General features: G+C 64.1%; 67 protein-coding genes, 1 pseudogene and 1 riboswitch (1 of these 69 only partly in view). Of the genes and pseudogenes, 33 read left to right on the top strand and 35 right to left on the bottom strand.

What is annotated here, in order from left to right; translation table 11 throughout:
* Nucleotides 1-503 precede the first annotated feature (503 nt).
* Complete coding sequence (locus FJW07_RS05350) at nt 504-1,928, top strand: hypothetical protein (RefSeq protein WP_246680664.1); 1,425 nt, start codon at nt 504-506, stop codon at nt 1,926-1,928.
* 33 nt (nt 1,929-1,961) lie between these two features.
* On the opposite strand, the gene FJW07_RS31970 is transcribed toward FJW07_RS05350, so the two are convergent.
* Nucleotides 1,962-2,117, bottom strand: coding sequence for a hypothetical protein (locus FJW07_RS31970; protein ID WP_246680663.1), 156 nt, complete (start codon nt 2,115-2,117; stop codon nt 1,962-1,964).
* Here FJW07_RS31970 and FJW07_RS05340 point away from each other — a divergent pair.
* On the top strand, nt 2,082-2,945 hold the full coding sequence (locus tag FJW07_RS05340) for a hypothetical protein (RefSeq protein WP_246680686.1): 864 nt from the start codon (nt 2,082-2,084) through the stop codon (nt 2,943-2,945). The two genes, FJW07_RS31970 and FJW07_RS05340, sit on opposite strands and share 36 nt — an antisense overlap.
* Nucleotides 2,946-3,016: 71 nt before the next feature.
* Here FJW07_RS05340 and FJW07_RS05335 read toward each other — a convergent pair whose 3' ends face one another.
* The 5 genes from FJW07_RS05335 to FJW07_RS05315 all read right to left on the bottom strand — a co-directional run bounded on the left by FJW07_RS05335 (nt 3,017) and on the right by FJW07_RS05315 (nt 10,750).
* A complete protein-coding gene (locus FJW07_RS05335) occupies nt 3,017-3,439 on the bottom strand; it encodes a DOPA 4,5-dioxygenase family protein (protein ID WP_140785660.1) in 423 nt (140 codons plus the stop codon).
* A 525-nt stretch (nt 3,440-3,964) separates the two neighbouring features.
* Entirely contained in the window at nt 3,965-4,963 is a 999-nt protein-coding gene (locus FJW07_RS05330) for a nucleoside hydrolase (protein WP_140785659.1), read from the bottom strand.
* A 298-nt stretch (nt 4,964-5,261) separates the two neighbouring features.
* Nucleotides 5,262-7,409 carry an ABC transporter ATP-binding protein/permease gene (locus FJW07_RS05325; RefSeq protein WP_246680662.1) on the bottom strand — a complete coding sequence of 716 codons (2,148 nt, stop codon included), beginning with the start codon at nt 7,407-7,409 and terminating at the stop codon, nt 5,262-5,264.
* Nucleotides 7,410-7,863: 454 nt separating this feature from the next.
* The gene (locus FJW07_RS05320; RefSeq protein ID WP_246680661.1) at nt 7,864-9,777 is read right to left on the bottom strand and encodes an EAL domain-containing protein; all 1,914 of its coding nucleotides are present in this window, start codon (nt 9,775-9,777) and stop codon (nt 7,864-7,866) included.
* 205 nt (nt 9,778-9,982) lie between these two features.
* A complete protein-coding gene (locus FJW07_RS05315; RefSeq protein ID WP_140658502.1) occupies nt 9,983-10,750 on the bottom strand; it encodes an alpha/beta hydrolase in 768 nt (255 codons plus the stop codon).
* A gap of 182 nt (nt 10,751-10,932) precedes the next feature.
* On the opposite strand from FJW07_RS05315, the gene FJW07_RS05310 reads away from it, so the two are divergent.
* The 4 genes from FJW07_RS05310 (at nt 10,933) to FJW07_RS05295 (ending at nt 15,056) form a co-directional block, all read left to right on the top strand.
* The gene (locus FJW07_RS05310; RefSeq protein ID WP_140854919.1) at nt 10,933-12,480 is read left to right on the top strand and encodes a winged helix-turn-helix domain-containing tetratricopeptide repeat protein; all 1,548 of its coding nucleotides are present in this window, start codon (nt 10,933-10,935) and stop codon (nt 12,478-12,480) included.
* Nucleotides 12,481-12,490: 10 nt separating this feature from the next.
* Nucleotides 12,491-13,189 (top strand): GNAT family N-acetyltransferase, encoded by a 699-nt coding sequence (locus tag FJW07_RS05305; RefSeq protein ID WP_210239857.1) that lies wholly within the window; start codon nt 12,491-12,493, stop codon nt 13,187-13,189.
* Between the two features lie 112 nt (nt 13,190-13,301).
* Nucleotides 13,302-14,450 carry an amidohydrolase gene (locus FJW07_RS05300; protein ID WP_140854917.1) on the top strand — a complete coding sequence of 383 codons (1,149 nt, stop codon included), beginning with the start codon at nt 13,302-13,304 and terminating at the stop codon, nt 14,448-14,450.
* Nucleotides 14,451-14,492: 42 nt separating this feature from the next.
* On the top strand, nt 14,493-15,056 hold the full coding sequence (locus tag FJW07_RS05295; protein ID WP_140658495.1) for a DNA-3-methyladenine glycosylase: 564 nt from the start codon (nt 14,493-14,495) through the stop codon (nt 15,054-15,056).
* Here FJW07_RS05295 and FJW07_RS05290 read toward each other — a convergent pair.
* Nucleotides 15,053-15,358 (bottom strand): EthD family reductase, encoded by a 306-nt coding sequence (locus FJW07_RS05290; RefSeq protein ID WP_246680660.1) that lies wholly within the window; start codon nt 15,356-15,358, stop codon nt 15,053-15,055. The two genes, FJW07_RS05295 and FJW07_RS05290, sit on opposite strands and share 4 nt — an antisense overlap.
* 209 nt (nt 15,359-15,567) lie before the next feature.
* On the opposite strand from FJW07_RS05290, the gene FJW07_RS05285 reads away from it, so the two are divergent.
* A complete protein-coding gene (locus FJW07_RS05285; protein ID WP_140854913.1) occupies nt 15,568-15,927 on the top strand; it encodes a hypothetical protein in 360 nt (119 codons plus the stop codon).
* Nucleotides 15,928-15,949: 22 nt separating this feature from the next.
* Here the strand turns inward: FJW07_RS05285 and FJW07_RS05280 are convergent, their stop codons facing one another.
* The gene (locus FJW07_RS05280; RefSeq protein WP_140854911.1) at nt 15,950-16,561 is read right to left on the bottom strand and encodes a dihydrofolate reductase family protein; all 612 of its coding nucleotides are present in this window, start codon (nt 16,559-16,561) and stop codon (nt 15,950-15,952) included.
* A gap of 1 nt (nt 16,562) precedes the next feature.
* Nucleotides 16,563-17,093, bottom strand: coding sequence for a cupin (locus tag FJW07_RS05275; RefSeq protein ID WP_140854909.1), 531 nt, complete (start codon nt 17,091-17,093; stop codon nt 16,563-16,565).
* A gap of 80 nt (nt 17,094-17,173) precedes the next feature.
* On the opposite strand from FJW07_RS05275, the gene FJW07_RS05270 reads away from it, so the two are divergent.
* Entirely contained in the window at nt 17,174-17,692 is a 519-nt protein-coding gene (locus tag FJW07_RS05270) for a hypothetical protein (RefSeq protein WP_140854907.1), read from the top strand.
* A 56-nt stretch (nt 17,693-17,748) separates the two neighbouring features.
* Here FJW07_RS05270 and FJW07_RS05265 read toward each other — a convergent pair whose 3' ends face one another.
* The 4 genes and pseudogenes from FJW07_RS05265 to FJW07_RS05250 all read right to left on the bottom strand — a co-directional run bounded on the left by FJW07_RS05265 (nt 17,749) and on the right by FJW07_RS05250 (nt 20,887).
* Nucleotides 17,749-18,765: a zinc-dependent alcohol dehydrogenase family protein gene (locus FJW07_RS05265; RefSeq protein WP_140854905.1), complete on the bottom strand. Its 1,017-nt coding sequence runs from the start codon at nt 18,763-18,765 to the stop codon at nt 17,749-17,751.
* A 42-nt stretch (nt 18,766-18,807) separates the two neighbouring features.
* Nucleotides 18,808-19,203 carry a cupin domain-containing protein gene (locus FJW07_RS05260; RefSeq protein ID WP_140854903.1) on the bottom strand — a complete coding sequence of 132 codons (396 nt, stop codon included), beginning with the start codon at nt 19,201-19,203 and terminating at the stop codon, nt 18,808-18,810.
* A 19-nt stretch (nt 19,204-19,222) separates the two neighbouring features.
* Nucleotides 19,223-19,688 (bottom strand): annotated as a pseudogene (locus FJW07_RS05255) (cyclophilin-like fold protein).
* Complete coding sequence (locus FJW07_RS05250; protein WP_140855172.1) at nt 19,685-20,887, bottom strand: MFS transporter; 1,203 nt, start codon at nt 20,885-20,887, stop codon at nt 19,685-19,687. Before FJW07_RS05250 ends, FJW07_RS05255 begins: the two are co-directional and overlap by 4 nt.
* A 178-nt stretch (nt 20,888-21,065) precedes the next feature.
* Here FJW07_RS05250 and FJW07_RS05245 point away from each other — a divergent pair, with 178 nt between their 5' ends.
* Nucleotides 21,066-21,959 (top strand): LysR family transcriptional regulator, encoded by an 894-nt coding sequence (locus tag FJW07_RS05245; RefSeq protein ID WP_140854901.1) that lies wholly within the window; start codon nt 21,066-21,068, stop codon nt 21,957-21,959.
* Nucleotides 21,956-22,900, top strand: coding sequence for a sulfotransferase (locus FJW07_RS05240; RefSeq protein WP_181182567.1), 945 nt, complete (start codon nt 21,956-21,958; stop codon nt 22,898-22,900). Before FJW07_RS05245 ends, FJW07_RS05240 begins: the two co-directional genes overlap by 4 nt.
* A gap of 25 nt (nt 22,901-22,925) precedes the next feature.
* On the opposite strand, the gene FJW07_RS05235 is transcribed toward FJW07_RS05240, so the two are convergent.
* The 3 genes from FJW07_RS05235 to FJW07_RS05225 all read right to left on the bottom strand — a co-directional run bounded on the left by FJW07_RS05235 (nt 22,926) and on the right by FJW07_RS05225 (nt 24,666).
* Entirely contained in the window at nt 22,926-23,261 is a 336-nt protein-coding gene (locus FJW07_RS05235; protein WP_140854897.1) for a hypothetical protein, read from the bottom strand.
* A gap of 163 nt (nt 23,262-23,424) precedes the next feature.
* The gene (locus FJW07_RS05230; protein WP_210239856.1) at nt 23,425-24,171 is read right to left on the bottom strand and encodes an SDR family oxidoreductase; all 747 of its coding nucleotides are present in this window, start codon (nt 24,169-24,171) and stop codon (nt 23,425-23,427) included.
* Nucleotides 24,172-24,204: 33 nt separating this feature from the next.
* The gene (locus tag FJW07_RS05225) at nt 24,205-24,666 is read right to left on the bottom strand and encodes a VOC family protein (RefSeq protein ID WP_140854895.1); all 462 of its coding nucleotides are present in this window, start codon (nt 24,664-24,666) and stop codon (nt 24,205-24,207) included.
* Nucleotides 24,667-24,799: 133 nt separating this feature from the next.
* Between FJW07_RS05225 and FJW07_RS05220 the strand changes: the two genes are divergently transcribed.
* From FJW07_RS05220 to FJW07_RS05175, 9 genes are all read left to right on the top strand, one after another.
* Nucleotides 24,800-25,687 carry a transcriptional regulator GcvA gene (locus tag FJW07_RS05220; protein WP_140854893.1) on the top strand — a complete coding sequence of 296 codons (888 nt, stop codon included), beginning with the start codon at nt 24,800-24,802 and terminating at the stop codon, nt 25,685-25,687.
* Nucleotides 25,688-25,750: 63 nt separating this feature from the next.
* A complete protein-coding gene (locus FJW07_RS05215) occupies nt 25,751-25,978 on the top strand; it encodes a hypothetical protein (RefSeq protein WP_140541733.1) in 228 nt (75 codons plus the stop codon).
* A gap of 316 nt (nt 25,979-26,294) precedes the next feature.
* Nucleotides 26,295-27,293, top strand: a complete 999-nt coding sequence (locus FJW07_RS05210; protein WP_140854891.1) for a L,D-transpeptidase — start codon at nt 26,295-26,297, stop codon at nt 27,291-27,293.
* 150 nt (nt 27,294-27,443) lie between these two features.
* Nucleotides 27,444-29,882 (top strand): FAD-dependent oxidoreductase, encoded by a 2,439-nt coding sequence (locus tag FJW07_RS05205; protein WP_140854889.1) that lies wholly within the window; start codon nt 27,444-27,446, stop codon nt 29,880-29,882.
* Nucleotides 29,883-29,937: 55 nt separating this feature from the next.
* On the top strand, nt 29,938-31,047 hold the full coding sequence (locus tag FJW07_RS05200; protein ID WP_140854887.1) for a mandelate racemase/muconate lactonizing enzyme family protein: 1,110 nt from the start codon (nt 29,938-29,940) through the stop codon (nt 31,045-31,047).
* 220 nt (nt 31,048-31,267) lie between these two features.
* Complete coding sequence (locus tag FJW07_RS05195) at nt 31,268-31,591, top strand: DUF2934 domain-containing protein (RefSeq protein WP_140658453.1); 324 nt, start codon at nt 31,268-31,270, stop codon at nt 31,589-31,591.
* Nucleotides 31,592-32,106: 515 nt separating this feature from the next.
* Complete coding sequence (locus FJW07_RS05185) at nt 32,107-32,424, top strand: metalloregulator ArsR/SmtB family transcription factor (protein WP_140644935.1); 318 nt, start codon at nt 32,107-32,109, stop codon at nt 32,422-32,424.
* Nucleotides 32,421-32,906 (top strand): SRPBCC family protein, encoded by a 486-nt coding sequence (locus FJW07_RS05180; RefSeq protein ID WP_140644936.1) that lies wholly within the window; start codon nt 32,421-32,423, stop codon nt 32,904-32,906. The genes FJW07_RS05185 and FJW07_RS05180 overlap by 4 nt, the downstream gene beginning before the upstream one ends.
* A gap of 61 nt (nt 32,907-32,967) precedes the next feature.
* Nucleotides 32,968-33,381: an MAPEG family protein gene (locus tag FJW07_RS05175; protein ID WP_140854883.1), complete on the top strand. Its 414-nt coding sequence runs from the start codon at nt 32,968-32,970 to the stop codon at nt 33,379-33,381.
* A gap of 174 nt (nt 33,382-33,555) precedes the next feature.
* On the opposite strand, the gene FJW07_RS05170 is transcribed toward FJW07_RS05175, so the two are convergent.
* Both FJW07_RS05170 and FJW07_RS05165 read right to left on the bottom strand, forming a co-directional pair.
* Nucleotides 33,556-33,828: a PilZ domain-containing protein gene (locus tag FJW07_RS05170; protein WP_140658448.1), complete on the bottom strand. Its 273-nt coding sequence runs from the start codon at nt 33,826-33,828 to the stop codon at nt 33,556-33,558.
* A 149-nt stretch (nt 33,829-33,977) separates the two neighbouring features.
* On the bottom strand, nt 33,978-34,550 hold the full coding sequence (locus FJW07_RS05165) for a histidine phosphatase family protein (protein WP_140644939.1): 573 nt from the start codon (nt 34,548-34,550) through the stop codon (nt 33,978-33,980).
* Between the two features lie 85 nt (nt 34,551-34,635).
* Nucleotides 34,636-34,779, top strand: a riboswitch (adenosylcobalamin (AdoCbl) riboswitch).
* Here FJW07_RS05165 and FJW07_RS05160 point away from each other — a divergent pair.
* The 6 genes from FJW07_RS05160 (at nt 34,780) to FJW07_RS05135 (ending at nt 38,499) form a co-directional block, all read left to right on the top strand.
* Nucleotides 34,780-34,989 (top strand): CbtB domain-containing protein, encoded by a 210-nt coding sequence (locus tag FJW07_RS05160; protein ID WP_140644940.1) that lies wholly within the window; start codon nt 34,780-34,782, stop codon nt 34,987-34,989.
* A 160-nt stretch (nt 34,990-35,149) separates the two neighbouring features.
* Nucleotides 35,150-35,890 carry a CbtA family protein gene (locus FJW07_RS05155; protein ID WP_140854881.1) on the top strand — a complete coding sequence of 247 codons (741 nt, stop codon included), beginning with the start codon at nt 35,150-35,152 and terminating at the stop codon, nt 35,888-35,890.
* Nucleotides 35,891-35,941: 51 nt separating this feature from the next.
* Nucleotides 35,942-36,526, top strand: a complete 585-nt coding sequence (locus tag FJW07_RS05150) for a hypothetical protein (RefSeq protein ID WP_140854879.1) — start codon at nt 35,942-35,944, stop codon at nt 36,524-36,526.
* A 64-nt stretch (nt 36,527-36,590) separates the two neighbouring features.
* Complete coding sequence (locus FJW07_RS05145) at nt 36,591-37,079, top strand: DMT family transporter (protein WP_140854877.1); 489 nt, start codon at nt 36,591-36,593, stop codon at nt 37,077-37,079.
* An 83-nt stretch (nt 37,080-37,162) separates the two neighbouring features.
* On the top strand, nt 37,163-38,026 hold the full coding sequence (locus tag FJW07_RS05140) for a GNAT family N-acetyltransferase (protein WP_246680659.1): 864 nt from the start codon (nt 37,163-37,165) through the stop codon (nt 38,024-38,026).
* Between the two features lie 137 nt (nt 38,027-38,163).
* Nucleotides 38,164-38,499, top strand: coding sequence for a hypothetical protein (locus tag FJW07_RS05135; protein ID WP_140786044.1), 336 nt, complete (start codon nt 38,164-38,166; stop codon nt 38,497-38,499).
* Between the two features lie 42 nt (nt 38,500-38,541).
* On the opposite strand, the gene FJW07_RS05130 is transcribed toward FJW07_RS05135, so the two are convergent.
* Nucleotides 38,542-38,691 carry a hypothetical protein gene (locus tag FJW07_RS05130; protein ID WP_140854873.1) on the bottom strand — a complete coding sequence of 50 codons (150 nt, stop codon included), beginning with the start codon at nt 38,689-38,691 and terminating at the stop codon, nt 38,542-38,544.
* 246 nt (nt 38,692-38,937) lie between these two features.
* On the opposite strand from FJW07_RS05130, the gene FJW07_RS05125 reads away from it, so the two are divergent.
* From FJW07_RS05125 to FJW07_RS31615, 3 genes are all read left to right on the top strand, one after another.
* Nucleotides 38,938-39,120 (top strand): hypothetical protein, encoded by a 183-nt coding sequence (locus tag FJW07_RS05125; protein WP_140658431.1) that lies wholly within the window; start codon nt 38,938-38,940, stop codon nt 39,118-39,120.
* Nucleotides 39,121-39,179: 59 nt separating this feature from the next.
* Nucleotides 39,180-39,560: a YkvA family protein gene (locus FJW07_RS05120; protein WP_140854871.1), complete on the top strand. Its 381-nt coding sequence runs from the start codon at nt 39,180-39,182 to the stop codon at nt 39,558-39,560.
* A 147-nt stretch (nt 39,561-39,707) separates the two neighbouring features.
* A complete protein-coding gene (locus tag FJW07_RS31615; RefSeq protein ID WP_181175249.1) occupies nt 39,708-39,869 on the top strand; it encodes a hypothetical protein in 162 nt (53 codons plus the stop codon).
* A 186-nt stretch (nt 39,870-40,055) separates the two neighbouring features.
* Here the strand turns inward: FJW07_RS31615 and FJW07_RS05115 are convergent, their stop codons facing one another.
* Entirely contained in the window at nt 40,056-40,280 is a 225-nt protein-coding gene (locus FJW07_RS05115; RefSeq protein ID WP_140854869.1) for a hypothetical protein, read from the bottom strand.
* A 467-nt stretch (nt 40,281-40,747) separates the two neighbouring features.
* On the bottom strand, nt 40,748-40,933 hold the full coding sequence (locus tag FJW07_RS05110) for a hypothetical protein (RefSeq protein ID WP_140854867.1): 186 nt from the start codon (nt 40,931-40,933) through the stop codon (nt 40,748-40,750).
* A 554-nt stretch (nt 40,934-41,487) separates the two neighbouring features.
* On the opposite strand from FJW07_RS05110, the gene FJW07_RS05105 reads away from it, so the two are divergent.
* Together FJW07_RS05105 and FJW07_RS05100 are read left to right on the top strand one after the other, a co-directional pair.
* Nucleotides 41,488-42,888: a sensor histidine kinase gene (locus tag FJW07_RS05105; RefSeq protein WP_140786048.1), complete on the top strand. Its 1,401-nt coding sequence runs from the start codon at nt 41,488-41,490 to the stop codon at nt 42,886-42,888.
* Nucleotides 42,885-43,529 (top strand): response regulator transcription factor, encoded by a 645-nt coding sequence (locus tag FJW07_RS05100; protein WP_140644951.1) that lies wholly within the window; start codon nt 42,885-42,887, stop codon nt 43,527-43,529. The genes FJW07_RS05105 and FJW07_RS05100 overlap by 4 nt, the downstream gene beginning before the upstream one ends.
* Nucleotides 43,530-43,565: 36 nt before the next feature.
* Here FJW07_RS05100 and FJW07_RS05095 read toward each other — a convergent pair whose 3' ends face one another.
* The 6 genes from FJW07_RS05095 to minC form a co-directional block, all read right to left on the bottom strand.
* Nucleotides 43,566-44,123 (bottom strand): hypothetical protein, encoded by a 558-nt coding sequence (locus FJW07_RS05095; RefSeq protein WP_140658423.1) that lies wholly within the window; start codon nt 44,121-44,123, stop codon nt 43,566-43,568.
* Nucleotides 44,124-44,489: 366 nt separating this feature from the next.
* Nucleotides 44,490-44,981 (bottom strand): hypothetical protein, encoded by a 492-nt coding sequence (locus FJW07_RS05090; RefSeq protein WP_140854865.1) that lies wholly within the window; start codon nt 44,979-44,981, stop codon nt 44,490-44,492.
* Nucleotides 44,982-45,365: 384 nt separating this feature from the next.
* Complete coding sequence (locus FJW07_RS05085) at nt 45,366-46,253, bottom strand: DMT family transporter (RefSeq protein ID WP_246680658.1); 888 nt, start codon at nt 46,251-46,253, stop codon at nt 45,366-45,368.
* 424 nt (nt 46,254-46,677) lie between these two features.
* Entirely contained in the window at nt 46,678-46,950 is a 273-nt protein-coding gene (minE, locus tag FJW07_RS05080) for a cell division topological specificity factor MinE (protein WP_140644955.1), read from the bottom strand.
* Nucleotides 46,947-47,762: a septum site-determining protein MinD gene (gene minD, locus FJW07_RS05075; protein ID WP_140644956.1), complete on the bottom strand. Its 816-nt coding sequence runs from the start codon at nt 47,760-47,762 to the stop codon at nt 46,947-46,949. Before minD ends, minE begins: the two co-directional genes overlap by 4 nt.
* A gap of 105 nt (nt 47,763-47,867) precedes the next feature.
* Nucleotides 47,868-48,770 (bottom strand): septum site-determining protein MinC, encoded by a 903-nt coding sequence (gene minC / locus FJW07_RS05070; protein ID WP_140854861.1) that lies wholly within the window; start codon nt 48,768-48,770, stop codon nt 47,868-47,870.
* 183 nt (nt 48,771-48,953) lie between these two features.
* On the opposite strand from minC, the gene FJW07_RS05065 reads away from it, so the two are divergent.
* Both FJW07_RS05065 and FJW07_RS05060 read left to right on the top strand, forming a co-directional pair.
* Nucleotides 48,954-49,385, top strand: a complete 432-nt coding sequence (locus FJW07_RS05065) for an SgcJ/EcaC family oxidoreductase (RefSeq protein ID WP_140854859.1) — start codon at nt 48,954-48,956, stop codon at nt 49,383-49,385.
* A 103-nt stretch (nt 49,386-49,488) separates the two neighbouring features.
* Complete coding sequence (locus tag FJW07_RS05060) at nt 49,489-49,923, top strand: hypothetical protein (protein WP_140854857.1); 435 nt, start codon at nt 49,489-49,491, stop codon at nt 49,921-49,923.
* A gap of 190 nt (nt 49,924-50,113) precedes the next feature.
* Here FJW07_RS05060 and FJW07_RS31610 read toward each other — a convergent pair whose 3' ends face one another.
* Nucleotides 50,114-50,278, bottom strand: coding sequence for a hypothetical protein (locus tag FJW07_RS31610; protein ID WP_181166978.1), 165 nt, complete (start codon nt 50,276-50,278; stop codon nt 50,114-50,116).
* Between the two features lie 209 nt (nt 50,279-50,487).
* On the opposite strand from FJW07_RS31610, the gene FJW07_RS05055 reads away from it, so the two are divergent.
* Nucleotides 50,488-50,874, top strand: coding sequence for a DUF982 domain-containing protein (locus tag FJW07_RS05055; protein WP_140703411.1), 387 nt, complete (start codon nt 50,488-50,490; stop codon nt 50,872-50,874).
* 200 nt (nt 50,875-51,074) lie between these two features.
* Here the strand turns inward: FJW07_RS05055 and FJW07_RS31605 are convergent, their stop codons facing one another.
* From FJW07_RS31605 to FJW07_RS05025, 7 genes are all read right to left on the bottom strand, one after another.
* A complete protein-coding gene (locus FJW07_RS31605) occupies nt 51,075-51,224 on the bottom strand; it encodes a hypothetical protein (RefSeq protein ID WP_181166977.1) in 150 nt (49 codons plus the stop codon).
* Between the two features lie 100 nt (nt 51,225-51,324).
* Nucleotides 51,325-51,507 carry a hypothetical protein gene (locus FJW07_RS05050; RefSeq protein ID WP_140658411.1) on the bottom strand — a complete coding sequence of 61 codons (183 nt, stop codon included), beginning with the start codon at nt 51,505-51,507 and terminating at the stop codon, nt 51,325-51,327.
* Between the two features lie 95 nt (nt 51,508-51,602).
* Nucleotides 51,603-51,878 carry a DUF1488 domain-containing protein gene (locus tag FJW07_RS05045; protein ID WP_140658409.1) on the bottom strand — a complete coding sequence of 92 codons (276 nt, stop codon included), beginning with the start codon at nt 51,876-51,878 and terminating at the stop codon, nt 51,603-51,605.
* Entirely contained in the window at nt 51,875-52,201 is a 327-nt protein-coding gene (locus FJW07_RS05040; protein WP_140854855.1) for a hypothetical protein, read from the bottom strand. Before FJW07_RS05040 ends, FJW07_RS05045 begins: the two co-directional genes overlap by 4 nt.
* Entirely contained in the window at nt 52,198-52,434 is a 237-nt protein-coding gene (locus FJW07_RS05035; RefSeq protein ID WP_140854853.1) for a hypothetical protein, read from the bottom strand. The genes FJW07_RS05040 and FJW07_RS05035 overlap by 4 nt, the downstream gene beginning before the upstream one ends.
* Before the next feature lie 111 nt (nt 52,435-52,545).
* Nucleotides 52,546-52,851, bottom strand: a complete 306-nt coding sequence (locus FJW07_RS05030; protein ID WP_140854851.1) for a hypothetical protein — start codon at nt 52,849-52,851, stop codon at nt 52,546-52,548.
* A protein-coding gene (locus FJW07_RS05025) for a hypothetical protein (protein ID WP_140854849.1) crosses the window boundary here: on the bottom strand, nt 52,848-53,075 show its 3' portion. It continues 36 nt past the right edge of the window; the window shows 228 of its 264 coding nt (coding positions 37-264); its start codon lies beyond the right edge, outside the window; the stop codon is at nt 52,848-52,850. Before FJW07_RS05025 ends, FJW07_RS05030 begins: the two co-directional genes overlap by 4 nt.

Genomic DNA, 53,075 nt, shown 5'->3' with positions numbered 1-53,075 from the left:
TTTCGGCGTTTGGGTCACGCAAGGTCACATATCTCAGCGGCCCGATCACAACCGGCCCGCGGTTCATCGACTGGTGGGACAGGACCGGGCATAGTCTTGATTCGACTTCTGAATTGTATCGAAGTGCGCTTCTTAGAGAAGTAGTCGGCCCGAATGAAGACGAACTCAGACTTACAGCCGAGTTGCTTCGAGCAAGGGACTCAAATCCGATAGTCGAGCCTGCCAGTCTTTTCGTCCGTAAGTGGTCGCAACAGGATTATCTTGAGCTTTGGCAGCAATTCATCGCTGATCACGCTGGCCGTATTTTGCTAATGGATGGATGGGAATTTAGCGGTGGCTCTGCATCCGAATTCTGCCATGCCCACCTCACGGGCATCCCAACCACTCGCATAGACGGATCTCCAATCATCGCACGCGATGGCCTTGCTGCAATCGGCCGCGCGCTCGCGAATATACAAGCTCGCCCACAGCCGCCAACGGACCTACAGAATACATTGCGCGCCGTGTACGACAAACTCGAAGCAACGCTGCCGACTATTGTATACGTGCCCACAGGTGCAATAACTCGGAAAGATGCGTCGCTTGATCGGCTGGCGGAAATCATCAATGTGGCTCAGTTCGTTAGCTACGAACCAAGCGACGGCAAGCCGAGACAGGCGTACTCGCGCGTACTTGGGGAACGGCCCAATCAAACCTTTGCAGGGGTTGTAGAAGCAGCCAAAACACTGCTTGAGCGCAGTGTGGATGGTTCCGTCAATGTACGGAGCTTCACACCCGAAAGCCCGCTAAGCCGCGAATTTATCTATGGTCTCGGCCGAGTCGATGACGTTGTCGATGCAGTGCTTCGCCTTACGCGTGAGGGTATGCATACGATTCTCAACGAGACGGTCGACATCCACGACGGTGGAGTTTCCGGAGTTGTACTCGGCAACGTGATCGAATTTGCCCCCGACGATACACCCCGAGCCGTAGAGAAGGCAGGTACGGCGTCGCTCCCTCTCGGTTGGGGACTGCGTCTGCTCGCGACAGTTTACGGATTCGAGCCTGACCTGGCAGTTCCCGAGGACACGCGCTTGGAGTTCAGCCTTCATCCCCGGCCACGCGGTTGGCGTCATACGCATACGCTCGGATGGGAGATCGCCGAGCACAAAGGCCTCGACCTTCCCCCGGTTGTACAATGGCCTAACCGTTTCAGCAGAGTGATAGGTGATAAAGTATTCGGTCTCTTAGTCGCGCATCATACGGGTCTGGCAGTACCGCGGACGACGGTGATCAGTCGACGTGTTGCTCCGTTCGTATTCGGCCAGGCAACTGGCACCTCAGAGGTTTGGCTTAGGACGGCACCCGTCGAACAGACGCCGGGCAAATTTACGACAACGCGCGGCTGGAGCGACCCCTTTAAGATTATGCAAGAGGAGGACCCATCGCACGAATCGATCGCATCTATTGTCGGACAGGTGGGCGTCGACGCGCAGTACTCGGGAGCGTCGATAGTTCTGCAAAACGGGGAGATTTTGACCGAGGGCGTCCGAGGAACAGGTGACCTCTTTATGCAGGGCGCGGTCAAACCAGAGAGACTGCCCGACTCTATATTGGCAGATGTCCAACATTTGCATGCAGATGCTGCTGATCTAGGCGCAGTGCGGTTCGAATGGGTGCACGACGGCGAACGGGTATGGGTAGTGCAGATGCATCGGGGAGCTACCAGAAGTTCGGCTGATGTGCTTGTTCCCGGAGAAGCAAAGCGTTGGGCCATCTTTAATGCCTCTCAAAGCCTTGAGGAGTTGCGTAAGCTGTTGACGAGTCTCAAACCGGGTCATGGTGTGGAATTGCAGGGCGAAGTCGGCCTTACGAGCCATATCGCTGATGTGCTTCGCAAAGCCAATGTACCTGCGCGTATGAAGCCTCGTGGGAATAAGGCCGCGTAACGCGGTCTCACGCCTCCAGCGTCGGCTCCGTATTCACCTCCAGCGCCTCTTCCACCTCGTTCTCCTTGCCCAGCACCTCGCTATGCACCCCAGCGCCCGGTCGATACAGACCGGGTCGATCAGGTGGTCGCGCTTGGGGTTGGTGGCATTGGGGTGGATGAGGATACCCAAGCCGCTGCGGTTCGGCATGAGCCAGGGACCGAGCGTTTCGAAATATTGGAGGAGAAGGAATTCGGCTCGCTTCGCCGAGGCGGAATCCAAAATCGACTGATTAGTGCGGAACCAACAATTCATGTTGACATGAAAATGGTGGAAGAGCCATTTTCAAGTTTCTATTGTGGTGAGGTATGTATGTCAGTGCTAGACATCCCGCTTCGTAAAATCCTGCAATTGTTCTATGCGCCCCAGCCCCTGCGCCGCTCAATTTTGAAGAAGGACATTCAACTTGACCGCAAAAAAGAAAAAGGCGGCAGCAGAAGCCAGGGGGGCGATTTTTACGTGCCTTTTTGGTCCGACGTGAAACGGCATATTGCTGGCGACGCTGACCTTTCGGAGATGACCGATAGTCGAGTAAAGTCAAACAGGAATTTCACACGATTATATCCTCTCCTGAAAGAGGGAGTAATTGAGCTACTAAGTGCGAAGTTGCGCTGGTCAAATGAACCCGTCCGAATAGTACCGAAAAGCGTGCACGGAAATCTAAAATTCAAAGATTTAGGAGGTATCGTTCGTATACATGATGCCGTGCATGCCTTGGTGAGAGACGAATACACACGGGTCGTCTATCCTTACTTCAGCGAGGAACCTGCGCTCCCTGAAGAAGGCGGTAGGTTGGGCTTGTGGGCTATGCAGCAAGCATTGACCAAATACGACCGAAATGACATGCGCGTTATCGACATCCTCCGTCGAAGCTTCTTCTCACCGCAAATAAATCCACTGAAAGGCGATGAAGGGAAGGTGTTCCAAGAGAATTACATTTCAATAATCCGCGAATGGGAGCTTCTGAAGCTCGATTAACAGGCCATGTGATTTCCCGCTGAAGGAGGGCGTGTTTCTTGGGCTAAGCCAATATAGCCAAGCGCCGCCCCTCACACCCCCAGCGTAGGCTCGGTATTCACCTCCAGCGCTTCTTCCGCCTCGTCCTCCTCGCCGAGCACCTCGCCATGCACGCCGAGCGCGCGGCCGATCCAGATCGGGTCGATCAGGTGGTCGCGCTTGGGGTTGGTGGTGTTGGGGTGGATGAGGATGCTCAGGCCGCCGTGGTTCAGCATCAGCCAGGGAACCAGCGAGGCGAAGATTTCGGTGGCAAAGGAGACCTGGTACATGGCCTGCTCGTGCGGGCCAACCGGTTCGTCGCGCCAGTTGCCGAGCCGCACGCGAAAACGCTCGCCGATGCGCTGGCGCAGCCATTCGGCCTGCCGGCGCTGCGCCGCATCGCCGTAATAGATGTGGGCGTGATAGCTGGCGATCTCCGCAAGCGGTCTCGGATCGTGCGGCGTGGCTTCGGTCATCGCTGCTCCCTCCCCGGTGGTTCCGGTCTGTCGTGCGCAGCGGAACTCTATGCGGTTCTTCGTTGCCTGGAAACGGCGAGCCGCTCTACAGACTGTTTAGCATCGGCGCGTTTGGCGCGTGATCGCAGACGCCGGCGCTGCCCCCACTCCGTCTCGGCGCTGCGCGCCGAGCCACCTCTACCCCCACTTTGTCTACGCTATGGACACATCTTCTGTGACTGGCGCGACTGATCAGGCCGAGGCTTGATTGCCACGTGGTTCCCCCAATCCGTCGCTGCTTCGCAGCGCCACCTTTCCCCCCTCCGGAGGGAAAGGAAGGGAACGTTGCTGGACGAGCGTTGACGGCAAAAAGCTTGGCGCCCTTCCTCTACCCCGTCGATCGGGGGAGAGGTGGCTCGGCGAAGCCGAGACGGAGTGGGGGTCGACCAGCGCTGCATAAGACAATGCATGCGCCAAGCTGCCATGTACGCTATCGCCAAAGGCCAGCCGCGTGGAATGTGTGCATGCCGTAGGGGGCGAGGAACGCTAACCGCCAAGGCCGCGACCTCGGCCGGCCTTCTTGCCGCTCAGCCGCTCGACCGCGTCGACGATCAGGTCGCAGAATTTTTGATGGTCGAGCTTCATCGCCACGCTGTGGCGGAAGTTCACCTGCTCGCTCGCCGTGCCGCCGAAATGGCGCATGCCGCCCATCTTCTCGAAATTGCAGACCGTCATGCCCCTGGTCCAGCGTCCGGCGGTCTCGACGCGGATGTCGGCCTTCTGCGTGGTGAAGACGCTTGCGTCGATCATGGCCGCCACGCAGCAGGCGTCATGCACGGCGGGATATTCGATCTGCAGGAGGCCGCCATGCGTGGTGGCGATGAATTCCCAGATATCGAGGATGAACTTGGCGATCGAGCCGCCGGCGGCGCGCACCCTGTCCTGCAGCTCAGGCGTGGCCAAAGCCTGGTGCGTGAGGTCAAGCCCCACCATGGTGACGTCCCAGTCGGCGCGGAACACCACGTCGGCCGCCTCCGGGTCGGCATAGACGTTGAACTCGGCCGCCGGTGTGATGTTGCCGCGCGTGAAGCTGCCGCCCATCGCCACCACCTTCTTCACCCGGCCGACGATACGCGGGTCCTTGCGGGCCGCGAGCGCGATGTTGGTGTAGGGTCCGACCGGCACCAGCGTGACGGTCTTCGGCTCATGCGCCATGACGGTGTCGATGATGAAGTCGACGGCATGCCGTCTGTCGAGCTCGAAGGACGCCGGCGGCAGTTCGGGGCCGTCGAGCCCGGTCTCGCCATGGATCTCGATCGCCAGCACCTGGTCGCCGACCAAAGGGCCGGGCGAGCCCTTCGCCACCGGCACCTCGATGCCATAGGCCGTGCAGGTGGCCAGCGCGTTGCGCGTGGTGTTCTCGACATTGTGGTTGCCCGAAACCGTGGTGATGCCGAGCAGGTCGATGTTCGGGTTGCCGGCCGCAAGCAGGATGGCGATGGCGTCGTCGTGCCCCGGGTCGCAGTCCAGGATGATCTTTTCCATGGTTCCTCCCTGCGGCGATTACAGACTGGGGTGTGTTGCGGCGTCAAGGTTCGTCGGTTGGCACAAAGGCGGGTGCAACATCGCGGATGCCGGCGCTGCCCCCCGCTTCGTCTCGGCTTCGCCGAGCCACCTCTCCCCCACTTTGTCGGGCGAGGAAATGCTAATCGGCAAGGGCGCGGCCTTTGCAAGCTTGGGTTCCTCGCCCCCGCCAAAGGTGCGGGAGAGGTGGCTCGGTGCGCAGCGCCGAGACGGAGCGGGGGAGCGCCGCTGGCGATTACGCGCCACGTTAGAGTGCCCCCTACCCCTTGCTGCCATTCCCGCCGCTGCCCCACAGCGCGCGCTGCAGTAGGCCTCGCCCGCGCTTCCTCGGCGCGAGCTCGACGTCGCTGACCAGCCGCGCCCCGTCCTGGCGCCGTTCCAGCGTGATCTTTCGCGTGTGAAAGGCTTCCAGCTCGGCGCGATGCGCCACGCTGATGATGGTGACCTGGGGCAGCACCTTGATCACCGTCCGCATCATCTTGTCCTGGCTCTTCTCGTCCAGCGCCGAGGTCGCTTCATCGAGCACCACGATATCCGGCGCGTGCAGCAGCAGGCGGGCGAAGGCCAGGCGTTGCTTCTCGCCGCCCGACAGCGTCTGGTCCCAGGGCGCCTCTTCCTCCAGCCGGTCCTTCAAATAGGAGAGGCCGACCTTGTCGAGGGCCGCATTGATCTCTTTCGTCTTCCAGTTGTCGGCGGCGGCGGGATAGGCGGTGGCGCGGCGCAGCGTGCCGGACGGGATGTAGGGGCGCTGCGGCAGCATGAACAGCCGCTTGCCCGGGTGGAAATCGACGCTGCCGCTGCCCCAGGGCCAGAGACCTGCAATGGCGCGCACCAGCGTCGACTTGCCCGAGCCGGATTCGCCCGAGACCAGCACGCGCTCGCCGGGCTCGATCATCACCTCGGTTTCCTTGACCACGGCGGTGCCGTCGTCGAGCGTCACGGAAAGATCGTTGAGGCTGAGCATCGCCCCGTCTTCGGTCTCGCCGCGTTGGATGCGGCCGAGCGTGTCGTTCTCTTCGGCGCGCTCCAGCCCGTCCAGCGACATCATCAACGAGGCGATGCGGTGGGCCGACGCGTTCCAGTCGGCCAGGCGCGGATAATTGTCGACCAGCCAGCCGAAGGCGCCCTGCACGATGGCGAAGGCGGAGGCCGCCTGCATCACCTGGCCCAGCGACATCGAGCCGTCGAGGAATTTCGGCGCGCACAGAAGCACCGGCACCACCGGCGCGAACAGGCTGGAGCCTTGCGAGACCAGTGCCGTGCGCATGTGCTGGCCGGTGAGCCGCGCCCAGCGGCCGAGCACGCCGGCGAAGGTGCGGTCGATGCCGGCGTTCTCCTCCTCCTCGCCGCCGAGCAGCGCGATGCTCTCGCCGTTTTCGCGCACGCGCGTCAGCACGTAGCGGAACTCGGCCTCGGCCTGGTTCTTGTCCTCGGAAAGCTGGACGAAGCGGCGACCGATGGCGAACATCGAGGTCGAGGTGATCGCCGCGTAGATGACCGCGGTGACGACGAGGAAGCCGGGCACGGTGATGGTGGAGCCGCCCAGCGTAAAACTCAGCGCGCCGCCGATGGTCCACAGCACCACGATGAAGGTCGAGGCCGACAGGAAGGCGTTGAGGACGCCGGCGATGAAATCGACCGGCGATTCGGTGGCGATGCGCAGGTCCTCGGTCAGGCGGGCCTCGGGATTGGCATGGTCGCCCTTGACGAGGTTGAGCTGGTAGTAGCGGCCGCTGGCCAGCCAGCGCTGGATGACGGCCGTGGTCAGCCAGGAGCGCCAGCGCCGCTGCATGGTCATGCGCAGGTAGACTTGCGCGACCACCAGGCTGATGCTGCCGGCGACCAGCGGCAGGAAGATGCCGCTCAGCCAATAGACGGTGTGGGCGTCGCGCTGCTCGATGGCGTCGAAGATCGCGCGGTTCCAGCGATTGATGCCGTATTGGAACCCGACATTGACGCAGATCAGCGTGAGCAGCCCGATCGTCAGGGGCCAGGCGAGCCTGTCGCCGTGCAAACCCCAATAGCCGCGACCGCTGATCCAGAAGCGCCGCAAAAGGTATTTCTTGCGCGCCCGCTCGGCTTCCTCCGGCGAAAGCGCGGGACCCGGCTCGGCGGCCTCCGGCGGCGGCGACCCGGCATGGCCGATGGCTTCCGGTGCTGCTTCGGCGGGCGCCTTTTGCCCAGGCGGGTTCTCGTCGGCCTGTGGCTTGCGTTGCCGGACTTCGTCGTCCTTCAGCTGGTCTTCTTGAAGTCTGTCTTGCCGCGCCTTCTGCGCGCGCGGCTTCGGGGCGCCACGCGGTTTCGACTGGCGCGGCTTGTCCTGGCGCAGCGGCGCCGAACGCGGCTTGCTTGCACCGCGCTGCGTGGCGCTGTCGGCCGGTTTCGGTTTGTGCTTGGCCGGGGGCATCGCGCGACAACGGCCCAAAAATCAAAAGGTTTCATGCGGGCCGCCCAGGCCAATCGCCGAGGGCGCTCCCCCTCTCCGTCTCGGCTCCGCCGAGCCACCCCGCCCTTGGCGGGGGCGAGGAACCGCATGCATTGTCTAATGTAGCGCTGGTCGACCCCCACTCCGTCTCGGCTTCGCCGAGCCACCTCTCCCCCGATCGACGGGGTAGAGGAAAGGCGCCCAAGCTTTTGCCGTCGACGCTCGTCCAGCAACGCTCCCTTCCTTTCCCTCCGGAGGGGGGAAAGGTGGCGCTGCGAAGCAGCGACGGATTGGGGGAACCACGTGGCAATCAAGCTCAGGTCGATCAGTCACGCCCGTCACACCCTCGGAGCGCTCCGCCGCTCCGAGTGCCGCGCCTCACGGCAACCCTACCCTTTCGAGGCTGCTTGCCTGCTGGGTCACGGGCGAGCGACCGTCACGCGGCGTTGCCGCTGCGGGGATTGCGCAACGGCTCGAAAATAACCTCAGCGGCAGCGGCGTCGAAGGCCAGCGCGTCGCGCATCGGCAATGCGGCCGAAAACAGATAGCCCTGCGCGATCATGCAGCCCAGCGAGCGCAGGATCATGCGGTCGGCGTCGGTCTCGATGCCCTCGGCCATCACCTCTATCCCAAGTGTCCGGCCAAGGCCGATGACCGCCTCGACGAGCGCCTGGTCTTCGACGGATTTCGCCAGGTCGCGGACGAAATCCTTGTCGATCTTGATCTTGCGGATGCGGCTGTCCTTCAGCGACACCAGGGTCGAGAAGCCGGTGCCGAAATCGTCGAGCACGATCGATATGCCGGCATCCGCCAGGTGCCCGACCTTTTCGTCGACCCGGTCGCGGTCGACCGGCGCCTCTTCGGTGATCTCGATCTCGAGCATCGCGGCGGGCACATTGTTCGCCCGCAGGCCGGTAAGGATCATGTCGTCGACATTGCCGGCCTCGAGCTCGCGTGGCGAAAGGTTCATCGCGACCCGAACATCGCCGCGCCCCTGCTTCACGAGTTCACCGATCATGGCGCAGCAGTTGAGGAACACCGTCTCGGTAAGAAGCGAAAGCAGGCCGGTTTCGCGCGCGGCGGTGACGATCTCGGGCGGCGAGATGGCGCCATGGACGTCATGATGCCAGCGCAGCAGCGCCTCGAAGCCGACGACCGCGTTGCTGTCGAGCCGCACCAGCGGCTGGAACCAGGAGCAGAGCCGGCCTGCCTCGATCGCGCCGCGCAGGTCGCGCTCGATGCGGTTCTTGCGTTCCAGCGCGGCGTCGAGCCCCCCGTCGAACAGGCAATATTCGTTCCTGCCGCCGCGCTTGGCCGCGTAGAGCGCGAAATCGGCCTTGAGCAGCATTTCCGTCAGGCGCGGCTTTTCCGCCTGATAGATGCCGATCGAGGCGCCGACGCGCACCGAATTCAGCTCCGGATCCGGATTGGCGATGGCCGCGATGACGGCCGACGCCAGCTCGCCGGCCTGCTGCGGACACTTGTCGGCGGAAAAAAGCAGCACGAACTCGTCGCCGCCGATGCGCGCGATCGTAGCGCCCCGCGGGGCGTGGTCCTCGATCCGGCGCGCCACCTTGACCAAAAGGTCGTCGCCAATGTTGTGGCCATAGGTGTCGTTGACGGATTTGAAGCCGTCGAGGTCGATCAGCATTGCCACGAAGGGGCCGTCGGAAAGCCCGAACTTGGCGATCGCCTGCTCCAGGCCATAGCGGTTGAGAAGGTTGGTCAGCGGATCCCGCCTGGAATTGCGCTCCATCTCGGCGGCGAATTCGCGCGCCTCGTATTTGAGGCGGCTGGTCTCGCGGAAACGGGACTGTCCGAGCAGCGCGCTCCTGATCATGCCGCCGAGGAAAAGCAGGATCGTGAAGGCGAGCACGCCATTTTCGACGCCGCCTTGCGCGAACACGCAGCCGGCGGCGGTGAGAAGCGGCAGCACGATGAAGTTGATCGAAGCCGGCGCGTAGGAGGTTCCATAAGTGACCGAACCGGCCGAGGTGCCGGCAAGCACGATCAGATAGAGCGGCGCCTGCGGCGTGGTGTATCCGTCGCTGAGCAGCGCCAGGAAAGACCAGGCGACGCCCGAGGCCAGCGCCAGCAGGCCATAGAGGGAAAGCCGCGCACGCACCGCCTCCGGCCTGTCGTCGGCAGCATCCGACTGAACAGCGGCAAGCACCACACGCGCGCCATTGATCAAGGCGATCGCGATGAACCACAGGACCGCGGCAAGGCCGCCGCCCGACAAGAGCTGCACCGCCAGGATCAGGGCCGAGAGCACCGTGCCTATGGGCATCGAGATGAAGACGCACTTGCTCAGATCCGCAAGCTGGTCGCGCAGGATGCCTGCTTCCACGGCTTCGCTGCGTCCCTCAGAGGAGAGACCTGCAACCAGCCGCTCATCATGCCCTGTCATGGCCATAGTGGTTAGGCGAGCGGAATGAAAATCGTGTTAAGGATTTCAGCGGTTTACGGTGCATTTCTCGATCAGGGGCCGGCGCGACAGCAGGAAAGCCCGGGCGCCGCCAGGCGCCCGGGCTGTTCGCAAGGATAAAGCGGTTTCAGTTTTTCGCGGCGGCGGCCTTTTCGATAAGGTCGGCGACGGCCTTGGGGTTGGAGACGTAGACGGCGTGGCTGCCGGCCACTTCCACCGTCGTCGCCTTGGCGCGGCTGGCCATCTGGCGCTGCGCCGGCGGCGGGATCATGTGGTCGTCGGTGGCGACGAGGTACCATGACGGCTTCACCTTCCAGGCCGGCTGGGTGACCTTGCCTTCGAGCGCCGCCACACCCCACGGAACCTGCGAGTCGGCCATGAAGGACGCGAGTTCGGGCTTGACGTCGGCGGCGAAGGAGGCGGCGAACTTCGCCTTGTCCAGCATCAGGAAGCCGTCGACGGGCGGCAGGATCGGGGGCACCGGAGCGCCAGCAGGCGGGTTGGCGATCAGCGAGGAGACCGACTCGCCGGCGTCCGGCGCGAAGGCGGCGATATAGACGACGCTCTTCACCTTGGGATCGGTGCCGGCTTCCGACACTACGACGCCGCCATAGGAATGGCCGACCAGGATGACGTCGCCCTTGGCGGCGGCGATGGCGCGCCTGGTGACGGTGACGTCGTCGGCCAAGGAGGTGGTCGGGTTCTGGACGATGGTGACGTCGTAGCCGTCCTTCTTCAGCTGCTGGTAGACGCCGTCCCAGCCCGAGCCGTCGACGAAGCCGCCATGGACGAGGACGACGGATTTCGCTGGCTCGGCCTTGGCCGCGAAGGTTGCCGATGCGGTTGCGCCGAGAGCGAGCGCGGCGGAAGCGATGATTGCTGCGGTGGTCGACATTTTGAGTTCTCCTGTTTCAAAGTTGTTTGCGTTGCTTGCAGGAGGACTATGCGACGGCGCGGCCGGGCTCGCTTTCAGGCGGCCTTCAGGACTTCTTGATTTTTCCTTGAGATCGCTTTGATTTTGCGTGCCCGACGCGATTAGAGTGTCCCATATTCACGGCGCGGCCGGAGCAATTGATTTTGGCGTATCATTTCGAGGACTTTGCACTGGACGGCGACCGGCGCGAATTGCGCCGCGGCAGCGACCTGATCGCCGTCGAGCCGCAAGTGTTCGATCTTCTGCAATATCTGATCCGCAACCGCGACCGGGTGGTGAGCAAGGACGACCTGGTCGACGCCGTGTGGCAGGGCCGCATCGTTTCCGACGCGACTTTGGCCAGCCGCGTCAACGCTGCCCGCAATGCCCTCCAGGACAGCGGCGAGCAGCAGCGGCTCGTCCGAACCATCCTGCGCCGCGGCTTTCGCTTCGTCGGCAGCGTGCGCGAGGAAGGCGGGGCGCAGCCGCTCCCTTCGGTAGAGGAGCCGCCCTGCCCCGAGCCTTCCGCCCGCCCGTCGATCGCCGTGCTGCCCTTCCAGAACATGAGCGGCGATCCGGAACAGGATTATTTCGCCGACGGCATGGTCGAGGACATCATCACCGGTCTGTCGCGTATCCGCTGGCTGTTCGTCATCGCGCGGAATTCGAGCTTCACCTACAAGGGCCGCGCTGTGGACGTGAAGCAGGTCGGGCGCGAGCTCGGCGTGCTTTATGTGCTGGAAGGGTCGGTGCGCAAGGTGGGCAACCGCGTGCGCATCACCGGACAGCTCATCGATGCCGAGGACGGCAGCCATCTGTGGGCCGAGCGATACGATCGCGACCTCACCGACGTGTTCGCGCTGCAGGACGAGATCACCATCTCCGTGGTGGCGGCGATCGAGCCCAACCTGCGCCGGGCCGAGATCGAACGCGTCAAGCGCCAGCGGCCCAACAGTCTCGATGCCTACGACCTTCTGCTACGGGCGCTCCCCGCCGTCTACACTTTCATGCCGCAAGGTGCGGCCAAGGGCCTGCCGCTGCTCGACCAGGCTCTGGCCATCGAGCCGACCTACGCACTCGCCCACGGCTTTGCCGCGTGGGCACACCAGACCCTGTTCATCCGCGGCGGTCTCAAAGCAGAGCATCGCGACAGGGCGGCCCGCCACGCTCATGCGGCGATCGAACATGGGTCGGGCGACGCCATGGCGCTGGCCTTGGCCGGCTTCACCATCGGTCTGGTCGAGCATGACCGCAGGCTTGCCGACGAGGCGTTTGCCGCGGCGCTTTTGCTCAGCGCCTCCTGCGCCTTCGTCTATGCCTTCGGCTGCGTGCCGGTGGCCTATGGCGGCGATGCGGCACGCGCCATCGCCTGGTGCGAGCAGGCGATGCGGCTCTCGCCGCTCGACGCCATGAGCTGCGTGCCGCAAGGCATTATCGGCTTCGGCAATTTTCTGTCTGGCCGGCATGAACAAGCCATCATTGCCGGCCGCCGCGCGGTAGAGATGACCCCGGGCTTCAGCATCCTGCATGGCTGGCTAGCGGCGCCGCTGGCCAGGGTCGGGCGGATCGAGGAGGCAAAGGCCTCCGCCAGGCGGCTGATGGCGCTCGATACGCATTTCACGATCAGCGGCTGGACGGCGGCCGTCGGGATTGCGCCTGGGATTATCGATGAGGTGACCGACGCGCTGCGGCTCGCGGGGCTGCCGGAATAAACGGTGGAGCATGGACACTCTTGGCCCGACCGAGCTCAGGCTGATGCAGGGCCTCGCCCAGGACGTGACGGCGCTGCGGCCGGAACTGCTCAATGGCGATGCGACAATCGGCGAATTGGCCTGGGTCTGGGCCAAGGATTTCGATGCGCTCAGCCCCTTCTGGCGGCATCGGCTGTGGTTCGTGGATGGGCGGCTGGCGGCGTGGGGATGGGCCTGCCTGCCCCATCGGGTGCCGCGCGGCGACGGCGCGGTGCGCGAGGTCGAGACCGCCAATCTGATCTGGCAGACGCATCCGCACCGCGCCGCGATGCTCGGGGAAATCCTAGACTGGTACGATGAGGTCGCCGGCGTCGCGCTTCAGCGAGGCGGCGTTCGAGCGTGTACGGCGGACCTGGCCGTACCGGGCGACCTGCATGTGCTCATCGCCGCGCCCGACGGCACGCTGGCCGCCACCGCGATCATCTGGCTGGACGAGACGACGCGGACCGCCGAATTCGAACCGGTCGGCACGCATCGCGATTTTCGCCGGCGCGGACTGGGCACCGCCTTGCAATTGCGCGGCATGCGGCTGGCGAAAGCCACGGCCGCCAGGCGCATGTTGGTCGCCTGCCGCGGCGCCCCGGCGGATCCGGCCGCCCGGTACATGTATTACGGCGTCGGCTTCCGCCCGATCAGCCGCGACCTGCCGCAGGTGAAGGTGGTCAGATAGCGGCATTGATTTTGCGAAGGCCGATGGACCATCGGAATTGATCGACATGGCACGGCGCGGGAAAAACCCTATCGTGTTTGTGTGACCGGCAAGCCAATCGGAGCCCCAACCCATGACCCTCACCAATCGAGACATCGTCGAGCTGACCGAATGGCGGCGCAAGCTGCATCGGCAGCCGGAAATCTCGAACGAGGAGGAGAAGACGGCGAGCGAGGTCGTCGCCTTCCTCGCCGATACGGGGCCGGACAAGGTGCTGACGGGGCTCGGCGGCCATGGCGTGGCGGCGGTCTATGACAGCGGACAGGCGGGGCCGACGGTGCTGTTCCGATCGGAGCTCGACGCGCTGCCGATCGAGGAGCTTTCGGGCGTCGCGCATGCCTCGCAGGTGCCAGGCAAGTCGCATATGTGCGGCCATGACGGGCACACCGCGATCCTGGCGGCGCTCGGCCGTCAGTTCGGGCGCGAAAGGCCGGCACGCGGCCGCGTCGTCTTGATGTTCCAGCCGGCCGAGGAAACCGGCAACGGCGCGGCCGGCGTTGTCGCCGATCCGCGCTTCGGCGAGATTCAGCCTGATTTTGCGTTTTCGCTGCACAACCTGCCGGGCGTGCCGTTCGGCGAGGCGCGGCTGAAGGCCGGCACCGTCAACTGCGCCTCGCGTGGCATGCGCATCGTGCTCGAGGGCAAGACCGCGCATTCCTCGATGCCGGAAACCGGCACCTCGCCGATGCCGGCGGTGAGCGAGCTGATGCCGGCGCTTCCAGCGCTCGGGCGCGGGACCTTCACTGATGAGGATTTCGGCATGGTGACCGTCACCCATTGCGTGATGGGCGAAGCCGTGTTCGGCATCGCGCCCGGCTATGCGGAAGTGTGGGCGACGCTGCGCACCCGCCGCGACGAGCGCATGGCCGAACAGGTCGCCGCCGCGGAAGCGCTTGCGGCAAAAATCGCCGCCAGGCACGGCCTTGCCGTGCGCTTCGACTATCACGAAATCTTCGTCGCCAGCGTCAACGCGCCGGACGCGGTGGAGCATCTCAACCGCGCGCTCGACGAGGAAGGCGTTTTACGCAGCGAAGAGACGCTGCCGATGCGCGCCTCGGAGGATTTCGGCATTTTCGGCCACAATGCCAGGTCGGCGATGTTCTTCCTCGGCGCCGGCGAGCGAACCCCCTCGCTGCACAATCCCGACTATGATTTCCCCGACGATCTCATCCCGATCGGCTCGCGCATCTTCATGCGCACGGCGCGCAATCTTTTGGGTTGAGCGGCGCGCCAAAGATGGCCTGCCCGATCGACGTCAATCACCATGCCATTTAGTGCTGGCTCCGCCGCCGACTTCTTCGCCCGCGACGCGGTTGTCGTGGCACGCGCGCTGATCGGCGCGAGGCTCGAGCTCAGTGGCGTCGGCGGCATCGTCGTCGAAACCGAGGCGTACCGGCCCGACGACCCGGCCTCGCACAGCTTTCGCGGCCGCACGCCGCGCAACGCGCCGATGTATGGCGTGCCCGGCACCGCTTACGTGTACCGCTCCTACGGACTGCATTGGTGCCTGAACGCGGTGTGCCTGCCGGGCAGCGCGGTGCTGATCCGCGCCATCCAGCCGCAATCCGGTATCGCCGCCATGCGCGCGCGGCGCGGAATGGATGACGAGCGGCTGCTCTGCTCAGGCCCCGGCAAGCTTTGCCAGGCGCTGGGCATCGACGGCTCGCACAACCGGCTGCCGCTGACCGCGCCACCTTTCGAATTCGCCCGTTCCGAAGCCGACCCGGCCGCGATCCTTGCCGGTCGCCGGATCGGCCTGACCAAGGGCGTGGAAGCCGAGTGGCGCTTTGGCCTCGGCGGATCGGCCTATCTCAGCCGCAGGTTCTAAACTTCACTGCCGTCGAAAAGGAACATCTGAACGCCCGACTCGTCAGGTGCGTAAAGCCGGCGATCAGCGCCCGCCGCTTTTCCTTCCGGGCTCGCGAAACCCTTCTTCATGGCGTCGAGATCGTCGAAATGCAGCATCCCGATCAGGTAGACGTCGGGTGGTCCGGCCAGCACCGTGATAGGCCCGCGGCTGACCTCGTATTTCCTGAGACCCGGAATTTTCTTGGCAAGCGGTATGTGCGTCTCGAAATAATGCTTGTCGAACGCCTGCGCGTCCGCCGGCTGCTTGTAGATGACGATCATTCCAGCCATTGCGGTTCTCCTTTTTGCGGTGGACGAACAAAGGACGAAATGGCGGGTGGAAATGGAACGGGGCGTTGAAAAGAATCCGGGAACCGGGCTCGAAGTGCGACGATGCGGCCCTCGGTCCTTCTATCCGCTTTCGAGCCGTCTCGCTTGTGCGAAGACGCGTTCCGTGTAGTCTTCGCCCTAAATTAGCAGAGACTCAAACGATGAGAATAGCGGTGATCGTCGCGCTGAGCGCGGCAGCGGCTGGGTGCGTATCCTCCCCAGTCGACTATGGCGCCTCGCTTCCCCAGCAGGATCCGAAATGGGCGTCGCCGGAATGCCAGCAGGCCCGCAAGGCGGCCTCGGATTACGCCACCCGCGAGAAGCAGAACCCCGGCTGGGGCTTCGGCGTGCTGGTTGGCCCTTACAGCATGGGGCTCGTCGCGGCCACCAAGGAGCACGAGCAGCAGCAGCGACGGCTGCTCGCCCGCCAGATACACCTGCAGTGCTCGAGCCAGCCGCTGCCGAAGGAACTGGATTTCGATCCGTCGACCTACGCGCCGAAGAAGACGCATTATCCGTAGGCGGTGGGCCGCGGCCCGGTTTCTACCGCGGCCGCTCCGCCGCGCCCTCCCCGTCGAAAGCGTAGGTGAGGATCGCCACGCCCGTCGCGGTCGATACCAGGTCCGACAGCTTCAGCGCCGACTGCGCCTGCCCCGGCTCAAAAAGGCGCGAGCCTTCCCCCAGCACCAGCGGGTGGACCATCAGCACCAGTTCATCGATCAGCCCGTGCCGCATCAGCGCGCGCAGCAGCTTGCCGCTGCCGAACATGACCAGCGTCTTGTCGTGGCCTTGCTTGAGCGCGCGCACGGCCTTCCCGGCATCGCCGGCAAGCAGCGTCGAATTCTCCCAGCGCGGTTCGTAGCCGGCGTCATGCGAGGCGACGAACTTCTGCGCGCCGGTCAGCGCCCTGGTCATCGGACTGGCCAGCTGGCGGACAGCCCAGGCTTCGTGAAGATCCTCATAGGTCGTCCGGCCGGCGAGCAGCGACCAGCCGCCGGCCATGGCGCGTCCGATGACCTCCTGCAGTTGCGGGTCGCTGCCCGCAATGCCCCAGCCGCCATGCGCAAAACCGTTGCGCGTGTCTTCATCGGCGCGCGCCGGCGCCTGGAAGACACCGTCCAGCGTCAGATGCTCGATGGCGACGATCCTTGCCATTTCAGCCTTCGCTCCATGCTTTCAGCAGCGGCCCGTCGCCGCCATGGACCGGATCCTTGTCCGGCCGGCCGACAGCCGGGATCGTGCGCAGTGCCTCGGCGTGCTGCTCCGGGCTCCGGCACAAATCATAGGTGCCGAAGGGCGGATAGGCGCCGACCACCAGAAGGTCGGCCGAGGCGGACAGGCGCTGGTGGCCGGTGCCGGCCGGCAGCACCGCCACGTCGCCCGACTTCACCTCCAACACCTTGCCCTTATCGCCGCCGAAGCGGACCTCGGCGGCGCCGCGCGCGATGCCCAGCACCTCGTGGATGCGCGAATGATAGTGGACGAAGCCGTAGATGCCGTCTCGCCAGCTGTCGCCCCAGCCATTGGCGCCAAAAATATCCTCGAAGACGGCCGCCGGATCGGCGTCATTCGGCAGTTGCACCGCGCCGGGATAGACGAGCATCGGCCAGCGCGGATGGTTGGGCACCAGCCCGTCATCGGCAAAGCGGAAGGCGAGCGGTTCCTGTTTGTTGACAGATTGTGCCATCCTTGCGGCTTCCTGCATGGTCTTAATCGGACCTAACGGTTTTCCGCGGGTTTTGCTCCGGCCAGTCCGAGGAGGTCACAATGGCTGCATTTCGTCTTTCGGCAATCGGCCTTTTTGCATCGGCACTTGCCTTTACCGCCGCTGCCGCCGGCAACGCCACGGCGGCGGCTGCGCAGGATCTCCACAAGCTCTGCCGCCAGGTGAAGAACGACGACACGGTCCGCCCCTATTCGCACGCGCTTCACGCCGGCACCGTCAAGGCGTTCAAGAAGCTGTTTCCGGAGGCCAAGAGCGCGCCGCAGGAATCGGAGCTTGCGACGCAAGCCAACTATCGGTGCATGAACGGCAAGCTGCTGGCCTGCTTCGTCGGCGCCAACCTACCCTGCACGAAGATGAACGCCGCGCGCGACAATCCCGGCGCGGACGAGTTCTGCAGGACCAACCCGAATGGCGACGTCGTGCCGGCTTTCGCGACGGGACACGACGCCGTCTATGCCTACAAATGCGCGGCTGGCAAGGCGGTGATCACCGGCCAGCCATGGGTGCTCGACAAGCGCGGCTTTGCCACCAAACTGTGGGCCGAAGTGCCCCGGCACTGACATGCGCGGGTCCTCGGCCCGACTGCCGAGGGCTCGCGGCCACCTGCCGGCGAAACCTAGACCTCGAGCATGACCTTGACGGCGCGGCGCTCGTCCATCGCGCGGTAGCCTTCCGCCACCTCGGCCAGCGGCAGCTTGAGGTCGAAGACCTTGCCGGGCTTGATGCGGCCTTGCAGCACGCGCTCCATCAGGTCGGGCAGGAAGCGGCGCACCGGCGCCGGGCCGCCCAGCATGCGCTTCTGGCCGAAGAACAGGCGCTGGCCGTCGAAGCTCACGCCATGCGGCACGCCGACATAACCGATCGTGCCGCCGGGCCGCGAGCAGGCCAGCGCCTGGTCGAAGGATTCTCCCGTGCCGACGCATTCCAGCACCGAATCCGCGCCGACGCCCCTGGTCAGCTCCTTGATGCGCGCAATGCCTTCCTCACCGCGCTCGGCCACGATGTCGGTGGCGCCGAATTCGCGCGCGAGTTTCTGGCGGCTTGCATGGCGGCTCATGGCGATGATGCGCTCGGCGCCCATCTCCCTGGCCGCGAGCACGCCCATCAGGCCGACCGCGCCGTCGCCGACGACGACCACCGTCGATCCTTCGCGTACCTCGGCCGCATCGGCCGCGTACCAGCCGGTGCCGAGCACGTCCGACACGGCCAGCAAGTCAGGGATAAGCTCGACCGGCGGAACCTCGGAAGTCGCCACCAGCGTCCCATCGGCCAGCGGCACGCGGGCGTAAGGCGCCTGGGCGCCGCTCATGAACTCGCGCTGCTCGCAGGAGGACTGGAAGCCGAAGCGGCAATGCGGGCAGGTGTTGTCGGAGAGGCAGAAGGAGCCGACGACGAACTGGCCGGGACGGACATTGCGCACCTCGCTGCCCACCTCGACCACGATGCCGCAATATTCATGACCCATGTGCTGCGGGCCGTCGACCGGCTGCAGCCCGCGATAGGGCCACAGGTCCGAGCCGCAGATGCAACTGGCCGAGAGCTTGATGATGGCGTCCGTCGGGCGCAGGATTTTCGGATCGGCGACTTCCTCGCAGCGGATGTCGCCAGGCTTGTGAAGAACGGTTGCGAGCACTTGCTTTCCTTTCGTTCAATCAGACAGGGTCGGGCAGGAAGTTCAGGCGCCGTAATCGGCGTCGCTGACGTGTTCCAGCCAGTCGACGACCTTGCCGTCCTTGACCTCCTGGAGGGCGATGTGGGTCATGGCGGTTGCAGGGGACGCGCCATGCCAGTGTTTTTCGCCAGGCGCGAACCAGACGATGTCGCCCGGCCGGATCTCCTCGACCGGGCCGCCCTCGCGCTGCACGCGGCCGAGGCCGGAAACGACGATCAGCGTCTGCCCGAGCGGATGCGTGTGCCAGGCGGTGCGGGCGCCGGGCTCGAAAGTGACCTGCGCGCCTTGCACCCGCTCGGCGTCGAAAGGATTGAAAAGCGGATCGATCCGCACCGTGCCGGTGAACCAACTTGCCGGACCCTTGCCGGAAGGCCGCGTGCCTGCGCGAAGAATGTCCATGGTAATCTCCTTTACGTCGTCAAATGCGTTCGATGTGAAGAGGGAAAGCGCCGCGACCGTGCAAGGGCCTCCTGGCCCTCGTCGAAGCGGCCGAGCCTGATCAGCCCGGGATGGCGATAATCGGCGTAAAACATCACCAGATTGCCCCAGGGCATGAAATAGCAGAGATCGTAGGGCTGCTCGTTGCCGAATGGACCGCTGCCCTCCTCGGTCAGCTTGCGCGGCAGGTAAGCGATCTTCTCATTGTGCGCGTAGTCCTCGATCTTGAGATCCAGCGGCAGGATCGGGAAGAAGTCCCGCGCAGAAGGATTGTCGTGGAGCGTGGCGGTCATGGTCCGGCCATCGAACGTCATCCTGATCCTCATGTCGGTCGGTTCCTGGTTGGCCGGGTCCCTGCCCTGTTGGCTGTTGGCCGGCCGCGGCACGACCACGGTTGCAAGCGCGGCGCAGAGCAGCGTTCGCCGGCTGACCGGTCGTCGCGTCATCGATGGTTGCTCCCGCGCGCTGTCGCCGCGGCGGCAAGCAGCGCCGAACCGAGAAGCAGCACGGCGCCGAGCGCGAAGGGGCTCCACCAGCCGGCCGCATCGAACAGCAGCCCGCCAGCGAAGGCGCCGAAGGTGATGGCGAACTGGATCAGCGCGACCTGCAGCCCGCCGCCCGCCTCGAGATCGTGCGGGATCACCCGGGTCATCCAGGTGTTCCAGGCGACGGGAATCGGCGTGGTGAACAGGCCCCAGGCGATCAGCAGGGCGGCGGTCGCGATGGCGAACGGACCGAGCGCGATCAACAACAACGCGATGAGCGCCAGAACCGTCGGCAAGCCGACCAGCACGGCCGCGAGATGCGAGCGGAGCAGGAACCCGACCGCCGACGTGCCGACCAGGCCCGCAAGCCCCAGCCCAAGCAGCACCAGCGACAGCGTATTCACCTCGAGGCCGGTGACGTTTTCGAGGAAGGGGCGCAGATAGGTGGAGAGCGCAAACTGGCCCATGAAGGCGAGCGTGGTGGCCGCCATGCCGATGGCGAAGACGCGATTGCCGAGCAGGCCCAGCATTTTGCCGACCGAAGCCTGCTCACCCGCGGGCATTTTCGGCAGGACGGCAAGCTGCCAGACAATCGCGAGGAGGCCGATCGGAACGACGATGAAGAAGGCGCCGCGCCAGCCGATCAGGCCGCCGAGAAAACTTCCGAGCGGCGCCGCGATCACCGAGGCGAAGGCCGTTCCGCCCTGCAGCATGGCGATCGCCCTGGGCAAGTCGGCGCCATGCACGATGCGGGCCAGGATAGCGGTGGACAAGGACCAGAAGCCGCCGATCGACACGCCGATCAGGGCCCGGCCGAGCATGAAGACGAGATAGTTCGGCGCGAAGGTGATCGCCAGGCCGGAGACCACGAGGATGGCCGTGTAGAGGACAATGACGGTCCGCCGGTCCAACCGCGACAAGAGCGCATTGCCGAACAGGCTGGCGAGGACCGCGAAGAAGCCGGAGACGGAGATCGCCTGGCCGGCCTGCCCCTCGGAGATGGCTAGCTCATTGGCAATGGGGGTGAGCAGGCTGACCGGCATGAACTCCGACGCCACCAGCACGAAGGTGAGCAGCGACAGGCATGTCACCGCTCCCCAGGCGCTGGGCGCTTTCACCACTTGGGCTTTCGCCAGTTGGCTGTCGTAGGTCGTATTCATGTGCCGCGGCTCGCCGTCGAGCCCTCCAGTCATTTCGCTGGCGGCTATATAGATCACCGGCACTATCCGGATTAGCCATTGCAATCTGCATGAACTTATCCATTCTTGATATGAATTGACGAGTGGTGGCCACGAACCGCCACAGCTTGAACGAGCGGCCGAGCCAGGATGGTGCCCCATGCAGCGCGAGGATCTGAAGGATTTGCTGTGGTTCCTGACGGTGGCCAGGGAGCGCAGTTTCACCAGGGCGGCGGCCGAGCTCGGGACGTCGCAATCGACGCTCAGCCATACTATCAAGCAATTGGAGGCGCGGCTCGGCGTGCGGCTGCTGACCCGCACGACGCGCAGCGTAGCGCCCACGGAAGCAGGCGAGCGGCTCTACCAGTCGCTCGTCCCGCGGTTCGAAGGCATAGAGTCCGACCTGTCGAGCCTGGTGGCCTTCCGCGACAGGCCCGCTGGCACGGTGCGTATCACACTGTCGGACCATGCGCTGCGGATGGTTGTCTGGCCGAAGCTTCAGCCGATGCTGCGCGACTATCCCGACCTGCGCGTCGAGCTCTACAGCGACAACGGCATGCGCAACATCGTCGAGGAGCGTTTCGACGCCGGCGTGCGGCTCGGCGAGAACGTTGACAAGGACATGATCGCGGTGCGCATCGGCGCCGACTGGCGGCTGGTGGTGGTGGCTTCGCCGGACTATTTTTCGCGCCGCCCCATCCCGAAAGCACCGCAGGATCTGGTCGCGCATGACTGTATCTGCCTGCGGCAGACGACGTTCGGCGGGCTCTATGCCTGGGAGTTCGAGAAAAAGGGCCGCGAGCTCAGGGTGCGGGTGGAGGGCCAACTTACCTTCAACACGACCATCCCCATGGTCGACGCCGCGCTGAACGGATACGGCATAGCCTATGTCCCGGAAGACCTCGTCAGCCAGCATGTGGCCGAGGGCCGGCTGAGGCTCGTGCTCGACGACTGGAGCCTGCCCTTTCCAGGCTACCACCTCTATTACCCAAGCCGGCGACAGCTCTCGCCGGCGATGGCGGTGGTCGTCGCGGCGCTTCGGCACCGCGTTTGACGGCAGAACGTCCTGGTCGTTTCCGCCGGCTGGACCAGCCGGACGCCCGGCGCTTGCCCCGGCCCTCCAGATCACTGTCGTCAGCGGCAATTAGCTGTTCGTCGCCGACCGCATATAAGCATTTCCCGTTGCAATCTCCGGAAGAAGAAGGTTCATTAAAATTTCCGGGGGAGAATAAAATCGTGCACAGGGGTGTGGTGCGGCTTCTTCCGAAGCCCAAGGTTTCTATATTCATTTGCGGTTGTGGGCATACGGGATCGACCTTGCTCGCCCGGATACTGGCTGCCCATCCGGATGTCTTCGCCATTCGACGCGAGACAAGCGCTTTTGTCTCCCCAAACGGGGCGCGATGGACCAAGCTAAGCCTGGTCTTATTGCAGGCGGCCATTTCACGCCGCAGCGTCTGGGTCGAAAAGACTCCGAATCATATCCACTACACAAGGCAGATCATCGAGACGATCCCGGGCGCGCGCTTTATCGTCGTCACGCGCGACGGCAGGGATGTCGTGGCGTCGCTCGGACAGCGTTACGAGGGCGATTTCGACAAGGCTTTCCAAAGATGGATCGCCGACAGCAAGGCCTCGATGCTGCGCGTCGAAAAGGGCGAAAGCATCCTGTGGCGCTATGAGGACTTCATCGAATCGCCGGCGCTTTCCATCGAACGGCTGTGCCGCTTCATCGGCGTGGCCTTCGATCCGGGCATTCTGAACTATCACAAGCAGCCTGTTGTATGGGGGCGGGAAAAGGCGGTTCGCACGGCGCATTCCGCTCGCCGGCACGCCCAGGTGAACCAGCCGATCACCGATTATAGGGGCGGCTGGCGATCCAGGCTGCCGACGGAAGTGGCTTGCCGTTTCGACGCCGGCGAAGCGCGGGAAATCATGGACTATTTCGGATACGCGCAGGCCGAGCATTCGGCTGATGCCGATCACCAGACCTAAGCGTAGTCGAGGAGCGACCGTTTGATCAGCGCGGGAGCAGCCGCGAGACCTTGAGCCGCGGCGCGAAGAAGCAGCGCAGATAGGGCTGGTTGGTTATGACGTAATGGTTCTCGCAGATATGGTAGCGGCCGTCCGGCGATTCCTGCACGCGCTCTCGTGGGATGCTGAAACCTTCGGGAAGATAGACATAGCCGCCGTCGGACCTGGATTGCACGGCAGACTCCGGTATGGGGCGGCAATCCGTGCCGCCACAGCATTTGAAGTTCGTTACCGGGTCGACCTTGTTTTCGTACCAGTCATGGGCGTTGGCGCCTGTCGCGGCGCCAATCCACATGGCTGTGGTGACGATGACCCTTCGCATGGCATTCCTCGACGAAGCGGAGGCACTGCTCATTCAAGCGTCATCTATATTGGCGTTCCGCCGGAAACGCCATTGCCCGGCGAAGGCCTGGAAAGCGACGCCCGGCCCTTGCGGCGGCGATGGATGAGGCCGGATCCTCAGACAGAGGTCCGGCCCTGCCCGCTCACACCAGCCGCTGCCCGCCGTCGATGTGGACGGTCTCGCCGGTCATGAATTCGTTCTGCATCAGATAGAGATAGGCGGGCGCGATGTCGGCGGGTTTGGCGATCTTTCCCGCCGGGATACGCGCGCCCATCTGCTCGAAATAACCTGACTTGGCCTCGCCGACGATCTCGTCCCACATTTCGGTATCGACCCAGCCGGGCGAGACGATGTTGACGCGGGTCGGCGCGAGCTCCAGCGCCAGCGCGCGGGCGAAATAGCTGAAAGAGCCGGCGACCGCCGAGACCACCGAGCCGCCCGGGACCGGCGGGCGGTCCTTGTTTATGCCGGAAGTGAAGATCATCGAGCCGCCTTTGTTCAGCGTGCGCACGGCATGCTTGGCCAGCATCACCGCGCCGATCAGCTTGCCGTCGACGAAGCCGCGTACGAAATCCATGTCGGTCTCGCCGATCGGATAATTGGGCGGTGGCGTGCCGGCCGTCGCGACCAGATGATCGAAGGCGCCGGCTTGCTCGAACAAGCCGGACACCTCGGCCTCATTGGCCATGTCGGCGGCGATGCCAGTCACGCGCCCTGCCCCGCCGAGCCGCTTTTCGGCGGCCTTCAGCTTTTCGGCCGAACGGCCGGCGATCACCACCTCCGCGCCGCTTGCAAGCGCCGCTGCCGCGACGCCGAAACCTATGCCGGAGCTGCCGCCGACGACAATGATCTTCTTTCCATTAAGCGATGTCATAGGGAGACTGGTCACGGGTCTTCTCCGTCTTTCCGTGATGGACTGAAATCAGGCGCGGCCGGCGTGGGCGGCCGCGATATCGGCGAGGATGATCTTCTTCATCGAATACATCGCCTGCCGAGCCCGGTCGGCCTTTGCGCGATCCGGGTCGTTCATCAGCCGCAGGGCTTCGCTGGGAATGACCTGCCAGTAGACGCCGAATTTGTCCTTCAGCCAGCCGCAGGGCTGCTCCGAGCCGCCGTCGGCAGTCAGCGCGCTCCAGAAATAGTCGGTCTCGGCCTGGTCCTTCGTCTCGATGTAGAGCGAGATGCGCTCGTTGAAGGGCGGCACGCCGCCGGCATTCAAAGCGGTAAAGCGCTGGCCTTCCAGTTCGAAGTCGAAGATCGCGTGCGGCTTGTCGGTGAACTCGATGGTCCGCAGCGCGCGGCTGTTCTTGAAAACGGACAGATAGAAATCTCGCGCGGCTTCGGCATCGAGATTGAACCAGAGGAAGGGATGAACGGTGGCCATGGTGTCCTCGCAGGTTTGATCTGAAGTGAGCGTTGATCACAAATTCTGTGAGGATTTTTGGCTGGAAAAAGCTCGACGGACAAACCAAAGTTTGGCAAGGATTTGTTACCAACACTCACAAATCGATCTGGCCATGACCCGCAGACTGCCGCCGCTCAATGCCCTCCCGGCCTTCGAGGCTGCCGCCAGGCACCTGAATTTTTCCAGGGCCGCGGACGAGCTCAATCTCACGCATGGCGCCGTCAGCCGGGCGATAAAACATCTGGAGGAGCAGCTCGGCGTGCAGCTCTTCGAACGCGCCACGCGCTCGGTGCGGCTCACCCCGGTCGGCGAGCCTTATGCGGCTGCCGTGCGCGAGACGCTCGACCAGCTCGCGCTGGCGACGCAGACGGCGACCTCCCGCCATTCGGGTTCGACGCTGAATGTCAGCACCTCGGACGGCTTTGCCGGCAAATGGCTGGTGCCGAGGCTCTACCGCTTTCATCGCACGCATGGCGATATCGACGTGCGCGTCTCGACCACCGGCAAGCTGACCAATTTCCGCGGCGACGGCATCGACGTCGCCATCCGTTATGGCGGCGGGCATTATCACGGGCTGACGTCGGAATTCCTCACCGGCGAGGAGGTGTTTCCCGTCTGCAGCCCGAAGCTCTTGGAGGGTCCGCGTCCGCTCAAGCACCCGCAGGACCTCAGGCACCACACGCTAATCCGCGACGGCTACCGCATCGACTGGGCGGCGTGGCTTGCCAGCGCCGGCGTCGAGGGCATCGACCCGAACAGCGGCCTCACCTTCGACTCCGCCACCTTCGCGGTGGAGTCGGCGGTGCAGGGCGAAGGCGTGGTGCTCGGCCGCACCATGCTGGTTTCCGCCGATCTCGCCACCGGCCGGCTGGTGCGGCCGTTCGACCATGCGCTGAAAGCGGTCTCCAGCTTTTACCTCGTCTACCCGCCGGAGGCGATCCGCCAGCGCAAGGTGAAGGCGTTTCGCGATTGGCTGTTTGAGGAGATCGGGCCGGGCTGAAGCAAAGGCTTGCCAAAATCCCAGCCTTGCGAAGACGTGCCGATTGCGCGATGTTGCACAACCATGGCTGGCGAGTATCTGGACCACAAGTTGGAATGCCCGTTTTGCGGCACCATCCGTTTGCAAATTCCGGCCGATGCTCAACCCGAAACGGCGATCCATTGCGCCGAGTGCGGCAAATATCTCGGCTCATGGGATGAGCTTCAAACCGATTTCGAGCTCCAAGGCGGCACGGACGGCGTATTCCGGCTGGATAAGGGGCGCATCCAGAAGCTCAATTCCAGCCGATGACCAGCCGCTGCTGAGGGAGCCCATGGGGCTCAGACCGGAAAGCGCGCAACAGGGCAACCGACGGCATGGGCGGGGGGCGTTGGGGAGCCGTCGGTTACCAGCACGGGGGGCCATGGAATCAGAAAATGCGCAGGCCCTGGCACGATAATGCCAGTTCTTTGCGTTCATGGGAACTGGTTTCCAGCTTAAAATTCAAATGTCTATGGGAGAAAGTGCACACTCGCGATGATCTTCGTGCGGCTCCCCGCGACAGGAACCACATCGGCCGTGCCGCGTCATAGAGACAGGCTTTTGTCGCGATCGTGGAGTGACGTCGATGGTCAGGCTGCTTGGTGTCGTTGCATTGGCGCTCGCGCTCGCGTGCGGCGGGACGCTGGCAGCCAAGCTCGACCTCGCCGCCGTCAACCAGGCGCAATTCAGCGAGGGCGAGCCGAAGGACGTCGATCCGATGGTGCTCAGGGCGCAGATCCTGCTTGATCGCGCCCGCTTCTCCCCCGGCCTGATCGACGGCCGCCTTTCCGACAATTTTTCCAAGGCCGTCGCGGCCTTCCAGGCGGCGAACGGATTGCCCTCCGACGGCAAGCTCACCCGGGAGACCTGGGACAAGCTCGCGGCGACTTTCGCCGGCCCGGTGCTGATAAATTACGAGGTCATGGCCAAGGATGTGCGCGGGCCGTTCACCAGGCGCATCCCCGCCCGCATGGAGCGGATGGCGCATCTGAAGCGGCTCGGCTATCGCAACGCGCGGGAAAAACTGGCGGAGCGCTTCCATGTCAGCGAACAATTGCTGAGGCTGCTCAATCCAAAAATCGGTTTCAGGAAGGCCGACACCACGCTGGTGGTGCCTGATATCGGCCGCGGCGACCCTCCCGCGACTGTCGCCAGCGTCGAGGTCGACAAGGGCGCCCGTCAGGTGCGCGCGCTCGATGCGTCAGGCAAGGCGCTTGCGGTCTATCCCGCCTCGATCGGCAGCGAGGAAAAGCCGGCGCCGAGCGGCGCGGCGGAGGTCAGGCGCGTCGTCCACAATCCGACCTACCATTACAATCCGAAGTTCGCCTTCAAGGGAGTGAGGAGCAAGCGGCCCTTCACCATCGCCGCGGGACCGAACAATCCGGTCGGGGTCGTCTGGATCGATCTCTCGATCGAAAGCTACGGCATCCACGGCACGCCCGATCCCAGCAAAATCGGCACGACCTTCTCGCATGGCTGCATCCGGCTGACCAACTGGGATGCCGAAGACCTCGCCGCCATGGTCAAGCCCGGCACCAAAGTCGACTTCGAACAGGAGACGGCGCAAGACGGGCAAGCGCAGTGAAATGCCGGCGCGTCGCGAGGCCGCCAAGCTGTAACCTGTTGCATAAATCCAGCTTATCATGACCCCCAGTTTTTGAAGACGTTACACGGGCTTTCCCCGCCTGTAGCTTCGGCGGCGCTCGTTCAACAATGATATGATTTCGGTGGTTTGATGCAGACACATGCGCGGGTGGTGATCGTCGGCGGCGGATGCGTCGGCGCCGGTATCCTTTATGGCCTGGCGAAGCGCGGCTGGACCGATGTGGCGCTGCTCGAGCGCACGCAGCTTACCGCCGGCTCGACCTGGCATGCGGCCGGTCTGATCCCCTCCTACGCCCGCAACATCAATGTCGGGCGGATGATAAACAAGACCATCGAGATCTATGAGGGGCTGGAGGCTGAGACCGGGCAGCCGGTCGGCTGGCACAAATGCGGACAGCTGCGCATCGCCAATTCGAGAGACCGCCTCGACGAATACAAGAGCTATATGAGCGTCGCCGAGGTGCAGAACATGCGGGCGCAGTTGCTGACGCCGGACGAAGCCCGCAAGCTCTGGCCGTTGCTCGACAACAAGCAAATGCTCGGCGCGCTCTATCATCCCGACGACGGCCATATCGCGCCGGCCGACGTGACGCATGCCATGGCCAAGGGCGCGCGGGATCTCGGCGCCAAGATCTATCTCAACACCGAGGTGACCGGCTTCAAGCGGACGGCCAGCGGCGAGTGGCTGGTTGAGACCAACCAGGGCGACATCACCTGCGAGCATGTGATTTGCGCCACCGGCAATTACGCGCGCCAGACCGGCGCGCTGCTCGGCCTCGACATCCCGGCGATCCCGATCCTGCATCAATACTGGATCACCGAAGCCGTGCCGGAGGTGGTCGAGCGCAAGCGCGCGGGCCGGCCCGAAATGCCGATCCTGCGCGACGAGGGTTTCGAGGGCTATCTGCGCGAGGAAGGCGACGGCTTCATGTTCGGGCCCTACGAGCGCACCGAACACCTCAAGCTCTTCGCCGAGGATGGCGTTCCCGACTGGTTCGGCGCCGATCTGCTGGAAGAGGATTTCGAGGCGGTGTCGTGGAACTGGGAGCAGGCGCTGCAGCTGGTGCCTGCGCTCGGGCGCGTCGGCATCAAGGCCAATGTGCGTGGCCCGTTCCAGATGACGGCGGACGAGCTGCCCTTGATGGGGCATGCTTGGGGCCTGCCCAATGTCTGGCTGGCCGAAGGCGTGCCGGGCGGCATCCTGTGGGGCGGAGCGATCGGCTACTATTTGTCGGAGCGGATCGTCGAAGGCGGCAACAGTATCGATACATCCGATCTCGACCCGCGCCGCTTCGGCGACTACGCCAACAAGGAATGGACGCGCGAGAAGGTGCGCGAGGCGTGGGGCACGCATGCCGAGCAGAAATACCCGGGACACGACATGCCCGCTGCTCGGCCGCAGAAGACCGCGCCCTCCTATGACAGGCTGACCGAGCTCGGCGCCGTCTGGGGCGTGCTCAATGGCTGGGAGATGCCCAACTGGTTCGCGCGCGACGGCGTCGAGGCCAAGGACCAGTATAGCTGGCGCTGGACGCCGAAGGGCAACCTCGTCGGCGAGGAGGTGCTCGCGGTGCGCAACGCCGTCGGCCTGGTCGAGATGACGCCGATGACCAAGTTCGAAGTGTCGGGACGAGGCGCAGCCGCCTGGCTGGACCGGATCATCGCCAACCGCCTGCCGGCGGTCGGCAAGGTGACGCTGGCGCATCAGCTTACCGCCAACGGCGGCGTGCAGGCGGAATATATGGTGGCGCGCCTCGGCGATGACCTGCTCTATCTGATCTCGACGCCGCGCGCCGAGCGCTGGAATTTCGACGACCTCACAAAACTGCTTCCCACCGATGGCAGCGTGAAGCTGACAAACGTCACCAACGATCGCGGCTGTTTCACGGTCGTCGGGCCGAAGGCGCGAGACGTGCTGCAACCTCTCACCGAGATCGACCTTTCCAACGAAAGTTTTCCGTGGTTCGGCGTCAAGACCGGCAATGTGGCTCTGGCCAGCGACGTGCGGCTCCTGCGCGTCAATTATGAAGGCGAGCTGGGCTGGGAGCTCTACCACCCCCTGCCCTATCAGCGTCAATTGCTCGACGCGATCCTGAAGCAGGGCGAGAAGCACGGCATGCGGCTGGTCGGGCTGCATGCGCTGGAGTCGCTCAGGCTCGAGAAATCCTATCGCGCCATGTACCGCGACATGAATCCCGAGCTCAACGCGCTGGAGAGCGGGCTGGAGCGTTTCATCCGCCTCGACAAGGGCGACTTCGTCGGGCGCGACGCGGTGCTGAAATACAAGGAGCGCAACGACCAGCGCCGCTCGGTGACGCTCAGGATCGACACCGAAGGCGCCAGCTCCCTTGCCAATGAAGGACTCTACAGCGACGGCGCGCTGGTCGGGCGCATCACGTCGGGCGGCTATGGCTACGCGCTCGGGCATGACGTGGCGCTGGCGCTGCTGCCCGAGCGTTTTTCCAAACCCGGCACGAAGCTCGACGTCGCGATCCTGGGCGAATGGAGGGCCGCCGAGGTGATCGCGGATTCGCCTTACGACCCGACGTCGGCCAGGGCGCGGATGTAATAGGCGGGGCCTGCAAAGGCCCCGTTGCCGACGTGTCCTTCGGAGGGAAGCCCGTATGCGTATCGACCGCATCAACGTCTATTCGGCGCAACTGCCGGTTAAAGGCGGCGTCTACCGCATGGCCAGCGCCGACGTGGAGGCGCTGGACTCGACGCTGGTCGAGATCGTTACCGATGACGGTTTTGCCGGCTGGGGCGAGACCTGTCCGATCGGCCCGGTCTACCAGCCGCATCATGCGCTTGGCGCCCGCGCCGCGATGGCCGAAATCGCGCCGGGCCTGATCGGCTCGGAGGTCGCCTCGATCAGGCAGCTGGCGAAACAGATGGACGAGCGGCTTAGCGGGCACGGCTACGCCAAGGCCGCGTTCGATATGGCGTTCCTCGACCTGCTCGGCCAGAAGCTCGGCGTACCGGTCTCGACGCTTTTGGGCGGCGCGCTGACCGACCGCGTGCCGGCCTACTACTCGCTGATCGTCGGGGCGCCGGACGAGACGGCGCGGATCGCCGCCGACAAGGTGAAGGCCGGCTACCCGCGCCTGCAGGTCAAGATCGGCGGGCGCAACCTGGAAGAGGACGTGGCCGTCGTCCACAAGGTCTGGGAAGCGGTCGGCTACAAGGCTCGGCTAGCTGTCGACGGCAACCGAGGCTTGACGGTCGCCGCCGCGATCCACCTCGACCGGCTTTGCCAGCAAATCCCCTTCGTCTTCGAACAGCCCTGCAACACGATGGACGAGATCGCGACGCTGAAGGGCCGCGTGACGCATCCGGTCTATCTCGACGAAAGCACCGAGGACCAGAACGCGGTGCTGAGGGCCATCTCGCTCGGCATCGCCGACGGCTTCGGCTTCAAGGTGACGCGCCTTGGCGGCCTCACCAAGATGACGACGGTGCGCGACCTCTGCGCCATCCGCTCGCTGCCGCACAGCTGCGACGACGCCTGGGGCGGCGACATCATCGCGGCGGCCTGCGTGCATCTGGCCGCCACGGTCGAGCCGCGCCGCATGGAAGGCGCCTGGATCGCGCAGGAATACATCAAGGGCCATTTCGACGCGAAGCACCCGGTCGTCATCAAGCAAGGTCACATCGCCGTACCGCAACGGCCGGGACTGGGCGTGAAACCGGAGCCCGGCATGTTCGGCAAGCCTGTGGCGATATATGGGCCATAAGCGGGAAGCGGCGCAGCCGGTTCACAGTTTCGGATCGGAATGGCCGCTGGCCCCCGGTAATCATCAGCGCCGTCCCCCACTCGAAGAGGGGGGACGCCCTATGGGATTGTCCTCAGGACGGGCATTTCGACCGGCTGCGCGCATCAGCCGATCACCTTCGCGATGCCACGGATCGTTCCGCCATGTCCCGCGTTCTTGTGACACGCAAGGAGGAACGGCGATGGACGACGATCGGACCGAGAAGATCAGGCAACGGGCCTATGAGATCTTTCAACGCGAGGGCGGCATCCTTGGCAATCACGAACGGCACTGGCATCAGGCGGAGTTGGAGATCGACCGCGAGGCCGCCCTGCCGCTGACGGCAGGCGATGCGCTGCCCGAAACGCGCGAGATCGACAGCGCGGATGTGCTGACGGTCGAGGCGCTTGCCATGCGCACCGGCATTTCCGGCGACGAGGCGCAGGAACTGCTCGACCGGCTGGGCAACGACCGCGCGGCGATCGAGCAAGCGGCACGGAGCCTCAAGGCAAAGCGGCAGCGCTGACCCGCTGAAGATGCTCTATTTGCGCTCCACGTGAGCACGACAGGCATGCCCCAAGGCACGTTCCTTGGCGCCTGCAGGCAGGGAAACCTTGCCTTCCGACACCTGGGCCTCCCACCACGCGTAGTGTTTCAGCCTGTAGCTGCCCAGGCGCACCGCTGAGACCGGCGATGGGACCGCCTCCGAGATTGAGCGCGGTGTTGATGTCGAGTCCTGCTTTCAGCAGGGAAGTCGCCGGCCTGTCCAGGGAGAAGAAGGCTTCCTTGGTCGAGCCGACGATGATGCGGCCCTGACCGCTTCGGCGATGAAGGTGCGGTTCGCCAGCCAGTTGCTCTTTGCGCGCACGCTGTTGCCGCCATCCTCGCCGATCAGCGGCGGATAGGACACCATCGCATTTTCGGCCCCATCCAGAACCGCTCGCCAGGCGCGGCCGGCAAGGTCGACCACGTGCGTGCCGCATGGGTGGCACTCTCCATCCGGGTTGACAGGACAGACGCGCCGCCCTAGCTTTCGCGTTAGTGACCACTAACGCGAAATACTGGACAGCGCTCGGCGATCCGACGCGACGCACGATCTTCGAACTGCTGGTCGACCGCCCCAGCTCGGTCAGCGGGCTCGCCAATGCACTGCCCGTGACGCGGCCGGCGGTCTCGCAGCATCTGAAGGTTCTCAAGGATGCCGGGCTGGTGGCCGACACGCGCTCGGGCAAGGAACGCATCTACCGTATCGACCCGGACGGCCTCGCGGCTTTCCGGGCGGAGATCGACCAGTTCTGGGTGAAGACGCTCGCGGCTTACGCGCGGCTTGTCGAGCAACCGACGGAGGACGAAACATGATCAAGCAGCCGGCACCCGCGCCCGTGAAACATTCCGTCGTCGTCGCGGCGCCGATCGCACGCGCCTTCAAGGTGTTCACCGAGGATTTCGGCAGCATCAAACCGCGCGAGCACAATCTGCTCGCCGTCCCGATCGCGGAAACGATCTTCGAGCAGCGGGTCGGCGGCCACGTCTACGACCGTGGCGTCGATGGCTCAGAGTGCCGCTTCGCCCGTGTGCTGGCCTACGATCCGCCGAACCGGCTGCTTCTGAGCTGGGACATCAGCCCGCGCTGGCAGATCGAAACCGACCTCACCCGCACAAGCGAGTGGGAAGTCCGCTTCACGGCCGAGGCGGAAAACCGCACCCGCGTCGAAATCGAGCATCGCCATATCGAGCGGCATGGCCAGGGCTGGGAAAGCGTGCGCGGCGGAGTCGACAGCGATCAGGGCTGGCCGCTCTACCTGCAGCGGTTCCAGGACCTCTTTTCCCGGGCAGCCTGACAGCACCACCCGGTACCGAAGGGCTTGGCCCGCACGACAGCCATTGGAAGGAGCGCGGAAAATGGAAGCTTATTGGCTGAGCACGCTCGGCGTGCTTGCGCTCTGTCTCCTGTCGGTGGCGCTGGCGGTCTATTCCGGCTCGTCCAAGGGATTTGCGGGCAAGCTTTCGGGTCCGGTCGTCCCGGCGGACGACGACAACCGGCTCTACCGGATCGACCGCGTCCACATGAATTCGGTCGAGGCGCTGGCCCCTTTCGTCGTGCCCGTGATGCTGGCGATGATGGTCGGCGTCGGCCCGGTGACGCTCGCCGTGCTTGTCTGGGTTCACCTGGCGATACGCCTCGTACACATGGTCATCTACCTGCGTGGAGGAAACGCCGCCAAGGGCGGCAGCGTCAGGACGATCCTCTATGTCTCGGGCGCGCTGGTCACGCTTGTTCTCATCCTCGTGACGGGGTGGGCGGCGCTTCGCTGAGCAGCTTTCGCTTCGTCGGCGGACACCCTCGGCCGATCAGAGGTTCATCCCGGTACAACCACAATCCCTGTTGGTCCGGCAACGAACGCGCTCGCGGCGGTTGCGTTCCCGATATGCCAGGCTGCACATCGCCTTGGGCAGGATCAAGTAACGAATTGGTGGGACGGCTGCGCATCAGTCCTTCGGCGCGTTGCTGTAGAGCGCCACGCCGACGCGGTCGTTGCGCCGCCACCGCACCAGAGCGCGATAGGCCGTATCGTCGGCCGGGACCTCGAGCAGGAAGCGGTCCGGGATCTCCACATCGGCGCCGACGCGCAATTCCGCACCTTGCTCGTGCTGATTTCTGACCGAGCAGCCGATCCTGACGCCGGCGGCGATGATCGTGGCTTCCTTGAGCACGAATTCGCGCGCATGAAGACGGCGCTCGGTCTCGGGAAAATTGGCCATATCCGGCGGGCTCCTCAGGCAAGGCTCTCCTCGCAACAGGGCAGCACCATAGCAGCGAGGCGTTTCCGTTCCGTTAGCAATCACTGAAACGCGGAACGGCAGCTTCATAGGCCGACCGCGTTCATCGGGATCTCTCATGCCCAGAGGGTTCAACCAGAGACGATGACCCCGCTCGCGTGCAGGACCCAGCGGCGGCCGTCGCCGCGGAACTCGGTGAGCGACAGCGGCTCGATGTCGATCTTCCAGACCGAGGAAAGCGGCGCGCCCAGAACATGCACCATGGCCGCGCGGATCGGCAGGGCGTGCGTGAGCGCGATGGTATGACCGCTCTCGGAAGCCAGGCGCTCCATCAGCGCGGCGCCGCGCCGGGCGACGGCGGCAAGCGATTCGCCGCCATGGGGCGCCGCTTCCGCATCGGCGAACCAGGCCGCCATGCCTTCCGGATCTTCTGCCTGCACCTCCTCGAAGCCTTTGCCGGCCCAGCGCCCGAAATCCTGCTCGGCAAGCAGCGGCTCGACCGTCGCCTCGAGGCCGAGCGCCTCGGCCGTCTGCCGCGCGGCCAGCGCCGGACTCGTCCAGACGCGGTCGGCGCGGCGCAGCGAAGCGGCCAGCGCGCCGGCACGCTCGAAGGCTCGCGGCTCCGGCGCCTCGTCACTCGGAAAACGACCCTTGCGCGTGGCCTGCGTCGCGCCGCTTGCGATCATCGTCAGGCGGGCGAGCATCCCAAAACTCCGTGGTCCAGTGAAATTTCGGCCGCGCGAAGCCGTGTTGGCCATTACATGTCGTTGACAGGCGAACGAAGTGCTGACAAGTGTTTTAGCGCTATACGGGATTGGAAGCCGGTGCGAGTCCGGCACGGTCGCGCCACTGTGATCGGCACCAGCCGAAAGTCAGGCCTTATTCCGCAGCATTGTTCGATCAACGGGACGCAGTATCCCACGGGAGGTCAATATGTCCGACACCACCTTCGCCCCCAGCTACGGTCCGGTTGCGATTCCGGTTCGCGAGCTTCTGCCGTGGGCCATCTTCGCCGGCCTGCTGTTGATGCTGGCGATCTATTTCGTCGGGGCGGAAGAAGGCGCGACGTCGCTGCTCCGCGGCACCTATGTGCACGAATTCGTGCATGACGGCCGCCACCTGCTCGGCTTCCCCTGCCACTAAGGCGGTTCAGCATCGCTGAACTCGCTTCGATTTTGGTCTAACGCGATTCCGGACGGAAAACCGGCACGCAGTTTTCCTGGAATTGCTGGGTTGGTTTAACGCTATTCCGGACGGAAAACCGCTACGCACTTTTCCTGGAATTGCTTAGAGGGTTAACGACATGGTCGGAAAACTTTTGCTGCGCGGCATGCTTGTCGGGCTGGTTGCGGGGATTCTGGCATTCGCCTTCGCCCGCGTCTATGGCGAGCCGCAGGTCGACAAGGCGATCGCCTTCGAGGAACAGCAGGCCCAGGCGGCCGGCGAGGCGCCGGAGCCCGAGATGGTCAGCCGCGTCATGCAGGCTGGCATCGGTCTCGCAACCGGCGTGCTGGTCTATGGCGCCGCCCTCGGCGGGCTATTCTCGCTGGTCTTCGCCTATGCCTATGGCCGGCTGGGTTCGCTTGGGCCCCGTGGCACTTCGGCGCTCATAGCGCTGCTCGGCTTCCTGGCGGTGATCGTGGTGCCCAGCCTCAAATACCCGGCCAACCCGCCCGCGGTCGGCAATGCCGAGACCATCGGCTACCGCACGGAATTGTTCTTCATCATGATCGTGGTCTCGATCGCGGCGATGGTGGCGGCGGTCGGCCTGGCGCAGCGGCTGTGGACCCGGCTCGGCGCCTGGAACGCCTCGATCGTGGCTGGGCTCGCCTTCCTCGTCGTCTTCGCACTGGTGAAGGCAGCCCTGCCCGACATCAACGAAGTACCGGAGAACTTCTCGGCGACGGTGCTGTGGCAGTTCCGCGTCGCCTCGCTTGGCATCCAGCTTGTGCTATGGACCGTCGTCGGGCTCGGCTTCGGCGCGGTTGCCGAGCGCGTGGTCGCGGCGCGCGACCAGCGCAGCCCTGCCCGCCGCTTCGCCTGAAATCCGATGCGTCGGCCGCCACGGTTCCTTGCCCTGGCGGCCATTTTCTTTTTGGCGACCGCCCTTTCGATCATGACGGCGGCAGCACCCGCCGAAGCGCATAGCGGATCCTTCGCCCCGCCTCCTCCCGGCATCCAGATCCCGAGCCTGACCCACGGCCAGATGGCCGTGATCGCCCGCTACCGCGGCGAGATCCTCGAGCTCGCCCAGCACCAGACCGCGACCGACCCGACCTTCCGGCGGCTCTACAATCACGGCAACCTGCAATTCACCTATTGCCTGTGGGGCCTGATGCCGGGCAGCCTCGCCGACGAGGAGAGCCCCTTCAACGAATGCAGCCACGCCTACCTCGCCACCGCCAAGGCGCTGCTCACCCATATGGCGACGATGCCCTCAGCCGAACGCAACGCGAAAGCACTGATCTCCGATATCGACGCCGACATGGTGCGCAGCGGCGCGTCGTGGATCCTGTGCCAGTATAGCGGCGAGTCTTTCAGCACCGGCGCCGTCGTCGAGCCCAGATGGCGCGACATGGTCTTCCACCTGCCGAGCCTCTGCGTGCTGCTTGCCACGATGGCGGCGCTCGTCGCCGCCGCATGGTCCATCTTCGGCACGCCGCGCGCCCGCGCGGCCTAGCCGAGCGCTGCGCGCCGGCGTAAGCATCGGCAATTGTCCGGTTCCGGATTCGCAGCCGCCAGCCATGTTCGCCCCCGATGCCTTCGCCGTCACCGCCGCCTTATGCAGCGCGCTGAGCTCCATGTTCCTGAGCGAGCTCAAGGGCCGCGTTCCCCTGCTCCAGCTTGCCCGCTGGCAGATGCTCGCAACCTTCGTGATGACCGGCTCGGTGTCGTTGGCGATCGGCGGCTGGCACACGATGGGAGCGAGGGAGTTCTGGCTGCTTGCCGGATCGAGCTTCGCCGGCATCAGCATTGCCAGCACGACCTATTTCGCCACCATCTATTCGGTCGGCCCGCGCATCACGGCGCTGCTCTTCTCGCTCACCTCGCCTTTCGCCCTGGCGCTCGGCTATCTCGTGCTCGGCGAAACCATCAGCCGCTGGCAGGCGCTGGGCGTGGCGCTGGCGCTTGCCGTGCTTGCCATCGGTGGGCAAACGCCGGGGGTCAACGCGGCCTCGGACCCCGGACGATGCTTGCTGATGGTGCCCGAGACGGCAGGCATGGACAGCTGATACGATCGGCGTTGCGGCTCACGCTCCGTGGCTGAGGTTGTTCAATGTCGCTCGTTTACAGACCTGCTCGCGCCGATGATCTCGTGGCGACCGATGCGCTGGTGGTGGCTAGCATCAACGAGCTTACCACTCGGCACGGCTTTGGCCCGATGGCGGCGACGAGCCCTCCCAACTTCCAGCTGTTTTCGCTCGAGGACGACCCCGGCGGCCTGTGGGTGGCGGAAGACGACGGGGACATTGCGGGCTTCGCCTGGAGCTGGGTATGCGGCGATATCTGGTTCCTCGCCCAGCTGTTCGTCGATCCTGGCCGACAAGGCCGCGGCATCGGAAACACGCTGCTGGAACGGACCATGGAGCATGCCCGCGCATCAGGCGCAGCCCACAAGGCACTTATAACATTCACCTTCAATCGTGTGTCGCAGGGGCTTTACATGCGGCACGGCTTGTTTCCCAAAACGCCGATCTACCTTCTCAGCGCCGCGCGCGAACGGGTGACCAAGGCGTTGCCGGAACCGCCGTTGCGCGCCGTCGAAATGGACGACAGCGCCGCGACGATGGAGAAACTTGCCGAGATCGACGCCCGTGCCCTGGGCGCCTCGCGAGTGAAGCATCATCGCTACCTGCGCACCGATCCGTCGACGACAGGCGTCCTGCTCTTTGCTGGCGGCGAGGCGGTCGGCTACGGATACATCAACGCCGGCGGGCATATCGGCCCCCTGGCGGTGATGCGGCCCGATATCGTTCGCGATGCCTTTGCAACGGCGTTGCTGTTGGCGGCGGATCGCTCGGCCGAAAAGGTATCGGCCTTCCTGCCGGGCACATGCGGGAGCGCGCTTGGCCTCGCGATCGATCAAGGCATGCGCATCACCTTCCCGATGCTGTTGATGGCATCGCCCGGCTATGGCGACTGGACGCAGTATCTGCCGCGAAATCCGGGCTTCATGTGATCGGCCGCCCGCGGCTGCAGGCGGCCGGCGGCAACCAAATGCTTGTTTTGCCGTTTATTTCAGCGGCTGCCGGCACACAGCGTGGCGCCAGCCGGCTGCGTCGGCCAGGTATCGCCGAGGGCGGAAAGGAGGCCGCGATGACACGGCCGACAGTGGAAATAGGCGACAGGGTGGCTGTCATCGCCACGGTGGTCGAACGCACCGAGGACCGCGTGATGCTGAGGCTCGACGGCGACAGCCATAAATATTCGATGGTCGAGCCCAATGCCAAGGCTGGCGACAAGCTCAGACTCGAGGGCGAGGTCGTGCATGTCGACGAGGATCTCGGACGCACGACCGTGCAGGTTCTGGGGCGCGTGACCGTCGACACCCGGTCGGTCGAGATGGTGACGCGACGTTGCGACCTCGACCATATCGGCTCGAACGTGCCGGGCCACCCTCGCCCACGCACCCCGCCGCGACCGCATGGGTGAGCCGGGGCCGAGCCGCGATTCTGTCGTGGGACGATGACCGGTCTAATGGCGCTTGAAATACTGCACTTCGCGTTCGTGCTTTTCCGCCGCTTCGCGCGACTTGAAGGTTCGTAGATTGCGGCGCTTGCCGGTTCTCGGATCGATTTTGCGCGAATAGAGCCTGTATTCGCCGGATTTCAGCTTGCGGATCATGGCGGTCTCCTTGTGAGCCAAGAACCTAACCCGCCTGGGGCCGTCGCGGTTCCAGGTAGGCCATCCAGCCCGCTCACGGCCCGGCCGCAAAAAAGCGCCGCTGTCGGTGAACCATTTCACGGACGTAAACGACCCAATATCGGAATCGAGACCGCAACGACACGATTAGGTCGGATTATTTGTATTCAAATGACTTTGGCGACGTTATGCGGATGTCGCCGAAGTGCCGGATCTGAGGAGGGTGAGATGGTTACGGCGAAGCTTCACGGCGTTGAACTCGTCAGGGGCCAGAAGTGGACGGTGCGCGTCACCGCCTATGGCACGACGCTAATCTTTCCCTTCGAAGCCGAGCAATATGCGCGCTCCTATGCCGATGGCCAGGCCTTCCGCCTCGGCGTCGAGGTTGTCGAGTTGAGGGACTGCGCCTGAGAGGCCGAGCCATCGATCGCCAAATGGCCTGAAGACCCGCGCACCCATATATAAGCGGCATGTCGACATTCGATACGGCGAAGCGGTGGGCGCGCAAGATCAAGCGCGATGTGGTTGCGCTCTGGATCGCCGCCCGCGATCCGCGTGTGCCCTGGTATGCAAAAGCCGCCGCGGGCGCAGTCGCTGCCTATGCGCTGAGCCCCATCGATCTTGTCCCGGATTTCATCCCGATCATCGGCTACCTGGACGACCTGCTGATCGTGCCTGTCGGCATCATGCTCGCGGTCAAGCTGGTTCCGTCCGATCTGATGCAGGAATTCCGCGAAGAGGCCGCGCGACGCGAGAAGCCGGCGAGCAAGGCCGGGCTCGCCTTCATGATCGCGCTCTGGGTGCTTGCGGCGTTGGCCCTCGCCTGGCTGTTTTGGCCGAAGCCGGCCTAGATCCTTCAGCCAGGGCAGCCGCGCATGCCGGCGGAATCTCACTCGGCAGCTAAATTAGCTGTCCCTTGTAATTTATGCAAATCAGGGCCATGCTGGCCGAGCGCGTGAAATGGCAGGCGCAATGGGTGGGTCAATTAGGGGTAAAGCGTGATGGAGTTCGCAGTCTGCTACGACCACAGCGGGTTCGATCTGGCACGGTCGCTCTTCCTCGATGTCACGGCGTTCTTTGCGCTGATGGCGCCATGGGCGGTCGCGCGGCTCATCGAGATGTCGCGCGAGGATGGCGCAGTCGGGCTACAGCCGGTCTGAGGCTCGAGCCGCCACTTTGCTAAGAGCGTTTCGCGGAAGCGCCGAACCGCTCCAACTCTCTGTGCTTTTCCTGGAATTGCTTTAAAAGCGCGTCGCGCTGGAGCGGATTCTGTCGACGCGCTTTAAGCCTTTGTTTTCATGGATGTCGTTATCGCAAAACCGCTGCACACTTTTGCGCGACATGCATTAGCCGTCGTGGACGACCTTTCGGATCGACAGGTCGTCGCCGAACAACGCCGAACAGTCGATCTCCTCCTGGAAGTTTGCCTGCGGATCGAGCACCAGCCACGAAGCGTGCGTGCGAAGATCCTTCAGCTTGGCATTCTTTTGCGCGCGCGCCAGGCGCTCGGCCTCGGCAACCGAGGCCTGAAAAGGCCTTTCGGCCTTGCGATGGTGAAGGATCCTCGACATAGCGGCGGAAAACGCGCTTGCCCCGCTTTTCGTTCCGTCGAAAGCGGCGGGTCGGACGCCTCGACCCTAACGCGTTCCCTGTTCGACGGTGGCGCGGCAGGACCTCCACGCGTCACGATACCCGCGAAGCGCATTTCTTTGCGCCCTGTTTCAAGCGGTATCGAGCATGAGCGCGCGCCGGATCGTCGGCTGAGGTAGCCCGGCTTGCCTTGGCGGTAAAAGAGTACGGCTCTTTGACGGACAAGCCGGGCTAAAGCGCCGACCATTGGGTTTCCTTGGGGGGAAGCCGGCGCAGAGATAGAGTGTCCGTTTCCCGTTGCGCCCGCAATTGTCGCTGAGGTCCTATGCCCCAGCGCAATGGTCCGACCGGCTGGAGACGTGATGCCGTAATTCCGGACGGAAGGCTACGGGAAAGCGCCGAGCCTAACCGCTCATACTTTTCCTGGAATTGCTCCACGCCCGAACGCTCAAGCCCGCGTAAGACGGTCGCCCTTTTGCAGCGCCCTCCTGACGAAAAGCTCGGCATGCTGCGCCCATTCCGCTTCCGCGACGTCGTTCTCACGAACGGACTGCCTGAAAGCTTCCCGCAGAGCCTCGAGCTCAAAGATCGACAGCCGCTGGTTTCTTTTTTGTTTTTTTGTGCCGGCGTCCATAGTGCGTTGCCAAGAACCGCAAGGTGAAGCCCATCGCATATGCGGCGGCTGTTCGACCCATCAACACCGTGGCCCTGACTTCTTTTGGGGGCAAATTTTGCCGCGCCCGCGTCTTCTGCCGGGACGATCCGGGCTCCGCCTGCCGGATGTGGACGGGGGTTGCATGCCGATCCATCCGGCAGGTCCGCCGCTATATGTCTGCACCTACAACGCCCGATAAAAGACCGCCTCGGGCCAGGGCGCGGGCGTGGCGCTATATCTTGCAGGTTATACGTCTTTTGGTATGGACCCGGCGCTCGATTGATGGTTGTCTCGGCATTGCTAAAATCATCCATGATTTCAGGTGGCAGCCGGCCCGCGTCTTCCCCGTCAACAGGAATGACGCGGGCTTTTGCCGCTCGGGGAGAGCCGCCCTCGCCGCTGGCGAAGGCAAGCCCGTTCGAGAGCGCGCAAACCCGTCGCCATTAACCTTCCCCATGGGCACGGACCAAGGTCGGTGTCGCAATTGCCGTCCCTCGCCTATAATCTTGCAAGCGGGTGGGTGAGCGGGGCCGATGTTTGGGAGATATTTCACGCGACTTGCACGAATCTGGAGCGGGCTGTCGCTGGCTTGGCAGTTCGTGATCGCGGGCGGCATCGGCCTTCTGGCGGTGATGCTCGTGGTCGGGCTGTGGGTGACGTCGCAGATTCGCGAAGGGGTGATGCACAATTCCGCCACCACGACAGCGCTCTATGTCGACAGCGTGATCGCGCCGCTGCTGCCTGACCTGCGCAAGAGCCGCGAGCTCGACGATTCGGTCAAGCGGGCGCTGGACGAGACGCTCGGCCAGGGCGCGCTCGGAAAGAGGCTGGTGTCGTTCAAGCTGTGGCGACGCGACGGCATGGTGCTCTACTCCGACGACTCGGCCCTGATCGGCAGAACCTTTCCGCCCAACGCCAATCTGAAGTCGGCCTTCGCCGGCAATGTCGTGGCCGAATACAACAACCTCAGCGACGATCCCGAATCGGGAGACGAGAAAGCGGTGAACGCGCCGCTGTTCGAGATCTACAATCCGGTGCGCGAGCCCTGGTCGGGCGAAGTGGTGGCGGTGTCGGAATTCTACGAGGTCGCCGACGATTTCCAGGAAACGCTGAACTCGGCGCTCAGATGGACGTGGCTGGTGGTGGCGGCCGCCACCGCGGCGGCGCTGGCGCTGCTCTCCGGCATCGTTTTCCGCGGCAGCCGCACCATCGTCACCCAACAGGCTGCGCTAGAGGCCAAGGTTGCCGAATTGCAGGCGGCGCTGGCGCAGAACTCGTCGCTGCGCCAGCGCGTCCAGCGCGCCTCGCGCCGCGCCACCGCCATCAACGAGCGGTATCTGCGGCGTATCGGCGCCGACCTGCATGACGGGCCGGCGCAACTGGTGGCGCTCGCCGCGCTAAGGATGGACAGCCCGGTGCTGGTTGATCCGACCACATCGAGCACGCTGCGCGAGGCCGAGATCGCCGGCATCCACAAGACGCTCGGCGAGGCGATGCGCGAGATACGCGGCATCTGCAACGGACTGGTGCTGCCGCAGATCGAAACGCAGGCTATCGCCGATATCTTGCGGCTGGCGGTGGCCGAGCACGAGCGGCGCACCAGCACCAAAGTGTTGCTAACTCTGCCCGAGCGCTTGCCGGAGCTCGGCACCTCGGAAAAGATCAGCATCTATCGCTTCGTGCAGGAAGGCCTGAACAACGCCTACCGCCACGGCAAGGGCAAAGGCCAGCAGGTCAGAGCCACGACGAAGGGCGGCAAGCTCCTGGTCGAGGTGCTGGACACCGGCCCCGGCTTCGACCCGGCCCGAAGCGAAGGCCTTGGGCTTGCCGGCCTCAGGGAACGGATCGAAAGCATAGGCGGGCAGTTCGAAACGCTGACCGGCCCGGGAGGAACCAGGCTGGTGATCACCTTGTCTGTCGAGGAGCAACCGTGAGCACATCCATCCGCATCGCAATAGTCGACGACCACCCCCTGTTTCGCGAGGGCGTGGCGCGCAGCCTCGGCGAGATAGGCGGCTTCGAACTTGTGGGCGAAGGCGCCAGCGCCGAGGACGCCGAAAGGCTGGCGCGCGCCAGCACACCCGATATTCTCCTGCTCGACATCAGCATGCCGGGCGGCGGCCTCAACGCGCTGGCCGGCATCCTTTCAGCGATGCCCGAGCAGAAGATCGTCATGCTCACCGTGTCGGAAACCAACGCCGACGTCGCCCTGGCGCTGAAGGCCGGCGCGCGCGGCTATGTGCTGAAAGGCGTCGGCTCCAAGGCGCTGGCCGAGATCCTGCGCGACGTCGCCAACGGCCAGAGCTACGTATCGCCGAGCCTGTCGGCGAGGCTGCTTTCCGACCTTTTGCAGCCCACCGGCAGCAAGCCCGATCCGCTCGGCCAACTCACCGGCCGCGAGGCCGAGATCCTGAAACTGGTCGCGGAGGGGCTCAGCAACAAAGAGGTGGCGGCCCGGCTGTCGCTGCAGGAGAAGACGGTCAAGCATCACATGACCAGGGTGCTGGCCAAGCTCAATGTGCGCAACCGCACCGAGGCGGCGCTGCTGATGCACGAGGCGAGGGAAAGGAACTGAGGAACTAGGTTCCCTCTTTCTTCAATTCTTCAACCCTCACAGGTTCAGCAGGCGTGACAGATCTTCCTCCGTCGCCTGCCGTTCGATGATGGTGCGGCCTTGCGCGTCCTTCATCTCGAAACGGCCGTTCTGGACCTGCTCCTTCATGCCGTTGCTATGGATGACGGTAACCTTGTCGCCATCGATCGAGAGCGTGTCGCCGGTTGCCGCGTTGGTGTAGCTGTTCTTACCGCTAGGATCAGTATTGTTCTTACCGCCGGGATCGGTATTGCCCTTGCCGCTGTTGTTGCCCGGCCCGGCATTGGGGTTGCCGCCGCCGGCATTGCTGTTGCCGGAATTGCCGCCGGCATTGCTGTTTCCACTGTTGCCGCTATTGCCTGAGTTCGAGCCGCCGGCGGAACCCGAATTGCCGCCACTGCCGTTGCCGCCATTACCACCGTTCCCGCCGCTATTGCTGTTGCCGGCATCGGCCGTGGCTACGGCAATCCTCGGCGAACCCTCAAAGATGACGTGCCAAGGCGCAACGGTCAGCGCCAGCGCGCTAAACGCGCGCAGCGCGAGCCAAGCAAGCCTGCTGAAGAGGCGGTTTCGCATATTTTCTCTTCGTTCCGGTTCTGCCTCGGCATGGCCGAAGTTCCGCTCGCGGCACAGCCGAGGCGGAACCGGTGTCTTGACCAGGGCAAGAATTCACATCCGGCGAGGCGACGAAAGCGGCCCACGACCCATGCCCCGGCCAGTCGGACCATTTCCGGCGCCATGGCTGACCAACGTCGCAACAGGTCTTGCCGCGCAAAAAATTACCCCCGCACGAAGGCGGGGGTAAGGTGAGTAGCCAAGTTCTACCGCAAGACGATCAGGACCGCAGAGACGAAGCAAAAGGTGGCAACCTGATTTTGCAGCGCTGACCTCCGGTCCCTTAAGATCTAATCCCGATAAAACCTCGCTCTCACAAACTCTGTCTCACAGATTCTTCAGGCGATTGAGATCGGCCATGGTGGCTTTCCGGTCGACGATGGTGCGTCCGTACTTGTCTTCCATCCTGAACCGGCCGTTCTCGATCTTCTCCTTCATTCCATTGCGGTGCGTGACCTGGATTCTGTTGCGTGTGGCCTCGACCTTGTCGCCGGTTACAGCATTGACGTGACTATCGACATCGGCGGTGCTTGCCGCGCTGGCGCTGCTGTTGCCATTGTCGCTGTTGCCATCATTATTGCCGTTGTTTCCGCCGCTGTTGCCGTTGCCGTTGTTGCCGCCGCTGTTGCCGTTCCCGCCGCTGTTGCCGCCGCCGTTCCCGTTTCCACCGCCGCCATTACCACCGCCACCGCCGCCTTTGCCGGCATAGGCCTTGGTCACGACGAGACCATCAATGGAGAGACTGAAAGGCGTGACGACAAGCGCCAACGCTGCCAGTGCTGGCAAGACTAGCCTGCAGCCCCCGCGCGACGCGCGCATTCCGTTCTCCCCATGCCAACCCTTCAGCCCGTCGGCCGAACTACCCCACCGGCAATGTCGCAGCATAAGCATCCCCAATCGGCAAGGCATAAGGAAGTGGCCCACGACCCTTGTCTTGTCCACTCGGACCTATTGCAATTCTTTCATAGGACCTAAGTCTTATTTCAACCACTGGGTGCGGCCGAACATTGCCGCCGCAGAGGTGCATTTTCCAAAGTCTACCAATTCCGAGCAGCGGGCTCCGAAGCGGTTCACCGTTTCATGGAAACGGCAAACCACCGCGCCTCCTTGTTTTGAAGCAGCTCCGGGCGGAAGGCCACGGCGAAGCGCTGGGCCTGACCGCTTCGCGCATTTCCAGGAATCGCCTTGGTTCGGAAGATGGATTCAGGCCGGCAAAGGCATCGGCCGCCGCGCCGCAACCGCCGTGCCGAAAGCGGCGGCAATGACGGCGGCGACGCCTGCGCATTGCAAAAGGTCGAGCTTCTCATGCAGGAATAGAAAGCCGGTGAGCGCGCCGCCCGCCGGCTCCAGGCAGACCAGCATGCCGTAAACCTTGGCCGGCATGCGGGCCAGCACCAGCATTTCCAGATAGAAGGGCAGCGCGCTGGAGAACAGGCCGACCACGGCGGCGCCTGCCATGATGTGCGGATCGGTGAGATAGGCCTGAGCAGCGTTAAAGCCGAAGGGCAGCGCCAGCACGGCGGCGATCGCCATGCCATAGGCGGAGGTGCGGACGCCGAGTTCGGCGCCGGCCTTCTGCGCGAAGATGATGTAGAGCCCCCAGCAGGCGCCCGCCGCCAGCGCCAGCGCCACGCCGGTCGGATCGAGCCCGCGGCTGATACCGGCAAACGGCGACAAAAGCACGATGCCGACGACGGCCAGCGCCACCCAGACAAGGTCGAGCAGGCGCCTGGAGCCGAGCGTGGCGACGAACAGCGGCCCGGTGAATTCGAGCGCCACGCAGACACCGAGCGGAATGCGCTGGAGCGCGGCATAGAACAACATGTTCATGGCGCAGACGGTGATGCCGTAGGCGGCGAGCCAGGGCAGGTTTTTGCGCGAGGGCAGCACTTTCCAGGGCCTCAGCACCGCCGCCAGCATCAGCGCGCCAATGGCGAGCCTCAGCATGGTCGTGCCTTCCGGGCCCAGAACCGGGAACAGCCCCTTGGCAAAGGCGGCGCCGACCTGCACGGAGAGCATTGCACCGAGCAGGCCAAGCACCGGCATGGCGCCGACAGGGGCCTGTTGGTTAGCTTCCTGTGCTGCGGTCAATCCTGGCTCCATCCCTGGTTTAGATGTGGAGATAGGGCGCGGGCGCCACGCTGTCGTGAGGCAGCGGGAGGCGGATCGATGGGGCAAGGGCAGCGAGGCTTGTCGCCTTCGCCGTCCCAGGGCGGAGCAAGGAGCGAAGCAACGCGCGCAGACTCGAGGATCCAGGCCGTTACGCTAAAGCGCGTCGCGTCGAAACGGATTCACGCGATGCGCTTTAGGTCGTTGCTTGATGCATGTCGTTGTCGCAAAACCGAGGTCACTTTTGCGCGACATGCATTAAAGCGTTGCAACGATTGTAGAATTCTCCACGGCCGAACTCCGTGGCAAGGTCACGGAATGGATCCTCGGGTCAAGCCCGAGGATGACGAGCGTCAGGGCACGCCCCCTCCCCGATCCGCTGCGCGGATCGGCCTACCCCATCAACTCACCCCGCCATGGCGAGCGGCGCGGCGCTCTTGTTGGGGATCTGGATGTCGATCTCCAGCGTCGACATGGTGGCGCCGCGATCCATCGAGACCTGGAGGTAGTCCTGGTCGATCTGCACATGCCTGGCAATGACCGCCATGATCTCCTCGCGCAGGATGGAGACGAGATCCGGCTGGCCGCGGCTCTGGCGCTCATAGGCGAGCAGCAGCTGCAGCCGCTCGCGCGCTACCGGCGCGCTGGTGCGCCGCTTGAAGAGATCGAGGATGCTCATGCGGCCCTCCTTCCGAGAAGCCGGTCGAGGAAGCCCTTGCGTTCGAAGGGGACGACCACCGGCAGGTCCTCGCCTTCCAGGCGTCTTGCCGCTTCGAGATAAGCCTTTGCGGCACCATTGAGCGGTTCCGAGAGCGTGACGGGCGAGCCGAGGTTGGAGGCCCGCAGCACATCCTGGCTTTCCGGGATGATGCCGAGCAGCGGCGTGGAGAGTATCTCCAGCACGTCGTCGATCGACAGCATCTCGCCGCGCGAGGCGCGCGCCGCGTCGTAGCGGGTGACCAGCACGTGTTTTTGCACCAGCTCGCCCTGCTCCGCCTTCATGGTGCGGGCGTCGAGCAGGCCGATGATGCGGTCGGAGTCGCGCACCGACGACACTTCCGGGTTGGTGACGATGACCGCCTCGTCGGCGAAGCGCATGGCGAGTTGGGCGCCGCGCTCGATGCCGGCAGGGCTGTCGCAGAACACGTAGTCGAACACCGAGCGCAGCCGGGCGATGACCTCGGCCACGCCCTCTTCGGTCAGCGCGTCCTTGTCGCGCGTCTGCGAGGCCGGCAGCAGATAGAGCGTCTCCAGCCGCTTGTCGCGGATCAGCGCCTGCGACAGCTTCGCCGAGCCCTGGATGACGTTGACGAGGTCGAACACCACGCGGCGCTCGGCGCCCATGATGAGGTCGAGGTTCCTCAGGCCGACGTCGAAATCGACCAGCGCCACCTTCTTGCCGGTCTTGGCCACGGCGGCGCCGAGCGCGGCCGTCGAGGTCGTCTTGCCGACGCCCCCCTTGCCCGATGTGACCACGACTACCTTGCCCATATATCCAGCCTCCATTGGCGGTTTTTATTCTCTGGCCGTGCGCGGCACGGCGGACTCGTTAACAACTTTGGCACGCGAAACCGGTCCGAAGCTTGCGCCGCCGGACTAGCCGAGCGGCACCACGCACAGCGCATCGTTGTCGAGGAAGGCCTGCACCGCCTTGCCGCGCGAGACGCCTTCCATCTCCTCGGCCGTGGTGTACCAGCCATCGACGGCAAGCAGCTCGGCCTCGTTCTTGCGGCAGAAGATGCGCGCCGAAATATTGCCTTCCGAGCCGGCGATCGCGCGGCCGCGCAGCGTGCCATAGACATGGATCGAGCCGCCGGCGACGATTTCGGAACCGGACGCGACCGAGCCCAGCACGATCACGTCGCCATGCGGATGGAAGACCGACTGCCCGGAGCGGATCGGCGCCTTGATCATCAAAGTGCCGGCCGAAGGCACCGGAACAGCGCCCAGCCCGGGCTTTTCCGCTTCTGCCTGGGCCGGCTCGATCCTGACTGCTTCCAGCCTCGCCAGTTCGGGGTCGACCGGTTCATCGCCGGACATCTCGATAGGAGAAACTTCCGCCTGCTCCACCTCCGTGGCCGGCTGGGTCGTCTGAATAGCCTGCACCCGCTCCCCGGCGGCGGTCATTTCGAGTTCTTCCGCTCGCGCCTTGCGGGCTGCCCGGCCGAGCAGTCCCTCGGCGGTCGCCTCCTTGGCGCCGGCGAGCAGAGGCGGCAGCTCGGGCCCGAGCTCGGCGCCTTCCAGTTCTATGGCGTAGACGCGGATGCCGCGCGAGCCGAGCACGCCGACAAGCGCGCCAATCTCCTCCGGCCCCGGCTGCAAAATGTTCAGATCCAGCACCACCGGACGCCCGTTGAAATAGCCCGGCGAGTTGGCGATCCAGCGATCCAATCCCTCCAGCCAGTCGGCGATCGGCGCCTCCGGCGTCAGCGTGAAAGCGACGAACGAACGGGCGCGAAAGCGGATCGATTTGTTGTGCAAAGGGGCGGCGAAGGTCACGTCCAAGCGAATCCTTACTCAATGGTTAAAGGGTGCCGGGGCAATGGTTAACAAAAGGTTAATTTTGGGGATTGGGGCCGTTAACAACTGACGCGGCTGAGTTCTGTGGCAGCGCGGTGACAGGGCTTGCCAATGCCGCTATCGTCTCATCCCAAGCTGGCGCAAAGCAAGGGAGATCATGTCATGAGGTTGGAGGTCGGCAGGCCAGAGGATGCGGCTATTGCCTTTGCCGATGCCTGGAACAGACATGACATGGACGACTTCACGGCGCTGTTTTCCGAGGGTGCCAATTTCGTCAATGTCGTGGGCATGTGGTGGAAAAGCCGCGCAGAGATCGAAGCGGCGCACCGCGCGACTCATGGGACTATGTTTCGCGACAGCCGGTTGGAGGGAGTCGTCTCGTCCGTAGTCGAGTTGTCTCCTGGCCTTGCATCGGTGCACTATAGATGGACCCTGACCGGCGCCTCTGCTCCGGATGGCTCGCCAGCCGGAACACGGGAAGGCATCCTGCTTCTGGTGGTGGGGAAGGAACAGGCCGGCTGGCAGATAAAGGTGGCCCAAAACACCGACATTGTGCCAGGGGCGATCGCTCCCCCTGCCAACGCGACGAGATAGCGGCCAAGCTCGCAAGGCGTGTGAAGCGCCTAATATACGAAGCGATGCGCGCGGACCATCCTCTTGCCCGAGACTTTCCACTCTCTTCAGGAAGGAGACGGGCATGGGCATCGATCGGCAAGACAGCAAGCGAGCAGGCAAGACAGGGGCCGCCATGGCAGCGCTGATGCTGCTTGCAGGATGTATGACGCACCAGCCAACTGGCACGGACGCATACCGGACGAGCAGCATAGACCAATGGCTGACGACCGACGATGCCGACAAGGCGGCCAGCGCGATGAGCGCCAAGGGCATGATGCCGGCGACCATCAACTGCCGGTTCGCCGACACCACGCCTGGCAAGGTGGCCTACCGCTCGAAATTCACCTGGAAACGGGCGCCTGCAAACACACGCTACCATTGGGAAGTCGGCGACCCGGCCTATCTCGCCAGCAAGGATGTCGCATCCAGCAGGGTTGGGCTGCGCCGGACGTTCGCGAAGACGGTGCGGGATCCGGCCACGGGGCAGAAGGTGGGGTGCTCGATCTGGGTGAGCTAGGTCTGCTGCGGGATCGGCCGTGGCTACGATGGCTGGAAGCGTCGCGGCAGAGTACGTCGTCGCAGATGGATGATTGAGCTGCTCCAGCCAGTCGGCAATCGGCGCCAGCGTACAAGCGAGGAAAGAACGCGCAAGGATGCAAGTGGATTTGCCGTGCAAGGGACGTCGAATGCCAGGCGCATGGACCCGACTATGATTTCCCGGCCTTGAGCGCCTTTGCCTCTCTCACAAGAGATGGCCAGTTCAGCCCGACAAGATAAATGAGTTCGAGCGCCTGAGCTTCGGTGATGCCGGTCTGCCGCACTAGCCGCTTGACGATATCGTCAAGCGTCGGCTGGCTTTTGTCGCGCGCCATTGCATTCCCCTTTCGTCCCCAACGGCGCTCGCTTCTCGATAGTTCCGCTAGCCAGGCAGGAAATGTGGGCGCACAGTGGACTCTCGCTGATGCGGCGAGGACAGTCCGGCTTGACCTCTTGCTAAACGGGTCGGGCTGTCCAGCAGCTTCGCTTCGGACGGTCCAGAAGCTCTGCTTCGGACTGTCCAGAAGCTTCGCTGTCGCTTCGTATGGATATGACCCGCGTTCGCGCGTCTAAACTATTTTTTGTTTCGCGCGGCCGGAGCGACCCGATCGAGGTCGCCTTTCGACAGATCCGTAAGAACAATGCTTGCTATGTTGGGGGCGCCGGCCTAAGCCCAGCAATGGCTAATGAAAAATTCGACCAGCCAGTGACGGTTGTCACCGAGTTGACTGGCGGCGGGCACGAGACAATCGGCGACGCGGCCGCGTGCCTGGACTTCCTGCTCAGAAGATGGCGCGGCAAACGCAGCGAAAAGCATCGTGCGGCCGTTCAGGCCTGCGCGGATACGAATAGTGGGCGCCGCCCGGCCTCATTCGCGCGAAAGGCGTTCATAGTCGCCGCCCGCGAGGCCGCTATTCTGGTGACCTCCTAAGGCTCCTCACGGGACCTGAAATTCCTGTTTTCAATATCGATGATGTCGCCGCAATTTTCGCACTCCATCTGGGTGTGAGTGCGAATCCAGCCTACGCGTGTTTTGGCATGGTGGTGGCACCGAGGGCATTCGACATCGATTTCGAAGTGGTCGGACTCTCGCTTTGTCATCGCAGTCCCCAAGGCTGGCCTGACGCGGCATCATCCGTTGTCAGTATTCCGCTCCGGCTCGTTTTCCTGCTCCACTACCTTGCCTTTCGCCTCTTTGGCCGCGAGCTTCGCCTCCTTCTTTGCCGCTTTCGCCTGATCGCGCTTACTGCGCTCGTATCGATAGTTGGGCTTCATCGCCATGGCATTTCTCCCGCTGGATCATTGTACGGCCTGGATTTGGGTATGCCTGGGGTCGCAACCGGTCATAGGATAGAAGGCCCAAACGGACGGTGGCGGAATATCAAATCAGGCGATTGCGTTCCGCGATCTCGCGTGCCCGCCTGACTGTCCCGTCGGTGTCCGCGAGTTTGCGCCGCGCTGCCTCGTCCTTCCTGATCGTCAGCCGCACTGGCATGATGTCTGAGCGCCTCACGACCGGCTTGATAGCGACCGGCGGTGCCTCGGGGGTTTTCATCGAACGCATCGGCGTTATCCTTTCACGTAAGACGACAGCCAGGGGGACTGCCAGCCGCCGCATCGCTTGCCTGCATGCTCGTTCTTTCGATATCGGCTCCCCGCCTATCGGAAACCGGTGGATGTCAAGGTGTAGGAGTTCCGCCGCTCGCGCGCATAAGCTTTGCTTGCGGCGTCTTGGATGGAACCGCGCAACGCGTCGAATGCCGAAAGGTATGCGTTCTCGGCAGTTTCCTTGCCGCCAGGATGGTCGCCAAATGTGCCTAATGCCTCTACTTCGACGAAAAAACGGACCTGGAACATACCGTCATGCCCAATGAAGCATACGGCGTTCCGCGTCTCGTCGAAACTTCGGCTGGGATTTGGAAAGGCAAGCGTCATGTTTGATCCGCCCGCATTTCGGTATGTTCAAGTGCCATCCGGGTCCCGTTCCATTCCTTCCGGCCCGCGGCATTGCGACGATTGAGATCCAACATCCTTTTCGTCGCATGCGCATGGGTGAGACCGACCATCGGAACGCCGTCGACATAGGCGGGAATTCCCGTGAAGACGTGGTAGACGGTCCAGGAATGATCAAATTCGACGCGGCGACCATATTGAAGGTCGCTGAAGTCATGGCCCAAGATGCCGCCGTTGTGTCGCGAGCCGCCGAATACGGCATTTTGAACCCGCTCGGTTTCGTCGTTGGGGATGGTTCTGTTCATACCCGTCCTTCCCCGCCTCCCTGCGCGGCAATGATCTCCGAATAAAGGGCTGCGCCATCGGCTTCGGTGATCGTGACGGCGTCCGGCCATTGCGGCATGTTCAGCGTCCTCGCCAAGAGCCGCGCGATCGCGATGGCGTTATCGAGGTCGGCCGCCAGCGCCGTCTCGCGGCCGATGACGGCACGCGCGTCGTCGGCGACACGCGTGCGATAAAATTCGATCACGACCTTCATCGGGGTCCGCCGCGCCATCAGTCCTTGGCCTTCGCCGGGGCATTGATGACGGCGCACTCGATCTGGTTGCCAAACAGACTTTCCTGCTTCCTGGCCTCGCAGTTGGAACGCTTATGTGCGCTGGCCATGTCCGAACGTCCTTTCGATGAGGGCAATGCCATTGTCCGATGCCGGCGTCTCGACGCGCTCCAAACTGTCCTCGGTCACCACGCGCTCATGCGGTTCGCCGTCGCTGCGGATGCGGTATTGTGGGGAGCTTCCCTTTGGCGGCAGCGTGCCGGTGACACGATAGATTTCGTCAGTCTTCGGACCGGCGCCAACACCGCCCTTCAGCCGGACCGCTTGTCCGATGTCAAAAAGACGAGGGGGAGCCCCGTGCTGGATGGGGCGTGCGTTGCGTTGCAAGAGGGTTGTCATGGTTGTCTCCGGTCCTCGACGAGCGCGGCCTCGAGCGTGGCCGGTTCGATCGGTACCATTTGCCGCGTGGACTCTTTTGCGGAGATCGCCGGCAGGTGAACGAAGGCGGCCACGCGGCGCCATGCGCTGCGCGAAGCCCCTTCGAGGGATTCCTCATCGAGATCGACGCGGTAGTCGCCGGGCGGCCGCGGCGCATCGAAGCCCGGCAGCATAAACGCCGCATT

The sequence above is a fragment of the Mesorhizobium sp. B3-1-9 genome (assembly GCF_006439595.1).
In the GTDB taxonomy this organism is placed as follows: domain Bacteria; phylum Pseudomonadota; class Alphaproteobacteria; order Rhizobiales; family Rhizobiaceae; genus Mesorhizobium.
The sequence above is the reverse complement of the archived record's forward strand: the minus strand, read 5'-3'. Positions and strand labels throughout refer to the sequence as shown.

Bases quoted from the DNA above. Each gene is read 5' to 3' on its own strand.
- FJW07_RS31970 (WP_246680663.1), bottom strand. From the start codon at position 2,117: ATGCCGAACCGCAGCGGCTTGGGTATCCTCATCCACCCCAATGCCACC.
- FJW07_RS05335 (WP_140785660.1), bottom strand. From the start codon at position 3,439: ATGACCGAAGCCACGCCGCACGATCCGAGACCGCTTGCGGAGATCGCC.
- FJW07_RS05330 (WP_140785659.1), bottom strand. From the start codon at position 4,963: ATGGAAAAGATCATCCTGGACTGCGACCCGGGGCACGACGACGCCATC.
- FJW07_RS05325 (WP_246680662.1), bottom strand. From the start codon at position 7,409: ATGCCCCCGGCCAAGCACAAACCGAAACCGGCCGACAGCGCCACGCAG.
- FJW07_RS05315 (WP_140658502.1), bottom strand. From the start codon at position 10,750: ATGTCGACCACCGCAGCAATCATCGCTTCCGCCGCGCTCGCTCTCGGC.
- FJW07_RS05305 (WP_210239857.1), top strand. From the start codon at position 12,491: ATGGACACTCTTGGCCCGACCGAGCTCAGGCTGATGCAGGGCCTCGCC.
- FJW07_RS05300 (WP_140854917.1), top strand. From the start codon at position 13,302: ATGACCCTCACCAATCGAGACATCGTCGAGCTGACCGAATGGCGGCGC.
- FJW07_RS05295 (WP_140658495.1), top strand. From the start codon at position 14,493: ATGCCATTTAGTGCTGGCTCCGCCGCCGACTTCTTCGCCCGCGACGCG.
- FJW07_RS05290 (WP_246680660.1), bottom strand. From the start codon at position 15,358: ATGATCGTCATCTACAAGCAGCCGGCGGACGCGCAGGCGTTCGACAAG.
- FJW07_RS05285 (WP_140854913.1), top strand. From the start codon at position 15,568: ATGAGAATAGCGGTGATCGTCGCGCTGAGCGCGGCAGCGGCTGGGTGC.
- FJW07_RS05280 (WP_140854911.1), bottom strand. From the start codon at position 16,561: ATGGCAAGGATCGTCGCCATCGAGCATCTGACGCTGGACGGTGTCTTC.
- FJW07_RS05275 (WP_140854909.1), bottom strand. From the start codon at position 17,093: ATGGCACAATCTGTCAACAAACAGGAACCGCTCGCCTTCCGCTTTGCC.
- FJW07_RS05270 (WP_140854907.1), top strand. From the start codon at position 17,174: ATGGCTGCATTTCGTCTTTCGGCAATCGGCCTTTTTGCATCGGCACTT.
- FJW07_RS05260 (WP_140854903.1), bottom strand. From the start codon at position 19,203: ATGGACATTCTTCGCGCAGGCACGCGGCCTTCCGGCAAGGGTCCGGCA.
- FJW07_RS05250 (WP_140855172.1), bottom strand. From the start codon at position 20,887: ATGAATACGACCTACGACAGCCAACTGGCGAAAGCCCAAGTGGTGAAA.
- FJW07_RS05245 (WP_140854901.1), top strand. From the start codon at position 21,066: ATGCAGCGCGAGGATCTGAAGGATTTGCTGTGGTTCCTGACGGTGGCC.
- FJW07_RS05235 (WP_140854897.1), bottom strand. From the start codon at position 23,261: ATGCGAAGGGTCATCGTCACCACAGCCATGTGGATTGGCGCCGCGACA.
- FJW07_RS05225 (WP_140854895.1), bottom strand. From the start codon at position 24,666: ATGGCCACCGTTCATCCCTTCCTCTGGTTCAATCTCGATGCCGAAGCC.
- FJW07_RS05220 (WP_140854893.1), top strand. From the start codon at position 24,800: ATGACCCGCAGACTGCCGCCGCTCAATGCCCTCCCGGCCTTCGAGGCT.
- FJW07_RS05215 (WP_140541733.1), top strand. From the start codon at position 25,751: ATGGCTGGCGAGTATCTGGACCACAAGTTGGAATGCCCGTTTTGCGGC.
- FJW07_RS05210 (WP_140854891.1), top strand. From the start codon at position 26,295: ATGGTCAGGCTGCTTGGTGTCGTTGCATTGGCGCTCGCGCTCGCGTGC.
- FJW07_RS05205 (WP_140854889.1), top strand. From the start codon at position 27,444: ATGCAGACACATGCGCGGGTGGTGATCGTCGGCGGCGGATGCGTCGGC.
- FJW07_RS05200 (WP_140854887.1), top strand. From the start codon at position 29,938: ATGCGTATCGACCGCATCAACGTCTATTCGGCGCAACTGCCGGTTAAA.
- FJW07_RS05195 (WP_140658453.1), top strand. From the start codon at position 31,268: ATGGACGACGATCGGACCGAGAAGATCAGGCAACGGGCCTATGAGATC.
- FJW07_RS05180 (WP_140644936.1), top strand. From the start codon at position 32,421: ATGATCAAGCAGCCGGCACCCGCGCCCGTGAAACATTCCGTCGTCGTC.
- FJW07_RS05175 (WP_140854883.1), top strand. From the start codon at position 32,968: ATGGAAGCTTATTGGCTGAGCACGCTCGGCGTGCTTGCGCTCTGTCTC.
- FJW07_RS05170 (WP_140658448.1), bottom strand. From the start codon at position 33,828: ATGGCCAATTTTCCCGAGACCGAGCGCCGTCTTCATGCGCGCGAATTC.
- FJW07_RS05165 (WP_140644939.1), bottom strand. From the start codon at position 34,550: ATGCTCGCCCGCCTGACGATGATCGCAAGCGGCGCGACGCAGGCCACG.
- FJW07_RS05160 (WP_140644940.1), top strand. From the start codon at position 34,780: ATGTCCGACACCACCTTCGCCCCCAGCTACGGTCCGGTTGCGATTCCG.
- FJW07_RS05155 (WP_140854881.1), top strand. From the start codon at position 35,150: ATGGTCGGAAAACTTTTGCTGCGCGGCATGCTTGTCGGGCTGGTTGCG.
- FJW07_RS05145 (WP_140854877.1), top strand. From the start codon at position 36,591: ATGTTCGCCCCCGATGCCTTCGCCGTCACCGCCGCCTTATGCAGCGCG.
- FJW07_RS05135 (WP_140786044.1), top strand. From the start codon at position 38,164: ATGACACGGCCGACAGTGGAAATAGGCGACAGGGTGGCTGTCATCGCC.
- FJW07_RS05130 (WP_140854873.1), bottom strand. From the start codon at position 38,691: ATGATCCGCAAGCTGAAATCCGGCGAATACAGGCTCTATTCGCGCAAA.
- FJW07_RS05125 (WP_140658431.1), top strand. From the start codon at position 38,938: ATGGTTACGGCGAAGCTTCACGGCGTTGAACTCGTCAGGGGCCAGAAG.
- FJW07_RS05120 (WP_140854871.1), top strand. From the start codon at position 39,180: ATGTCGACATTCGATACGGCGAAGCGGTGGGCGCGCAAGATCAAGCGC.
- FJW07_RS05115 (WP_140854869.1), bottom strand. From the start codon at position 40,280: ATGTCGAGGATCCTTCACCATCGCAAGGCCGAAAGGCCTTTTCAGGCC.
- FJW07_RS05110 (WP_140854867.1), bottom strand. From the start codon at position 40,933: ATGGACGCCGGCACAAAAAAACAAAAAAGAAACCAGCGGCTGTCGATC.
- FJW07_RS05105 (WP_140786048.1), top strand. From the start codon at position 41,488: ATGTTTGGGAGATATTTCACGCGACTTGCACGAATCTGGAGCGGGCTG.
- FJW07_RS05095 (WP_140658423.1), bottom strand. From the start codon at position 44,123: ATGCGAAACCGCCTCTTCAGCAGGCTTGCTTGGCTCGCGCTGCGCGCG.
- FJW07_RS05090 (WP_140854865.1), bottom strand. From the start codon at position 44,981: ATGCGCGCGTCGCGCGGGGGCTGCAGGCTAGTCTTGCCAGCACTGGCA.
- minE (WP_140644955.1), bottom strand. From the start codon at position 46,950: ATGAGCATCCTCGATCTCTTCAAGCGGCGCACCAGCGCGCCGGTAGCG.
- minD (WP_140644956.1), bottom strand. From the start codon at position 47,762: ATGGGCAAGGTAGTCGTGGTCACATCGGGCAAGGGGGGCGTCGGCAAG.
- FJW07_RS05065 (WP_140854859.1), top strand. From the start codon at position 48,954: ATGAGGTTGGAGGTCGGCAGGCCAGAGGATGCGGCTATTGCCTTTGCC.
- FJW07_RS05060 (WP_140854857.1), top strand. From the start codon at position 49,489: ATGGGCATCGATCGGCAAGACAGCAAGCGAGCAGGCAAGACAGGGGCC.
- FJW07_RS31610 (WP_181166978.1), bottom strand. From the start codon at position 50,278: ATGGCGCGCGACAAAAGCCAGCCGACGCTTGACGATATCGTCAAGCGG.
- FJW07_RS05055 (WP_140703411.1), top strand. From the start codon at position 50,488: ATGGATATGACCCGCGTTCGCGCGTCTAAACTATTTTTTGTTTCGCGC.
- FJW07_RS31605 (WP_181166977.1), bottom strand. From the start codon at position 51,224: ATGGCGATGAAGCCCAACTATCGATACGAGCGCAGTAAGCGCGATCAG.
- FJW07_RS05050 (WP_140658411.1), bottom strand. From the start codon at position 51,507: ATGCGTTCGATGAAAACCCCCGAGGCACCGCCGGTCGCTATCAAGCCG.
- FJW07_RS05045 (WP_140658409.1), bottom strand. From the start codon at position 51,878: ATGACGCTTGCCTTTCCAAATCCCAGCCGAAGTTTCGACGAGACGCGG.
- FJW07_RS05040 (WP_140854855.1), bottom strand. From the start codon at position 52,201: ATGAACAGAACCATCCCCAACGACGAAACCGAGCGGGTTCAAAATGCC.
- FJW07_RS05035 (WP_140854853.1), bottom strand. From the start codon at position 52,434: ATGAAGGTCGTGATCGAATTTTATCGCACGCGTGTCGCCGACGACGCG.
- FJW07_RS05030 (WP_140854851.1), bottom strand. From the start codon at position 52,851: ATGACAACCCTCTTGCAACGCAACGCACGCCCCATCCAGCACGGGGCT.